General features: G+C 69.2%; 55 protein-coding genes, 4 tRNA genes and 3 pseudogenes (1 of these 62 running past the window's edge). 21 read left to right on the top strand and 41 right to left on the bottom strand.

All coding sequences use genetic code 11. The features are described 5' to 3' along the window. Positions 1-21 precede the first annotated feature (21 nt). Positions 22-1,353 (bottom strand): ABC transporter substrate-binding protein, encoded by a 1,332-nt coding sequence (locus WFI52_RS01200; protein WP_336625401.1) that lies wholly within the window; start codon positions 1,351-1,353, stop codon positions 22-24. A gap of 229 nt (positions 1,354-1,582) precedes the next feature. On the opposite strand from WFI52_RS01200, the gene WFI52_RS01195 reads away from it, so the two are divergent. Continuing rightward, the gene (locus WFI52_RS01195) at positions 1,583-2,602 is read left to right on the top strand and encodes a LacI family DNA-binding transcriptional regulator (protein ID WP_336625402.1); all 1,020 of its coding nucleotides are present in this window, start codon (positions 1,583-1,585) and stop codon (positions 2,600-2,602) included. Positions 2,603-2,653: 51 nt separating this feature from the next. Here the strand turns inward: WFI52_RS01195 and rplL are convergent, their stop codons facing one another. Beyond that, the gene (rplL, locus tag WFI52_RS01190; protein ID WP_292863653.1) at positions 2,654-3,037 is read right to left on the bottom strand and encodes a 50S ribosomal protein L7/L12; all 384 of its coding nucleotides are present in this window, start codon (positions 3,035-3,037) and stop codon (positions 2,654-2,656) included. Positions 3,038-3,086: 49 nt separating this feature from the next. Next, positions 3,087-3,575: a 50S ribosomal protein L10 gene (gene rplJ, locus WFI52_RS01185; protein WP_292863658.1), complete on the bottom strand. Its 489-nt coding sequence runs from the start codon at positions 3,573-3,575 to the stop codon at positions 3,087-3,089. A 354-nt stretch (positions 3,576-3,929) separates the two neighbouring features. Here rplJ and WFI52_RS01180 point away from each other — a divergent pair, with 354 nt between their 5' ends. The 4 genes from WFI52_RS01180 to WFI52_RS01165 all read left to right on the top strand — a co-directional run bounded on the left by WFI52_RS01180 (position 3,930) and on the right by WFI52_RS01165 (position 8,161). Further along, positions 3,930-4,619, top strand: coding sequence for a YqaJ viral recombinase family protein (locus WFI52_RS01180; protein ID WP_336625403.1), 690 nt, complete (start codon positions 3,930-3,932; stop codon positions 4,617-4,619). A 165-nt stretch (positions 4,620-4,784) separates the two neighbouring features. Then, entirely contained in the window at positions 4,785-6,509 is a 1,725-nt protein-coding gene (locus WFI52_RS01175) for an MDR family MFS transporter (protein ID WP_336625404.1), read from the top strand. A 6-nt stretch (positions 6,510-6,515) separates the two neighbouring features. Then, positions 6,516-7,019: a MarR family winged helix-turn-helix transcriptional regulator gene (locus WFI52_RS01170; protein WP_336625405.1), complete on the top strand. Its 504-nt coding sequence runs from the start codon at positions 6,516-6,518 to the stop codon at positions 7,017-7,019. Between the two features lie 110 nt (positions 7,020-7,129). Further along, on the top strand, positions 7,130-8,161 hold the full coding sequence (locus WFI52_RS01165; RefSeq protein WP_336625406.1) for an NADP-dependent oxidoreductase: 1,032 nt from the start codon (positions 7,130-7,132) through the stop codon (positions 8,159-8,161). A gap of 9 nt (positions 8,162-8,170) precedes the next feature. Here WFI52_RS01165 and WFI52_RS01160 read toward each other — a convergent pair whose 3' ends face one another. Then, complete coding sequence (locus WFI52_RS01160) at positions 8,171-9,049, bottom strand: LysR family transcriptional regulator ArgP (RefSeq protein WP_336625407.1); 879 nt, start codon at positions 9,047-9,049, stop codon at positions 8,171-8,173. A gap of 72 nt (positions 9,050-9,121) precedes the next feature. On the opposite strand from WFI52_RS01160, the gene WFI52_RS01155 reads away from it, so the two are divergent. Further along, positions 9,122-9,787 (top strand): LysE/ArgO family amino acid transporter, encoded by a 666-nt coding sequence (locus tag WFI52_RS01155; RefSeq protein ID WP_336625408.1) that lies wholly within the window; start codon positions 9,122-9,124, stop codon positions 9,785-9,787. Between the two features lie 18 nt (positions 9,788-9,805). Here WFI52_RS01155 and WFI52_RS01150 read toward each other — a convergent pair whose 3' ends face one another. Next, entirely contained in the window at positions 9,806-10,144 is a 339-nt protein-coding gene (locus WFI52_RS01150) for an iron chaperone (RefSeq protein WP_336625409.1), read from the bottom strand. A 45-nt stretch (positions 10,145-10,189) separates the two neighbouring features. Here WFI52_RS01150 and WFI52_RS01145 point away from each other — a divergent pair, with 45 nt between their 5' ends. Beyond that, positions 10,190-10,468: an acylphosphatase gene (locus WFI52_RS01145; RefSeq protein ID WP_336625410.1), complete on the top strand. Its 279-nt coding sequence runs from the start codon at positions 10,190-10,192 to the stop codon at positions 10,466-10,468. Between the two features lie 49 nt (positions 10,469-10,517). On the opposite strand, the gene rplA is transcribed toward WFI52_RS01145, so the two are convergent. The 12 genes from rplA to gabT all read right to left on the bottom strand — a co-directional run bounded on the left by rplA (position 10,518) and on the right by gabT (position 22,099). Beyond that, positions 10,518-11,207: a 50S ribosomal protein L1 gene (gene rplA, locus WFI52_RS01140; RefSeq protein WP_292689148.1), complete on the bottom strand. Its 690-nt coding sequence runs from the start codon at positions 11,205-11,207 to the stop codon at positions 10,518-10,520. A 13-nt stretch (positions 11,208-11,220) separates the two neighbouring features. Then, complete coding sequence (rplK, locus tag WFI52_RS01135; protein WP_137417828.1) at positions 11,221-11,652, bottom strand: 50S ribosomal protein L11; 432 nt, start codon at positions 11,650-11,652, stop codon at positions 11,221-11,223. Between the two features lie 120 nt (positions 11,653-11,772). Beyond that, positions 11,773-12,849, bottom strand: coding sequence for a transcription termination/antitermination protein NusG (gene nusG / locus WFI52_RS01130; RefSeq protein WP_336625411.1), 1,077 nt, complete (start codon positions 12,847-12,849; stop codon positions 11,773-11,775). Between the two features lie 50 nt (positions 12,850-12,899). Further along, positions 12,900-13,163, bottom strand: a complete 264-nt coding sequence (secE, locus tag WFI52_RS01125) for a preprotein translocase subunit SecE (protein ID WP_292863691.1) — start codon at positions 13,161-13,163, stop codon at positions 12,900-12,902. 79 nt (positions 13,164-13,242) lie between these two features. Then, a tRNA-Trp gene (locus tag WFI52_RS01120) sits at positions 13,243-13,315 on the bottom strand. Between the two features lie 155 nt (positions 13,316-13,470). Further along, positions 13,471-13,908: a pyridoxamine 5'-phosphate oxidase family protein gene (locus WFI52_RS01115; protein WP_336625412.1), complete on the bottom strand. Its 438-nt coding sequence runs from the start codon at positions 13,906-13,908 to the stop codon at positions 13,471-13,473. A 71-nt stretch (positions 13,909-13,979) separates the two neighbouring features. Then, on the bottom strand, positions 13,980-15,347 hold the full coding sequence (locus WFI52_RS01110) for an NAD-dependent succinate-semialdehyde dehydrogenase (protein WP_336625413.1): 1,368 nt from the start codon (positions 15,345-15,347) through the stop codon (positions 13,980-13,982). A 35-nt stretch (positions 15,348-15,382) separates the two neighbouring features. Then, positions 15,383-16,840 (bottom strand): NAD-dependent succinate-semialdehyde dehydrogenase, encoded by a 1,458-nt coding sequence (locus WFI52_RS01105; RefSeq protein ID WP_336625414.1) that lies wholly within the window; start codon positions 16,838-16,840, stop codon positions 15,383-15,385. Next, on the bottom strand, positions 16,837-18,402 hold the full coding sequence (locus WFI52_RS01100; RefSeq protein WP_336625415.1) for an APC family permease: 1,566 nt from the start codon (positions 18,400-18,402) through the stop codon (positions 16,837-16,839). The genes WFI52_RS01105 and WFI52_RS01100 overlap by 4 nt, the downstream gene beginning before the upstream one ends. Next, the gene (locus tag WFI52_RS01095; RefSeq protein WP_336625416.1) at positions 18,402-19,286 is read right to left on the bottom strand and encodes a universal stress protein; all 885 of its coding nucleotides are present in this window, start codon (positions 19,284-19,286) and stop codon (positions 18,402-18,404) included. The genes WFI52_RS01100 and WFI52_RS01095 overlap by 1 nt, the downstream gene beginning before the upstream one ends. Beyond that, on the bottom strand, positions 19,283-20,713 hold the full coding sequence (locus tag WFI52_RS01090; RefSeq protein WP_336625417.1) for a flavin monoamine oxidase family protein: 1,431 nt from the start codon (positions 20,711-20,713) through the stop codon (positions 19,283-19,285). The genes WFI52_RS01095 and WFI52_RS01090 overlap by 4 nt, the downstream gene beginning before the upstream one ends. 36 nt (positions 20,714-20,749) lie before the next feature. Beyond that, a complete protein-coding gene (gabT, locus tag WFI52_RS01085; protein ID WP_336625418.1) occupies positions 20,750-22,099 on the bottom strand; it encodes a 4-aminobutyrate--2-oxoglutarate transaminase in 1,350 nt (449 codons plus the stop codon). A gap of 120 nt (positions 22,100-22,219) precedes the next feature. On the opposite strand from gabT, the gene WFI52_RS01080 reads away from it, so the two are divergent. The 3 genes from WFI52_RS01080 (at position 22,220) to WFI52_RS01070 (ending at position 25,571) form a co-directional block, all read left to right on the top strand. Further along, positions 22,220-23,770, top strand: a complete 1,551-nt coding sequence (locus tag WFI52_RS01080; RefSeq protein ID WP_336625419.1) for a helix-turn-helix domain-containing protein — start codon at positions 22,220-22,222, stop codon at positions 23,768-23,770. A gap of 128 nt (positions 23,771-23,898) precedes the next feature. Further along, the gene (locus WFI52_RS01075; protein ID WP_336625420.1) at positions 23,899-24,579 is read left to right on the top strand and encodes a response regulator transcription factor; all 681 of its coding nucleotides are present in this window, start codon (positions 23,899-23,901) and stop codon (positions 24,577-24,579) included. Further along, positions 24,576-25,571, top strand: coding sequence for a sensor histidine kinase (locus WFI52_RS01070; RefSeq protein WP_336625421.1), 996 nt, complete (start codon positions 24,576-24,578; stop codon positions 25,569-25,571). Before WFI52_RS01075 ends, WFI52_RS01070 begins: the two co-directional genes overlap by 4 nt. An 18-nt stretch (positions 25,572-25,589) precedes the next feature. Here WFI52_RS01070 and WFI52_RS01065 read toward each other — a convergent pair whose 3' ends face one another. From WFI52_RS01065 to WFI52_RS01045, 5 genes are all read right to left on the bottom strand, one after another. Beyond that, positions 25,590-26,390: an FAD:protein FMN transferase gene (locus WFI52_RS01065; RefSeq protein ID WP_336625422.1), complete on the bottom strand. Its 801-nt coding sequence runs from the start codon at positions 26,388-26,390 to the stop codon at positions 25,590-25,592. Beyond that, positions 26,387-26,899, bottom strand: coding sequence for an FMN-binding protein (locus WFI52_RS01060; RefSeq protein ID WP_336625423.1), 513 nt, complete (start codon positions 26,897-26,899; stop codon positions 26,387-26,389). Before WFI52_RS01060 ends, WFI52_RS01065 begins: the two co-directional genes overlap by 4 nt. A 27-nt stretch (positions 26,900-26,926) precedes the next feature. Beyond that, positions 26,927-28,372 (bottom strand): ferredoxin reductase family protein, encoded by a 1,446-nt coding sequence (locus tag WFI52_RS01055; protein ID WP_336625424.1) that lies wholly within the window; start codon positions 28,370-28,372, stop codon positions 26,927-26,929. Between the two features lie 102 nt (positions 28,373-28,474). After that, positions 28,475-29,200, bottom strand: a complete 726-nt coding sequence (locus WFI52_RS01050) for a VIT1/CCC1 transporter family protein (protein ID WP_336625425.1) — start codon at positions 29,198-29,200, stop codon at positions 28,475-28,477. 68 nt (positions 29,201-29,268) lie between these two features. Next, entirely contained in the window at positions 29,269-30,747 is a 1,479-nt protein-coding gene (locus tag WFI52_RS01045; RefSeq protein WP_442927656.1) for a helix-turn-helix domain-containing protein, read from the bottom strand. Between the two features lie 141 nt (positions 30,748-30,888). Here WFI52_RS01045 and aceB point away from each other — a divergent pair, with 141 nt between their 5' ends. Next, entirely contained in the window at positions 30,889-32,556 is a 1,668-nt protein-coding gene (gene aceB, locus WFI52_RS01040) for a malate synthase A (RefSeq protein ID WP_336625426.1), read from the top strand. On the opposite strand, the gene WFI52_RS01035 is transcribed toward aceB, so the two are convergent. Further along, entirely contained in the window at positions 32,535-33,218 is a 684-nt protein-coding gene (locus WFI52_RS01035) for a hypothetical protein (RefSeq protein WP_336625427.1), read from the bottom strand. The two genes, aceB and WFI52_RS01035, sit on opposite strands and share 22 nt — an antisense overlap. A 61-nt stretch (positions 33,219-33,279) precedes the next feature. Here WFI52_RS01035 and WFI52_RS01030 point away from each other — a divergent pair, with 61 nt between their 5' ends. Both WFI52_RS01030 and WFI52_RS01025 read left to right on the top strand, forming a co-directional pair. Continuing rightward, positions 33,280-34,992 (top strand): alkaline phosphatase family protein, encoded by a 1,713-nt coding sequence (locus tag WFI52_RS01030; protein WP_336625428.1) that lies wholly within the window; start codon positions 33,280-33,282, stop codon positions 34,990-34,992. Positions 34,993-35,028: 36 nt separating this feature from the next. Further along, positions 35,029-36,228, top strand: a complete 1,200-nt coding sequence (locus tag WFI52_RS01025) for a pyridoxal phosphate-dependent aminotransferase (RefSeq protein ID WP_336625429.1) — start codon at positions 35,029-35,031, stop codon at positions 36,226-36,228. A 143-nt stretch (positions 36,229-36,371) separates the two neighbouring features. Here WFI52_RS01025 and WFI52_RS01020 read toward each other — a convergent pair whose 3' ends face one another. The 9 genes and pseudogenes from WFI52_RS01020 to WFI52_RS14170 all read right to left on the bottom strand — a co-directional run. Next, positions 36,372-37,520 carry a UDP-N-acetylmuramate dehydrogenase gene (locus tag WFI52_RS01020; RefSeq protein WP_336625430.1) on the bottom strand — a complete coding sequence of 383 codons (1,149 nt, stop codon included), beginning with the start codon at positions 37,518-37,520 and terminating at the stop codon, positions 36,372-36,374. A 1-nt stretch (position 37,521) separates the two neighbouring features. Continuing rightward, positions 37,522-37,944, bottom strand: coding sequence for a MaoC/PaaZ C-terminal domain-containing protein (locus WFI52_RS01015; RefSeq protein ID WP_336625431.1), 423 nt, complete (start codon positions 37,942-37,944; stop codon positions 37,522-37,524). Further along, positions 37,941-38,390: a MaoC family dehydratase N-terminal domain-containing protein gene (locus WFI52_RS01010; protein WP_336625432.1), complete on the bottom strand. Its 450-nt coding sequence runs from the start codon at positions 38,388-38,390 to the stop codon at positions 37,941-37,943. Before WFI52_RS01010 ends, WFI52_RS01015 begins: the two co-directional genes overlap by 4 nt. Before the next feature lie 29 nt (positions 38,391-38,419). Continuing rightward, on the bottom strand, positions 38,420-39,220 hold the full coding sequence (locus WFI52_RS01005; RefSeq protein ID WP_336625433.1) for a sulfite exporter TauE/SafE family protein: 801 nt from the start codon (positions 39,218-39,220) through the stop codon (positions 38,420-38,422). Beyond that, the gene (locus WFI52_RS01000; protein WP_336625434.1) at positions 39,217-41,253 is read right to left on the bottom strand and encodes an ABC transporter ATP-binding protein; all 2,037 of its coding nucleotides are present in this window, start codon (positions 41,251-41,253) and stop codon (positions 39,217-39,219) included. Before WFI52_RS01000 ends, WFI52_RS01005 begins: the two co-directional genes overlap by 4 nt. Next, positions 41,250-42,977: an ABC transporter ATP-binding protein gene (locus WFI52_RS00995; RefSeq protein WP_336625435.1), complete on the bottom strand. Its 1,728-nt coding sequence runs from the start codon at positions 42,975-42,977 to the stop codon at positions 41,250-41,252. The genes WFI52_RS01000 and WFI52_RS00995 overlap by 4 nt, the downstream gene beginning before the upstream one ends. 82 nt (positions 42,978-43,059) lie before the next feature. Continuing rightward, a complete protein-coding gene (locus WFI52_RS00990; protein WP_336625436.1) occupies positions 43,060-45,234 on the bottom strand; it encodes a bifunctional lysylphosphatidylglycerol flippase/synthetase MprF in 2,175 nt (724 codons plus the stop codon). Positions 45,235-45,311: 77 nt separating this feature from the next. Continuing rightward, a complete protein-coding gene (locus tag WFI52_RS00985; RefSeq protein WP_336625437.1) occupies positions 45,312-45,716 on the bottom strand; it encodes an arsenate reductase ArsC in 405 nt (134 codons plus the stop codon). Between the two features lie 119 nt (positions 45,717-45,835). Beyond that, positions 45,836-45,970 (bottom strand): annotated as a pseudogene (locus tag WFI52_RS14170) (FAD-dependent oxidoreductase); the annotation flags it as partial. Between the two features lie 85 nt (positions 45,971-46,055). On the opposite strand from WFI52_RS14170, the gene WFI52_RS00975 reads away from it, so the two are divergent. After that, complete coding sequence (locus WFI52_RS00975) at positions 46,056-46,403, top strand: ArsR/SmtB family transcription factor (RefSeq protein ID WP_336625439.1); 348 nt, start codon at positions 46,056-46,058, stop codon at positions 46,401-46,403. Next, a pseudogene (locus tag WFI52_RS00970) lies at positions 46,400-46,853 on the top strand (GNAT family N-acetyltransferase). Before WFI52_RS00975 ends, WFI52_RS00970 begins: the two are co-directional and overlap by 4 nt. A gap of 47 nt (positions 46,854-46,900) precedes the next feature. Here WFI52_RS00970 and WFI52_RS00965 read toward each other — a convergent pair. From WFI52_RS00965 to WFI52_RS00930, 8 genes are all read right to left on the bottom strand, one after another. Beyond that, a tRNA-Met gene (locus WFI52_RS00965) sits at positions 46,901-46,974 on the bottom strand. A gap of 31 nt (positions 46,975-47,005) precedes the next feature. Continuing rightward, positions 47,006-47,077 (bottom strand) — tRNA-Thr (locus WFI52_RS00960). A 61-nt stretch (positions 47,078-47,138) separates the two neighbouring features. After that, positions 47,139-48,482, bottom strand: coding sequence for a M23 family metallopeptidase (locus tag WFI52_RS00955; protein WP_336625440.1), 1,344 nt, complete (start codon positions 48,480-48,482; stop codon positions 47,139-47,141). A 133-nt stretch (positions 48,483-48,615) separates the two neighbouring features. Continuing rightward, positions 48,616-49,407: an inositol monophosphatase family protein gene (locus tag WFI52_RS00950; RefSeq protein ID WP_336625441.1), complete on the bottom strand. Its 792-nt coding sequence runs from the start codon at positions 49,405-49,407 to the stop codon at positions 48,616-48,618. Positions 49,408-49,410: 3 nt separating this feature from the next. Beyond that, the gene (locus tag WFI52_RS00945; protein ID WP_336625442.1) at positions 49,411-50,376 is read right to left on the bottom strand and encodes a hypothetical protein; all 966 of its coding nucleotides are present in this window, start codon (positions 50,374-50,376) and stop codon (positions 49,411-49,413) included. Positions 50,377-50,537: 161 nt separating this feature from the next. After that, positions 50,538-50,619, bottom strand: a tRNA-Tyr gene (locus tag WFI52_RS00940). 108 nt (positions 50,620-50,727) lie between these two features. Then, a complete protein-coding gene (locus tag WFI52_RS00935; protein ID WP_336625443.1) occupies positions 50,728-51,213 on the bottom strand; it encodes an FBP domain-containing protein in 486 nt (161 codons plus the stop codon). A gap of 44 nt (positions 51,214-51,257) precedes the next feature. Then, entirely contained in the window at positions 51,258-51,794 is a 537-nt protein-coding gene (locus WFI52_RS00930) for a TetR/AcrR family transcriptional regulator (RefSeq protein WP_336625444.1), read from the bottom strand. A gap of 53 nt (positions 51,795-51,847) precedes the next feature. Between WFI52_RS00930 and WFI52_RS00925 the strand changes: the two are divergent. The 3 genes and pseudogenes from WFI52_RS00925 to WFI52_RS00915 all read left to right on the top strand — a co-directional run. Then, positions 51,848-52,039 (top strand): annotated as a pseudogene (locus WFI52_RS00925) (MFS transporter); the annotation flags it as partial. Positions 52,040-52,241: 202 nt separating this feature from the next. Beyond that, positions 52,242-52,454 carry a hypothetical protein gene (locus tag WFI52_RS00920; RefSeq protein WP_336625445.1) on the top strand — a complete coding sequence of 71 codons (213 nt, stop codon included), beginning with the start codon at positions 52,242-52,244 and terminating at the stop codon, positions 52,452-52,454. 20 nt (positions 52,455-52,474) lie between these two features. Next, a complete protein-coding gene (locus tag WFI52_RS00915; RefSeq protein WP_336625446.1) occupies positions 52,475-53,044 on the top strand; it encodes a GNAT family N-acetyltransferase in 570 nt (189 codons plus the stop codon). Here WFI52_RS00915 and WFI52_RS00910 read toward each other — a convergent pair. Further along, positions 53,041-53,205, bottom strand: coding sequence for a hypothetical protein (locus tag WFI52_RS00910; protein ID WP_336625447.1), 165 nt, complete (start codon positions 53,203-53,205; stop codon positions 53,041-53,043). The two genes, WFI52_RS00915 and WFI52_RS00910, sit on opposite strands and share 4 nt — an antisense overlap. A gap of 761 nt (positions 53,206-53,966) precedes the next feature. Between WFI52_RS00910 and WFI52_RS00905 the strand changes: the two genes are divergently transcribed. The 3 genes in view from WFI52_RS00905 to WFI52_RS00895 are tightly spaced (at most 15 nt apart) and all read left to right on the top strand, a layout consistent with a single transcriptional unit that may run on beyond the window. Further along, positions 53,967-54,455 (top strand): YajQ family cyclic di-GMP-binding protein, encoded by a 489-nt coding sequence (locus WFI52_RS00905; RefSeq protein WP_336625448.1) that lies wholly within the window; start codon positions 53,967-53,969, stop codon positions 54,453-54,455. Positions 54,456-54,470: 15 nt separating this feature from the next. Next, positions 54,471-55,004, top strand: a complete 534-nt coding sequence (locus WFI52_RS00900) for a hypothetical protein (RefSeq protein ID WP_336625449.1) — start codon at positions 54,471-54,473, stop codon at positions 55,002-55,004. Beyond that, positions 55,001-56,009, top strand: the 5' portion of a protein-coding gene (locus WFI52_RS00895; protein ID WP_336625450.1) for a D-alanyl-D-alanine carboxypeptidase family protein. 314 nt of this gene lie beyond the right edge of the window; only the first 1,009 of its 1,323 coding nucleotides appear in the window; it begins with the start codon at positions 55,001-55,003; its stop codon lies beyond the right edge, outside the window. Before WFI52_RS00900 ends, WFI52_RS00895 begins: the two co-directional genes overlap by 4 nt.

Raw genomic sequence — 56,009 nt, 5'->3', positions numbered from 1 at the left:
CCACCGCTCAGATGTTGCGAATCAGTTGTTGTAGCCGGCCTGGATGTCGCTGAGGACCGTGGCCTGGTCCTTGCCGTCGATCCAGTCGACCATGCCCTTCCAGAACGACCCCGAGCCGACCGTAGCGGGCATGAGGTCGGACGCGTCGAAGCGGACGGTCGTGTTCGGGTCCTGCAGCAGCGTCATCGCGTCGGTGAGGAACTCGCTGGACGCGAGCGACGGGTCGGCGTTCTTGTTCGCCGAGATCACGCCGCCGAGCTTGACTCGCGCGTTGGCGAAGTCGGCCGACGCCATGAACTCCTGCACCTTGGCGGTCGCCTCGTTGTCGTTGAACGCCGCGACGAACTCGCCGCCGGCCTCGACCTGCGTCTCGCCCTCCTTCGTGCCCGGGAGCACGAAGGCGTAGACGTCGCCATCGGCGGCGACCTTCGGGGTCTCGCCCGCGGCGGTCTTCACATCGAGGAAGTTCGACGAGAGGAACGACGCCTGGTGCGTCATGGCGCACGTGCCGTCCGCAACCTTTGCCGCGACATCGGCGAAGGCCGTCGAGTTGATGCTGCGCACGTCGCCGAAGCCAGCGTTGACGTAGTCGGGGTTCAGCAGGATCTTGCCGAGCGAGTCGAACGCGTCGACGATCGGCTGATCAGTGAACTTGACGTCACCGGCCACCCACTTGTCGTAGACGTCGGTGCCTGACTGGCGCAGCACGAGGTCCTCGATCCAGTCCGTCCCCGGCCAGCCGGAGGCGGTACCCGACTCGAAGCCCGCGCACCAGGGAGCGGTCCCCGACTTCTCCTGGATGGTCTTGGTCAGAGTCAGCAGCTCGTCCCACGTCTTCGGGACCTCCACGCCCCATTCCTTGAACTTGGCGGGCGAGTACCAGACGTAGCCCTTGACGTTGGCGAGCATCGGAGCGGCGTAGAAGGTGCCGTCGACCGTGCCGTAGGCCTTCCAGTCGGACGACCAGTTCTCGTCCACGGCCTTGTCGACCGCGTCGGGAGCCTTGACGACGTCGCCCGTGCCGATGAGGGTCTGCAGCAGACCCGGCTGCGGGACGATTGCGAGGTCGGGAGCGTCACCACCGGTCACCTTGGTGACGATGTTGCCCTCGAACCCCTTGTCACCCGTGTACTCGACCTTGATGCCGGTGTCCTCGGTGAACTTCGCGAACGACTGCTGCAGCAGATCCGCCTCGGATCCGGTGATACCACCCGAGATACGGACAGTCTGGCCTTCCGCCGAGCCGCTGCTGTCGCCGCCGCTCGAGCCCCCCTCGGCACAGCCCGCGAGCGCGAAGCCGGCGACGCTGATGACGGCGATCGGCGCGATCCACCGACGTTGAGTTTTCCGCACGTGATTCCTCCTCGTTGAGTGCGTACCTCGACTCCCCGCGCATCTGTGCTGTCGTAGGGAACCGATTCCACATCACCGTATTGGACTTCCGCACCCAACGCAACATCGGCGAGATCACGAGCGGATAACGGCGATTCGAGGCTGTGGGAGCGCGCACATTTGATCACAAGCGGTTCCACACTGGGCGAGATTTCCACTATCGTGAGGAAGCGACTCGAGGAGGAGCCGAATGGCAGGCATTGCGGAGGTGGCCGCACGGGCGGGCGTCTCGAAGGCGACGGCCAGTCGCGCGCTGAGCGGGTCGGGCTATGTGTCCGAGACCACCCGGGCGCGCGTGCGCGACGCCGCCGACGCCCTCGGATACGTGCCGTCAGCGGGCGCTGTCGGGCTGGCGACCGGGCGCACGCAGAACATCGGCGTCGTCATGCCGTATCTCAACCGCTGGTTCTTCGCGGAAGTGCTCGAAGGCATCCAGCAGGCCCTCCTGGAACGCGGACTCGACCTCACGCTGTACGACGCCAAGCCCGGCACGCCCGGCCGCGAACGGATCTTCGGCGACTTCCTCGCGCGCAAGCGCTTCGACGGGCTCATCGCCGTCGGTCTCGAGCCGGTCGACCAGGAGATCGACCAGCTGACCCAGATCGGAAGGCCGATCGTCAGCGTCGTCGGCACGGGAGAGGAGACGAGCGTCGTCGCCGTCGACGACGACCACGCGGCGCGCCGTGCGACCGAGCACCTCATCGAGCTGGGACATCGCGACATCGCATTCGTGGGAGGGTCGCCGCGCAGTCATTGGGCGCATGTCGATCAGGAGCGCCTCGCGGGGTACCGGCACGCGATGCGCGAAGCCGGTCTCTCCGAGTTCGTCCGCCACGCGCACTCCGAGGTGTCACTCCCTGGCGGCTATGCCGCAGCGGCGGACCTGCTGGGCGATACGCGCCGCCGCCCGACCGCGATCGTGGGCGTCTGCGACGAAGTCGCGATCGGGACGATCATCGCGGCCCGGCGCCTCGGCATCCAGGTGCCGTCGTCGCTCTCGGTCGTCGGCATCGACGATCATGAGTTCGCGGACATGTTCGCCCTCACGACGCTGCAGCAGGTCCCCCGTGAGCAGGGCGCGGCCGCCGTCGAAGTGCTGCTCGCCGAGATCGCCGACCCGGGGCGCGCGCGCACCGTCATACGCACCCCCGCGCGCCTCATCATGCGCAATTCCACCGCAGCGCCCTCGCTGGGAGCCCCCGCGGGATGACGAGAGCCCCCCTGCACGAGGCAGGAGGGCTCTCGGAACGCGTGAGCGTGATTACTTGAGGGTAACCGTCGCGCCGGCCTCTTCGAGGGAAGCCTTGGCCTTCTCGGCGGTCTCCTTGTTCGCGCCCTCGAGCACGGCCTTGGGGGCACCGTCGACGACGGCCTTGGCCTCGCCGAGGCCGAGCGAGGTGAGCTCGCGGACGACCTTGATGACCTGGATCTTCTTGTCGCCGGCGGCCTCGAGGATGACGTCGAACGAGTCCTTCTCCTCCTCGGCCTCAGCGGCGCCCGCGCCACCAGCGGCACCGGCGACGGCGACGGGGGCAGCAGCGGTGACCTCGAACTTCTCCTCGAACGCCTTGACGAAGTCGTTGAGCTCGACGAGGGTCAGGCCGGCGAACTGCTCGAGCAGCTCCTCAGTGGTGAGCTTAGCCATGATGTATCTCCTAGATAGATGGGGTGTGTGGTGAAGAGATCGCCACCGCTCACGCGGCTTCGGCGGTCTCCAGCTTTTCGCGAAGCGCGTCGATGGTGGCGGCAGCCTTGCCCATCGTCGCCTTCATCATGCCCGCAGCCTTCGCCAGCAGAACCTCGCGGCTCTCGAGCGAGGCGTACTTGTTGACCTCGTCGGCACTCAGGGCGTTGCCCTCGAAGATGCCGCCCTTGATCACCAGAAGCGGGTTGGCCTTGGCGAAGTCACGAAGAGCCTTGGCAGTGGCGACGAAGTCACCGTGCACGAAAGCGACGGCCGAAGGACCCTTGAGGTCCTCGTCCAGCGCCGTGATCCCCGCGTTGTTGGCGGCGATCTTGGTCAGCGTGTTCTTCACCACGGCGTACGAGGCGTCCTGACGGATGCTGTTGCGCAGCTGCTTGAGCTGGGCAACCGTCAGACCGCGGTACTCGGTCAGCAGAACGGCGGCGGAGTCCTCGAAGTTCTTCGTGAGCTCGGCAACCGATGCGTCCTTGCGCGCCATGGTCACTCCTTGGATGTGTACGTGACGCCCCACGATGGCGAGGCGCCGCCGCGACCGCACCCCCGCAATGCGAAAAAGCTCCGGCGCAAGCGCACGGAGCTTCGATTCCGGTTTCCCGGTGAGTTCAGTGTCACCTGCGCGGGCCCCTGCACTGCAGAGCTTCGTCGGCGTGAACTTTCGCACACACCGAGACCAGCGGTCTTTGGCTCCCGCAAGTCTACGTCCCCGGCGCACGCGAGCCAAATCGCCTCGATCCGGACTCGAAACCGCCGATCGTTCTCGAGTCCGCCGGTCATGGGCCGTGGTCTGCGCGTCGCGCGCGGCACTGTCCGCGGAGCGGGTTAGCCTCGAAGCATGACTCCGGAGGCCTTTGCAGCACTCGCTCCGGACCTCGCCTCCCGCATCGTCGCAGATTCGCGTGACCGTGTCGGCTGGATGCGGGCGAGGTCGCGCGGCATCACGGCCACGGACGTCGCACAGCTGACGAGCCACACCGCGATCGCCCGCGCCGCGGACTCGAAGCTCGGCGGCGGACCCGGATTCTCCGGCAACGCCTACACCGACCACGGGCGGCGGCGTGAGCCCGAGATCGCCGCCTGGGTGGCAGCGACCCATGGTATCCAGCCCTCGTCCGCCCTCTTTCACGCCGTCGTCGAGAAGCGTCACCTCGCGACGCCCGACGGCATCGCGGTGGATGCCGAGGGCCGGGTGACCCTCGCCGAGATCAAGACGACCAACAAGACGTGGCGCTCCATCCCCCGCACGTACCTGCGTCAGGTCTGGTGGCAGCAGCACGTGCTCGGCGCCGAGCGCACCCTCGTCGTGTGGGAGGAGCACGACGGGTTCGTCCCGGTCGGCGACGAACCCCGTTGCGCCTGGGTCGAGCGCGATGAGCGCGAGATCGGGCAGCTCGTCCGGCTCGCGACAGAGCTGATCGACGAGCTGTACCGGAGGACGATGTCGCGTCGCGGCGTCCCGTCCACGGCCGTCGCACCGCCGGGCCCGCCGCGCGAGCCATTCCGCGCACTCGCGCTCGCCGACTGACGGCATTACCCGCGCTCGGTGGCTCCCTGCGCGCCATTGGTTGACGTAAGTCAACGAGGGGTGTATCGTTGACCAGTCTCAACGGTTGATTTCAATCAACCATTGCCGATCGGCAGCGCCGCCCCCGTCGTATCGCCCCACCCTCGAAGGACTCCTATGTCAGCCATGTCTTCCGACGGCACCGTGAAGCCCCGCATGAACCACCGTCAGGTGCTCGAAGCCCTTTCCGGCCTCATCCTCGGCATGTTCGTGTCCATGCTCGCCTCCACGGTCGTCTCCACCTCGCTCCCGGTCATCATCCACGACCTCGACGGCAACCAGACCGCCTTCACGTGGGTCGTCACCGCGACTCTCCTCACCACCGCGATCTCGACCCCCGTCTGGGGCAAGCTCGCCGACCTCACGAATCGCAAGGTGCTCTACCAGCTCGCGATCGTCATCTTCGTGCTGGCGACCGCTGCGGCCGGCTTCTCGACGAACCCCGAGATGCTGATCGCGTTCCGCGCGATGCAGGGCATCGGCGCCGGCGGCCTCGCCGCACTCAGCCAGGTGCTCATGGCCGACATCATCAGCCCGCGCGAGCGCGGCCGCTACATGGGCCTCTTCGGCGGTGTCATGGCGCTCGCCACGATCGGCGGCCCCCTGCTCGGCGGTGTGATCACGGATGCCTGGGGCTGGCGCTGGAACTTCTTCGTCTCGCTTCCGGTCGCCATCGTCGCGCTCATCCTCGTGCAGGCGACGCTCCACGTCCCCGCACGCCCTCCGAAGAAGACGCGCATCGACTACGTCGGCATCGTGCTCCTCTCGGTCGCAGTCTCGCTGCTGCTGATCTGGGTCACGAACGCCGGCACCACCGTGACGGGCGACTGGGCCGACCTCGCGAACAACAACGACTGGTGGAGCCTGAACACGATCCTCATGGTCGGCGGCTCCATCCTCGCCACCGTGCTGTTCATCGTGGTCGAGCTGCGCTCCGCGGAACCCCTCATCCCGCTGAGCCTCTTCCGCAACCGCACCTTCACGCTGTCGGTCATCGCCTCGATCGCGACCGGCATCGCGATGTTCGGCGCGTCGGTCTTTCTGAGCCAGTACATGCAGCTCGCCCGCGGCGCCACGCCCACCGAGGCGGGTCTCATGACGATCCCGATGATCGGCGGCCTCCTGCTCTCGTCGATCGGCGTGGGGGCCCTCGTCACAAAGTACGGCACGTGGAAGCCCTACCTCGTCGTGGGCTCGGTGCTGCTCATCGCCGGCGCCGCGCTCCTGTCGACGATCCACTACGACACCGACTTCTTCCTCGTGTCGGTCTACATGTTCCTGCTGGGCGCCGGCGTCGGCATGACGATGCAGAACCTCGTCCTGGTCGTGCAGAACACGACGCGGCCCGAGGAGATCGGCGTCGCGAGCTCGGGCGTCACCTTCTTCCGCAGCCTCGGTGGCACGATCGGCGTGTCCGTCATGGGCGCCGCGCTGGCTGCGCGCGTCATCGACCTCGTCGCCGAGCGCAAGGATGACATCACGGCCGCGATCATGAGTCTCGGCGACAAGGCCCAGTACTGGAGCGACCAGCTGCAGTCGGGCGCCCTGCCGAAGGTCGCGGAGATGCCCGAGGCGCTGCGTGTCGTGTTCGAGGACATCTACGCGAACGGAATCTCGCACTCGTTCCTCATCGCCGTCCCCTTCGCCGTCGTCTCGCTGCTGGCCATCGTGTTCCTGCCGAACAAGTCGCTGACGACGATGACCACCACCGAGCGCATCCAGGCGAGCGAAGCCGACTTGGCGACCGTCTCGGTGCCCGAGGCGATGGCGACGCTCACCGCGACGGGCTCGGTGCGTGTCGTTTCGGATGCCGAGGGCGATGGCAGCGCGCCCAGCGACGGCCGGTCGTAGCAGGCGATGATCCCCGCACACGAAACCGACCGGGCGCGCACCGACGCGGTGCGCGAACGCGAAACCGACCGGGCGCGCACCGACGCGGTGCGCGCCCTGGAGGGCGAGTTCAGTGAGCTGATCACGCGCATGCGGCGGCTGCTCATGGAGAACGCCGAGCGCGTCAGCCCGGGCATGCTCCCCGGCGCCTACAAGGTGTTCACGACGATCGTGCGGCGCGAGCGTGTCTCGCAGTCGACCCTGGCCGAGCATCTCGTCGTCGACAAGGGGCAACTCAGTCGCGCCGTGCGCGAGCTCGAGCAGCTGGGCCTCATCCAGCGTGAGTCGGACCCCGACGATGGGAGGGCGAGCATCCTCTCCCCCACCGCACACGGCCTCGCCCGCCTCGCGCAGGCGCGCGCGCCGCAGGAGGACACGCTGGCGAAAGCCCTCGCCGGGTGGCCCGTCGACGACATCCAGAACCTCACGAGGCTCCTGCACGCCCTCACGACGAGCAGCCTCCCGGGCTGACCTTCTCAACCCGGTAGCACCCGCGTAACACGTCGGAGACAAATCCACGCTTGACTGGGTCGCACCCCAGGCATCCTGCTGGCGACGTCGACACGCGGAAGGACACGCTCATGAAGTTCCGGCCGCTGCGCCTCGCTTCCGTCACGGACCCCACCCCCGTCGAGCCGATCGCGGTGCCCGAAGAGATGCGCGCGGTGATCTTCGACGCCCCGGGCGGCGCCGACGCGCTGCGCGTGACCGCCACCCCGACGCCGGCCCCCGTGCTGAGCGAAGTTCTCGTGCGAGTGATCGCCGCCGGAGTGAACCCGATCGACGCCAAGACCCGGGCGGGCGCCGGCCTGAGCGGTGCGATTGACGGCTACCCCAGCACCCTGGGCTTCGACTTCAGCGGTGTCGTCGTCGCATCGCCCTACGAAAGCCACCCCTTTCCCGCGGGAACGGAAGTGTTCGGAATGGCCGCGTTTCCCCGTTCGGGCGGTAGCTACGCCGAGTACGTCGTCGCCCCCACCTTGTCGGTCGCCCGCAAACCCACGTCGCTCTCGCACGTCGAGGCCGCGGGGGTGCCTCTGGCAGCTCTGACCGCGTGGGGTCTGGTGGTGGAGACGGCGCACGCGCACGAGGGACAGCGGATCCTCATCCACGCCGGCTCCGGCGGCGTGGGCCACTTCGCTGTCCAGCTCGCCGCCTACTTCGGGGCGCACGTCACGGCCACCGGGTCCGGACCCAACCTGGGCTGGCTGCGCGAGCTCGGGGCATCCGTCGTCATCGACCGCTTGACGACGCGGTTCGAGGATGTCGTGGGCGAGGTCGACGTCGTCATCGACCTCGTCGGCAACGTGCACGACGCCACCGGATCACGCTCCCTCGGGGTCATCCGCCGCGGCGGTCTGTACGTGCTCGTTCCCACCGGCTCCTGGCCGGGCTACGCCAAGGCGGCGGCGTCCGCCGCGGTGCGGGCGACGTCGTACAAGGTCATACCCGACGGTGTCGTGCTCGCCACCCTCGCACGCCTTCTGGATTCGGGGGCGATCCGCGTCTACGTCGATCGCGTCTTCCCGCTCGCCGAAGCGGCGGCCGCGCACCGTGAGCTCGAACAGGGCCACACCCGAGGCAAGATCGTCCTCTCGGTCGCAGAGGCGTGACGGCGTCCGTCACCTGAGCACCCGCCGCCCCTCCGCGACGACCTCGTTCGCGACGGCGTCGAGAAGGGCCGAACGCAGGTTCCACTGCTGCCAGTAGAGCGGCACGTCGATCCCGGGTCCACCGAGGGCCACGAGCGTCCCGTCTGCGAGACCCGGCTGGGCTTGCAGCTGCGGCAGCAGAGCCCAGCCGAGACCGAGCGTCGCCGCGGTCGCGAAGTCCTGCGATGCCGGTACCCGGTGGCGCGGCGGCAACGACGCGTCGGCACCGCGCGCGACGAGCCAACGCGACTGCAGGTCATCGCGGCGGTCGAAATCGATGAGGGGTGCGCGGGCGAGGGCGAGGGCGGTGACTCCGTCCGCGAAGTGCGTGCGCACGAACGCGGGCGCTGCGACCGCCTCGTACCGGAGCACGCCCAGCGCCTGCACCCGACATCCCGCCACGGGCTCGGCTCGCGACGTGACCGCCGCCATCACGGCGCCCTCCTCGAGCAGCCCCGCCGTGAAGTCCTGATCGTCGCGATGCAGGTCGAACACGACAGGATGCTGCGCGCACAGCCGCGCGAGCGGCTCGAGAAACCAGGTCGCGAGCGAATCGGCGTTCACCGCGAGGGGCATGCTGGTGCGCGCGGCGACGGCGCCGAGCTCGATCGCCGCGTCCTGCGCGAGCAGGTCGAGCTGCCGCGCGAAGCGGACGATCGGATGTGCGGCGGGCGTCGCGCGCAGGGGCTTCGACCGCACGAGCAGCACTCGGCCGACACCGGCCTCGAGCGCGCGGATGCGCTGGCTGACCGCCGATGGTGTGATGCGCAGACGCTCTGCCGCAGCTTCCATGCTCCCGGCATCCAGCACGGCGGCGAGGGTCGCCGCGCCGACCGCGGGAATGTGCACGTTGAAGCCCTTCTTCAGCTACGGAAAGAATCTGAACTGGACTGTATCAATAGCGCCTCGTAGCGTCGAGACGTGCTCTCTTCGTTGCTCGCCGGTCTCGGCCTCGGCCTGTCGCTCATCGTCGCGATCGGAGCCCAGAACCTGTTCGTCCTGCGGCAGGGCATCCGGCGCCAGCACGCCGTCGCAGTGGCGCTCGTCTGCGCGCTCTCGGACGCCGCTCTGATCGCCCTCGGGGTCTCTGGGCTCGGCGCGCTCCTGCACGCCGTGCCCTGGCTCATTGACGCCGTGCGCTGGGCCGGCGCCGCCTTCCTGACGGTCTACGCGGCGCTCGCCGCGCGGCGGGCGCTGCGCGGCGGAGGCGAGACGCTCGACGCCGCGGCATCCACCATCTCGTCCGATCTCCCTTCGGGCGCGTCCGCCGGGACCGCGACCCGCACGCGCTCGCCATCGCGCCTCGCGCCGGTGCTGCTCACCTGTCTCGCGCTGACCTGGCTGAACCCGCACGTGTACCTCGACACGGTGTTCCTGCTGGGTTCGGTCGCCGCGACGCACGGCGAGACCCGCTGGGTGTTCGCCGCGGGAGCCGTGCTCGCGTCGTTCATGTGGTTCTTCGCGCTCGCGCTCGGCGCGCGATCCCTCGGCCGGTGGCTCGCGACTCCCCGCGCGTGGCGGATCCTCGACGGCATCATCGCCGTCGTGATGCTCGCGATCGCAGTGAGTCTCGTCCTGCCGCATTGACGGCCCGGCCCGCACCGCTCAGCCGTCGATCTGCCTCTTGCGCGCGGCGACGAGGGCGCGGATCGTCTCGTCCGGCAGAGGCTCGGTGAACCGGATGGTTCCCTTCGCATGGTCGACGCCGTCCAAGAGCGGCAAGATCTCGACGATCGCGGCGGGACTGAACGGATACACGCCGAAGTGCGCCTTGGCGCGCATCACGGACAGAAGAGACTTGCCGCGGTAGATGAGCGCCGGCATGCCGTAGCCGAGTCCCTGTTCCGCATCGGGAACGACGCAGCGGGCCACCGCATAGATGTGGGCGATGATGGCCGCGTCCGGCGGCTCGAGCGTCTCGAGGTAGTCGTCGATGGTTCCCATAGCGGCATCCTTCCAGTCGCCGCGTCATCGCGACAGGATGGGGAGATGAGGCGCGTGCACGTGACGGTATCCGGCGACGTGCAGGGGGTCGGATATCGCTACACCCTGCAGCAGGTCGCCCAGCGCGCCGAAGTGGTCGGCTGGGTGCGTAACCTCCGCGACGGTCGCGTCGAGGCGGAGCTCGAAGGCGAGGATGCCGCGGTGGCGAGCGTGCTGGAGTGGATGTCGAGGGGCCCCGCCGGGGCCCGTGTCACCGGTCGAGACGCCGCAGAGGCCGCACCGACGGCCAGCGACACGGGCTTCGCCGTGCGGCGAGACGGCTGAAACGACGCAGGGGCCCCACCCGAAGGTGGAGCCCCTTTGTGCAACGAACTCAGACGAGCGTGTTGACGTCCAGCGGGATGCCGGGGCCGAACGTCGTCGACACCGCACCCTTCTGGATGTAACGGCCCTTGGAGCTCGACGGCTTCAGGCGCACGATCTCCTCGAGCGCAGCCTTGAAGTTCTCGTCCAGCTGCTCGGCCGAGAACGACGCCTTGCCGACGACGAAGTGCACGTTGGCGTGCTTGTCGACGCGGAATTCGATCTTGCCGCCCTTGATCTCCTCGACGGCCTTGGCCGGGTTGGGGGTCACGGTACCGGTCTTGGGGTTCGGCATGAGGCCGCGGGGGCCGAGCACCTTACCGAGGCGACCGACCTGGCCCATGAGCTCGGGCGTCGAGACGGCCGCGTCGAACGCGGTCCAACCACCGGCGACCTTCTCGATGAGCTCGGCGCCGCCGACCTCATCGGCTCCCGCGGCGATAGCGGCCTCGGCGGCCGGGCCCGTCGCGAACACGATGACGCGGGCGGTCTTGCCCGTGCCGTGCGGGAGGATGACCGTGCCGCGGACCATCTGGTCCGCCTTGCGCGGGTCGACGGCGAGCTTCAGCGCGACCTCGACGGTGGAGTCGAACTTGGTCGAGCCGGTCTCCTTCGCGAGGTTCACCGCCTCGGTCGACGTGTAGAACTTGTCGCGGTCGATCTTTGCCGCGGCAGCTTCGTAAACCTTGGACTTAGCCATGTCGTTCTCCCCCTCAGTCCTCGACCGTGATGCCCATGGAACGGGCGGTGCCGGCGATGATCAGCGAGGCGGCCTCGATGTCGTTCGCGTTCAGGTCGGGCATCTTCGTCTCGGCGATCTGGCGGACCTGATCCTTGGTGAGCTTCGCGACCTTGACGGTGTGCGGGGTCTTGGAGCCCTTCGCGACGCCGGCAGCCTTCTTGATGAGCTCCGCCGCGGGCGGGGTCTTCAGGATGAACGTGAAGCTGCGGTCCTCGTAGACGGTGATCTCCACCGGGATGACGTTGCCGCGCTGCGACTCCGTCGCGGCGTTGTACGCCTTGCAGAACTCCATGATGTTGACGCCATGCTGACCGAGCGCGGGGCCGATCGGCGGCGCCGGGTTGGCAGCACCGGCGTTGATCTGAAGCTTGATCAGGCCGGTCACCTTCTTCTTCGGTGCCATTCTCTTTCCTTTCGTCGAGTGGATGCCGAGGCACCCCTCTCCCGCAGATCCGGCGGTTCCGGACAGCGGTATGCCCACGGACACGCGGGCAACCTGTCGAGTCTACGACAGGAGTCTGTGTTACTGCTTGGTGACCTGGTCGAAAGACAGCTCGACAGGCGTCTCGCGCTCGAAGAGCGAGACGAGCACCGTGAGCTTGCCGCGCTGCGCGTCGATCTCGCTGATCGAGCCGGGGAGCCCGGCGAACGAGCCTTCCTTGATCGTGATGGTCTCACCGATCTCGAAGTCGACCTCGGTGATGACGGCGCGCGCCTGCGTGGCGGAGCCCTTCGCGGCGCCCTTGGCGGGAGCGGCCTCGGTCACCTGGACGAGCGACTTGAGCATGTTGAACGCCTCTTCGAAGCGCAGCGGCGTCGGGTTGTGGGCGTTGCCCACGAAGCCGGTGACACCGGGAGTGTGCCGCACGACCGACCAGGTGTCCTCGTTGAGCTCCATGCGCACCAGCACGTAGCCGGGGATGCGCACGCGGTTGACCATCTTGCGCTGGCCGTTCTTGATCTCGACGACGTCCTCCATCGGGACCTCGACCTGGTAGATGTCCTCTTCGACCTCGAGCGAGTTCTTGCGCTGCTCGATGTTGGCCTTCACCTTGCGCTCGAAGCCTGCGTAGGAGTGGATGACGTACCACTTGCCCGGAAGCGAACGCAGTTCGGCACGGAACGCGTCGTAGGGGTCCTCGGCCGCGCCGTCCTCGTCTGCTTCGACGTCGTCGACGAGATCAGCGGCACCGCTCACCTCGGCGACGAAGCCCTCGTCGAGAGCGGGCGCATCCGGCTCGCCGTTGACGTCGGGACCGTCGTACGGCGTCACGTCGTCGGCGGCCGCCGCGGCGGCCTCGGCCTCCTCCTCGGCAAGCGAATCGTTCAGCACTTCCGCTGCCGCCTCGGCCTCGGCGGCCTCGTCGATCTCCAATGCGTCGTTCACGATGGCGTCTGCCTCCGGGTCGTCGATGTCGATGTCCTCGTCGTCGCCGGCATCCTCGTCGTCATCGTCCACGACGTGGACGGCGAGGTGCTCGGCGGGAGCCGACGAGAGCTCCTCCGCGGCGAGGATGTTGCCCTCCTGGGCCTCGTCGTCCTCGCTGGACTGCTCTGCGGCGGTCGCCCAGTCGGCGTCGTCGGTGTACTTCTCAGGCACGTGGATTCTCTTCCATCGGGGGTGGGGCGCAGCGGCTGGGATGCGTGCGCTCAGCGCGGGACGCCGAAGACGACGTTCACCACCCAGGTGAAGAGCAAGTCGAGGCTGTACACGATCGCCATCATGACGACGACGAAGCCCAGCACGACCAGGGTGTACTTGACGAGCTCCTGCCGGGTCGGCGTGACGACCTTGCGGAGCTCCGCGAACACCTGGCGGATGAAGAGGGCGATCCGCTGGAAGAAGTTCAGCTTCTTCTCACGGGGCGCGCCGCCCGCGGGGACGACTTCGCCGTGCGCCTCTTCCTGGACCATGTACCCACCCATGCGAACTGCTCGGACTGCTTCCGCGCCAGCGTCTGCTGGCGCGCTCTGTCAACGAAACGCTGACGCGCAGGGCGGACAGGAATCGAACCTGCAACCTGCGGTTTTGGAGACCGCTGCTCTGCCAATTGAGCTACCGCCCTAGAGACCGGGGCCTCAGGGAAGAAGTCTGCGATCCTCGCTCGCCCGCCGATCGAATCGGAGGCATGGCGAAAGAATGCAGACTTCAACTGCACTGTCCAGTGTACGTCATGGGCCTGAGGCACGCGAACCGAGAGCTCGCGAACCCGACGGCGCTTCAGTACTCCTGGATGCCGTAGCGATCGGGCTCCTCGCCGCGGACGAACTCACGCCCCGAGAGGGATGCAGCGACGATACGCACGTAGTTGAACTTCACAGTGGGGATCCACGGTTCGAGCGGGAGCAGATCCGCCGCCGCGACCTCGTCCGGGGTGTCGAGCCGGTGCGCCGTGCCGCGCACGACGACACTCCAGGCATCCGTCGCCGTGTACTCGTCGACTTCGAAGAGCACCTCGTCGTTGATCGTCACTTCGGTGAGCTTGCTGCCCTCCGCCGTGCGGAAGACGAGGCTCTCGCGGTCGACCGTGTAGTTCACCGGGAAGACGTCCAGAACGTCCCCGACGCGCGTCACAAGGCGCCCGAGCTGCTGCTCGGAGAGGCGATCCCAGCATTCACGGTCGCTGAGCAGGGTGACGGGGCCGGCGGAGTTCTCCATGAACCCATCCTGGCCCGACGGCTGGCGAGGCGACAGCCCCGCCAGCCGGGAATTTTCTGCAGCAGGAGAGGTCAGCCGGCGACGCGGATCAGCTTCTTGTTGACGAACTCGTCGGCGGCGAGGAGACCCATCTCACGACCCGTGCCGGAGCGCTTCACCCCGCCGAAGGGGAGCTCAGGAGAATCGGCCAGGACGATGTTGACGTACACCATGCCGGCATCGATCTTGTCGGCGATGCGCTCGGCCTGCTCAGGGTCGGTCGTGAACACGTACGAGCCGAGTCCGAACGACGTGCCGTTCGCAACCTCGACCGCCTCGTCCTCGCCCGAGACCTTGAAGACCATGCCGACCGGTCCGAAGAACTCTTCACGGTAGGCGTCCATCTCGGGCGTCACGCCCGTGATCACGGTGCCGGGATAGTACGCCCCGTCCCGCACGCCTCCGGTCACCACGGTCGCACCCTGCGCGACCGCGCGATCGACCTGCTCGGCGAGGCGCTCCGCCGCCGCGAGCGACGAGAGCGGGCCGAGGACGGTGTCCTCCGCGAACGGGTCGCCGACCTTGGCATCCGCCATCGCTGCCGTGAACTTCTCGACGAACGGGTCGTACAGGTCCTCTGCGACGATGAACCGCTTCGCGGCGTTGCAGGACTGACCGTTGTTGTCGAGGCGCGCCTCGACGGCCATCTGGACGGCCCCGTCGAGGTCGTCGGTGGAGAGCAGGATGAACGGATCCGATCCACCGAGCTCGAGCGCGACCTTTTTGAGGTTGCGGCCCGCGATCTCGGCGACCGCCGCCCCCGCACGCTCGGAACCGGTGACCGACACGCCCTGCACGCGCGGGTCGGCGATGACGGTGGCCGACTGCTCGTTCGTCAGGCGAACGTCGACATAGGCACCCTCGGGGAACCCGGCATCGAGGTACATCTGCGCGATCGCGGCCGCCGACTCGGGGCACTGCGGCGCATGCTTGAGCAGGATCGTGTTCCCGATCGCCAGGTTGGGAGCGGCGAACCGGGCTACCTGGTAGTACGGGAAGTTCCAGGGCATGATTCCCAGCAGCACGCCGAGCGGCGCCCGACGGATCACGGCGGAACCCTCCGCGAGGAGGTCGATCGGAGTGTCGGCCGTGATCTTGTCGATGTTGTCGGCGTAGTACTCCGTGATGTCGGCGGCGAAGTCGACCTCGCCTTCGGCCGCGGCGAGCGGCTTGCCCATCTCGCGCACGATGATCGCCGCAAGCTCGTCGCGGCGCTCGCGGTGGAGCTCCGCGACCCGGCGGATGAGCGCAGCGCGCTCAGCCGGGCTCGACGTGCGCCCCCACGTGCGGAACGCGTGGTCGGCGGAGGCGATCGCCGACTCGACCTCGGCGTCGGTCGCGGTCGGATACGTGGCGAGGGTCTCCCCCGTGGCGGGGTTCGTGACGGCGTAGTCGCTCATGGTGTCCTCTTCTCGATATCGATCGTGCGGCCCAGTCAGGATGCCGGGATCAGCGTGTACTTCGTGGACAGGTACTCGTGGATGCCCTCGAGCCCGCCCTCGCGGCCCATTCCGGACTGCTTGACGCCGCCGAACGGGGCGGCGGCATTCGAGACGACACCGACGTTCAGGCCCATCATGCCGGTCTCCAGCCGGTCGATCATGCGGTGCCCGCGGGCGAGGTCCTGCGTGAAGACGTACGAGACGAGCCCGTACTCGGTGTCGTTCGCAAGACGCACCGCGTCGTCCTCGGTGTCGAAGGTCGCGATCGCGAGCACCGGCCCGAAGATCTCCTCACGCAGGATGTCGCTGCCCGCCTCCACCTCGGTGATGACGGTCGGCTCGAAGAAGGTGCCGGGGCCGTCGATCGCCGATCCGCCGGCGCGGACGGTCGCGCCGCGATCCACGGCATCCTTGACGAGCGCCGCCGTGCCCTCGACGGCCTTGCGGTCGATGAGCGGGCCGATCTGCACGCCCTCCTCGGTGCCGCGGCCGATCTTCATGGCCTTGACGCGCTCCGAGACACGATCGGCGAACTCCTCCGCGACAGACGAATGCACGATGAAGCGGTTCGCCGCCGTGCAGGCCTGCCCGATGTTGCGGAACTTCGCGGCCATCGCGCCGTCGACCGCCTTGTCGAGGTCGGCGTCGTCGAAGACGACGAACGGAGCGTTGCCGCCGAGCTCCATCGACACCCGCAGCACGCCTTCGGCCGCCTGCGCGATGAGCTTCTTGCCGACGGGAGTCGACCCGGTGAACGAAAGCTTCCGCAGGCGCGGGTCGGCGATGATCGGGCCCGACACCGCGGCCGACGTCGTCGTCGTCACGACGTTGACGACACCCGCCGGCAGGCCTGCCTCGACGAGCAGCTGCACGAACGCGAGGGTCGTGAGCGGCGTGAGCTCCGGCGGCTTGACGACGACGGTGCAGCCGGCGGCGAGCGCCGGGGCGATCTTGCGCGTCGCCATCGCGAGCGGGAAGTTCCACGGCGTGATGAAGAAGCAGGGGCCGACGGGGCGCTGGCTCACGACCATGCGACCGGTGCCCTCGGGGTTCATGCCGTAACGGCCGGCGATGCGCACCGCCTCCTCGCTGAACCAGCGCAGGAACTCGCCGCCGTACGTGACCTCGCCGCGCGCCTCGGCGAGCGGCTTGCCCATCTCGAGGGTCATGAGCAGCGCGAACTCGTCGGCGCGCTCCTGCAGCAGGTCGAACGCTCGCCGCAGGATGTCGCTGCGCGTCCGCGCGGCCGTGGCCGCCCAGGCATCCTGTGCGGCCACCGCGGCGTCGAGGGCGCGGATGCCGTCCTCGGCGCTCGCGTCGGCGATCTCGACGAGGGTGTCACCGGTCGCGGGGTCCTGGACGGGGAACGTGCCGCGAGAGCCGTCCACCCACTCCCCTCCGATGAACAGACCTCGGGGGAGCTTCTCCAGCAGGGCGGTTTCGCTGATCAACGTGCGGCCTCCTTCAGGCGACGGGTGCTGGCAGGGGCATCCTTACTCAGCGTCTCACCTCGGAAGAAGGCGGGGCGCTTGACGGACTGCCAGATCATGATGGCGATGCCGACAACGATGATCAGCATGCCGAGAACGAAGACGATCCCCACTCCCCCGACGGCCGCACCCGAGCCGTAGGCAGGATCCATCGAGTCGATGAGGGTCGTGAAGAAGAGGACCGCGAGGATGACGCCACCCACGAGCGGGAAGAGGAACGTGAAGAAGACGTTCCGCACCGAGTCGAACCACTGGCGACGGAAGTACCAGACGCAGGCGAACGCGGTGAGCCCGTAGTAGAAGCAGATCATCATGCCGAGGGTGAGGATCGTGTCCCACAGCGTGTTCTCGCTGACGACCCGCATGACGGCGTAGAAGGCCGAGGCCACGATCGCCGAGACGATCGTCGCGTAGCCGGGTGTGAAGAACCGCGGGCTGACCTTGGCGAAGGCCGGCGGCAGCGCCCCATAGTGCCCCATCGACAGGAGTGTGCGGGCGGGCCCCACGAAGGTCGACTGCAGCGACGACGCGGAGCTCGTGAGCACGGCGAGCGACACGAGGAACGCGAGCGGTCCGAGGATCGGACCGGAGAGGTGGAAGAAGACGTTCTCCTGAATGCCCTCGTTGCCGAGACCCAACTCACCCGTTCCGACGCCGGCGTACATGATCATCGCGACGGCGAGCAGCAGGTACAGGGACACGATCGTGACGACGGTCAGGGTCGCGGCGCGCCCCGGCGTCTTCTCGGGGTCTTTCGTCTCCTCGTTCATCGTGAGGGTGACGTCCCACCCCCAGAAGATGAAGATCGACAGCGACAGCCCCGCCGCGAACGCGGAGAACGAGCTGACCGCGAACGGGTTGAACCAGGAGATGTCGAACGGCTGGAAATCGAAGCCGTCACCCGAGACCGCCTCCACGATCGCCGCGACGGCGAAGAAGACGAGCACGAGCACCTGGAAGCTCACGAGCACGTACTGCAGCTTCTGCGTCGTCTGCATGTCGCGGTACGAGATCCAGGTGGCGGCGAGCATGAACAGCAGGCACACCGCGATATTGATGACGGTGTTGGATGCCAGGTCGGCGATCCCCTCGTTGCCCGTGACCTGCGAGATGAGCAGGAACAGGAAATCGACGGCGACGCCGGCGAGATTCGAGAGCACGAGGATCGTCGCGACGACGAGTCCCCATCCGGCCATCCAGCCGATCCACGGGCCGAACGCGCGGGTCGCCCACGTGAAGGACGTGCCCGCGTCGGGCATGCGATTGTTGAGCTCGCGGTAGCCGAACGCGACCAACAGCATCGGGATGAAGCCGACGAGCACGATCGCGGGGATCTGCGCGCCGACGACGGATGCCGTGGGTCCGACCGCCGCCGTGAACGTGTAGGCCGGTGCGATGCAGGAGATGCCGATGACGACAGCCCCGATGAGGCCGATCGTGCCGGCGGAGAGGCCCTTGCTCGACAGGCCGCCGGTGGCGGGCTCCGGCGCGGCGGACGAGGGGGCGTGCTGCGGTGCGCTCATCATCGAGCTCCTTCGGCCTTGCGGGTTCGGGGAACGACGGCGACGGGAACGGTGATCTCTCGGAGCATCTTCGCGGCGGTCGACCCGAGGAAGAGGCGCCGCGGCTGCGCGAGCCGGCTCGAGCCGACGAGTACGATCTCTCCGCCCTGCCACTCGAGATGGGCGACGGCGTCTTCGATGCTCTCCCCCGCCGCGACGACGACGTCGGCGTCCAGACCCGCCGGCAGCTCCGCCTTCGCAGCGGCGAGCACCTCCTCGGCTTCGGTGGAACCCGCCACCCGGATGGCTGCGGTATCGGCCGTGGGCGGGAGGTCGACCGGCAGGAGCGACAGCAGTCGGACGGGAACCGACGCCGCCTGCGCCAGCGTCGCCGCGGCATCCATCAGCGCGTCGGCGCCCGGACGCGTGCCGATCGCGACCGTCACACGCGTGATCCCGGTCTCGGGTGCGACCTTGCGCGCGCCGCGCGGCACGAGGACGACGGGCACGTCCGAGGAGTGCAGCAGTTCGATCGTGGTCGTGCCGAGGCGGTGTCGGCCGCGAGTCGCGCCGTCGGCCGCGCCCACCACGATGTACGCGGCATCCAGCGCGTCGGCGATCTCCACGAGACCTTCGGCGAACGACTCCGCCGCGCGCACGTGAGCGTGCGCCACCACCTCGGCGGGAATGCGGTCGATCGCCGCGGCGATCCACTGCTGCGCCTGAGCGTGGAGATACCGGTCGTAACCGGCATCCGGCGGGGTGATGACACTTCGCGACTGGCTCGGCAGGATGATCGCGACGTCGAGGACGGCCCCGATCGCGGCAGCGAGACGCGCAGCGAACGCGACCGCGTCGCGCCCGGTCTTCGTCGCGGTGTAGCCGACGACGATGTGGGTCGTCACGACCCGGACCCGTCACTCGGGGCCGCGTCCTCGGTACGCGCCTCGAGGATCTGGGATGCCACGAGGCGTCCCATGCGGATCGCACCGTCGACGTGCTGGTAGCCGGCGCCGGCGAGGTCGCTGCACGCGAGGTGGATCGGTCCGATCGCTTCGCGCAGGTGCGCACCGTAACGCGAGAGGCCGCCGAGGTCGAAGCTCGCGGCGTACGCTCCGCGGGTCCATTCCTCGCTCCCCCAGTCGCTCTCGAAGTAGACGACCGGGTTCTTCGCCTCGGGACCGTAGTAGTGCGAAAGCGACTCGAGGATGCGCTCCTTGCGCTCTTCGGCGGACAGCACGAATACGCCGTCGGCGTTCAGGTCGCTGACGAATCCGACGAGCGTGCCGCGCTCGTCGCCGTGGTTGGTGTTGTCGTACGCCTCGTGCGACAACTCGTACGGGCTGAACGCCGTCCCCGACAGACCCTGCTCGCGCCAGAAGGGACGGTCGTAGACGGCGTGCACCTTGATGACGAAACCCATCGAGATGTGCTGGTGCATCTGGTGCTGCAGGCGGGGAAGTGCCGGTACGAACGAGATGCGGTCGTAGAGCACCGGCGCGAGGGCGAGGATCGCCTGGCGCGCCCGCACGGTGAGACCGGCGCCACCCGTCGTCGCGGTGCCCGTCACGCCCGTCGTCGGCGCCGTGGTGATCGTGACCCCGTCATCCGACCATTCGAGCGTGCGCACGGCTTGGCTGAGGAACACGTCGTCGCCGAGCCGCTCAGCGAGGAGGATCGGCACCTGCTGCAAGCCGCCCACGACGCGCTTGTCGAGGATGAAGTCGGCGTCGACGAGGTGCGAATAGCTGCCGGCGGATGCCGCCATCAGGAGCGACTCGAGCAGCGAGATCGCGTGCGTCGGCTTCGTCAGCATCGCGGAGCCGGTCGCGAAGGCGAGGTTGCGCACCGCCTCGTCGTCGTCGGTCTGCTGGCGGAGCCACGCGTCCCACGAGACGGCATCCCACTCGGCGGCCTTCGGGTGGGCCCAGGGACGGTCCGGATCGATCTCGGCGACCATCGCGTCGAGCATCTCGGTGACCCGAGCGATCGCCTCCTCGGTCTCGGGCGCGACCGGGAACATCTCCCCCGTGAAGCGGTGCGCGACTCCGTCGGGGCCGACGTAGACGCTGTCACCCTCGCGGTAGCGACTGAAGGTGTCGAGGCCGAGCTCGTCGACCGTCTCGATGAGCGCGGTCTGGTCGGGAGAGATCCACTGCCCGCCGATCTCGAGCATCGCGCCGTCGATGACGTCGGTCCACAGTCGTCCGCCGACGCGGTCGCGCGCTTCGAGCACCGCGACCGACAGGCCCGCCTTCTTGAGCTCGTTCGCGGCCGTGAGGCCTGCGGCCCCTGCTCCGACGATGACGACGTCTCGGGTGATCTCGGTCATGTCACTCCTTCGTGGGTGCCGGTGGACGGCGCGCGGTCAGTGGGAAGCCAGTGCGGCGGCGACGACGTCGAGGCCCTCGTGCAGCAGATGGTCGGGCATCGACAGGGGCGGGAGGAACCGGATGACGTTGCCGTACGTGCCGCACGTCAACACGATGACACCCTCCGCGATCGCCGCCTTCGCGACGGCGGCGGTCAGGGCCGCGTCCGGGGCTCCGGTCGCGGGATGGACGAACTCGGCCGCGACCATCGCGCCTCGTCCGCGCACGTCGCCGATGCGCGCGTCGTCCGCCTGCAACGCCGCGAGCCGGGAGCGGAGGATCTCTCCGAGCTCCTCCGCGCGGGCGACGAGGCCATCGTTCTCGAAGGCGTCGATGGATGCCACCGCCGCCGCGCACGCGACGGGGTTGCCGCCGTACGTGCCGCCGAGGCCGCCGCCGTGGGTGGCATCCATGATCTCGGCGCGGCCCGTGACCGCCGCCAAGGGCATGCCCCCCGCAATGCCCTTGGCGGTGGTGATCAGGTCGGGAACGATGCCGAACAGCTCGCTCGCGAACATCGCACCCGTGCGCGCGAACCCGGTCTGCACCTCGTCGGCGATGAAGACGACACCGTTCGCGCGGCACCAGTCCACGATCTCCGGGAGGAACCCGTCGGCTGGGACGATGAAACCGCCCTCGCCCTGGATGGGCTCGATGATGACGGCGGCGAGATTGTCGGCGCCGATCTGCTTCTCGATCGTCGAGATCGCCTTGGCCGCCGCCTCCGGCCCAGAGAGCCGGTCGCGGAACGGGTACGAGGCGGCGACGCGGTAGACCTCGGAGGCGAACGGACCGAAGCCGCTCTTGTAGGGCATCGACTTGGCCGTGAGCGCCATCGTGAGGTTGGTGCGGCCGTGGTACGCGTGGTCGAACGCGACGACGGCCTGCTTGCCGGTGAACTTGCGCGCGATCTTGACGGCGTTCTCGACCGCTTCGGCGCCGGAGTTGAACAGGGCCGACTTCTTCTCGTGGTCGCCCGGGGTCAGACGGTTGAGCCGCTCTGCGACGGCGACGTAGGACTCGTACGGCGAGATCATGAAGCACGTGTGCGTGAACTGCGCGACGGCGTCCTGCACCGCCCGCACGACGGCGGGGTGCGCGTTGCCGACGCTCGTCACGGCGATGCCCGAACCGAGGTCGATGAGCGAGTTGCCGTCGGCGTCGACGACGACGCCGCCGCCGGCCGCGACGGCCTCGATGGGTACGGTGTGCGAGACGCCGGCCGAGACGGCGGCGGCCTTGCGCGCGAGGAGCTCCTGCGAACGCGGGCCGGGGATGGCGGTGACGAGGGAACGCTGCTGCGGAAGGCTGGGTCCGCCGAGGAGGGTGGTCGACATCGAGCTCATGATGGGGAGCGTAGGCGCGGGCGGAGACGCCACACATCCACCGCGGTGTACATTCTGAAGACAACGAAGTACACGGTGTACAGCTCGCCGTGAACGTGCCGGAACAGATCGGACGTGCGGATGCCTGCCACCGACCCCCAGCCGACGCTTCGGGCGCTCCTCGCTCGCCCCGACCTCGGCCTGCGCCTCGCGTCGGAGGAGAGCGCGCTCGCGCCCGACACCCTCGACATGCCCCTCCGCTGGGTGCACTCCTCGGACCTCGCCGATCCGACCCCGTTCCTGGCCGACGATCTGCTGCTGCTGACGACGGGGACGCAGTTCGTCGCCGCCCCCGGCTCGCGCGAACCCGCAACCCCCGTCGACGCGTACGTCGCGCGGCTGCGAGCGCGCGGTGTCCGCGGCCTCGGCTTCGGCACCGAGGTCGTGCGCGACGGCGTCCCGCCCGCGCTCGTCGCCGCATGTCGCGACGAGCGAATGCCGTTGTTCGAGGTGCCCTACCGGACTCCGTTCATCGCGCTCGCGCGCGCCAACGCCGAAGCCATCGCCGCGCAGGCCTACGCCCGGCGCACATGGGCCCTCTCGGCGCAGCGCGCGATCTCGCTCGCTGCGCTACGCCCCGACGGACTCGGCGCGACCGTCGCCGAGCTGGCCAAGCAGCTGGACGCCTGGGTGGGGCTCTACGACGCCGCAGGAGTCCTCACGGCGCACAGCCGCCCCGGCGGCGACCTCGACGCGGCGCTCGGCGCCGCGATCGGCGCCGAGGCGGGGGCGGTGCTGCGACGCGGCGCCCGCGCCGCGTCGCAGTTCGAGGTGTCGGGAACCCGGGTGACCCTCCAGACGCTCGGCCGCGGCGGGCACCTGCGCGGCCTCATCGCGATCGCCGGCGCCGAGCTCGACCTCGAAGGCCGCAGCGTCGTCACCGCCGTCATCGCGATGGCGGGTCTCGCTCTGGAGCAGAACGTCGGACTCGGGCGGGCGCGCGCGGCGCTGCGCGCCGCGCTCGTCCAAGCGCTCCTCGCCGGCGATCCGCAGCTCGCGCGCCGCGTGTCGCGCGAGCTGTGGGGGCCTCTCCCCGCGGCCCCGATCGTCGTCGCCGTCGCGTCGCTCACCGCGGGCCGCGCGGACGCCGCGACCGACTGGCTCGAGCTCCGCGCAAGCGAGCGACGCGGATCGCTCTTCCACGGGCGCGGACCAAACGGGCATGTCATCGTCGTGCCGGCGGCCGAGACCGAGACGGTGGACACGTTCGCGCGGCTGTTCGACGCATCCGTCGGTGCGAGCGACTCCGTCGACTATCCGGCATTCGCGCGCGCCCACGAGCAGGCGACGGTGGCGGCGCGGCGCGCCGCCACCGGCGCGGTCGCGGCGTTCGCCGACACAGCCGAGGGCGGCGTCTTCGCCGCCCTCGGCACACCGGAGGGCAGGGCGTTGGCGCAAGCGCGGCTGGAGCCCCTGCGCGCGCACGACGCGGCGCACGGCACGGCGCTCATCGAGACCGTGCGCACGTGGCTCGCCCACGACGCCCGGATCGACGAGGCGGCGCAGGCTCTCGGCATCCACCGTCACACCGTTCGCGCGCGCGTCGCGCAGGCGCAGCAGGTGCTGGGACTGGATCTGGCCTCCTTCCCGGCCCGGGCGGAGCTGTGGGCGGCGCTCGTCACGACGTCGTGAGTGCGAAGCCCGCGAAAGCTGGCGTGCGCGCGGCATCCACGACACGCCGACGCGCACTCTTGGCGCACTCTTGGCACGGACCGTGATCAATGTGAGGGTGTCGGTTAACGCAGCGCACAGGAGGTCGCATGGACACCCGATCGCCGGGGGGCGCACCACGGCTCCTCTACGTCGAGGACGATCGCGTGATCGCGGGGATGACCGTCGAGGTGCTCGCCGAGGCGTATGACGTGACGCATGTCACCGACGGTCGCCACGCCCTCCAACGCGCACTCTCCGAGCGGTTCGACGTCATGGTGATCGACCGGCGACTCCCCGACCTCGACGGGGCGAGCCTCGTCGCGTCGGTCCGCACGGCCCGCATCACGACGCCGATCCTGCTCCTCACGGCCCTCGGCGCCGTCGCGGACCGCGTCGACGGCCTCGACGCCGGCGCGAACGACTACCTCGTCAAACCCTTCGACTTCGACGAACTGCTCGCTCGCCTCCGAGCGCTCGTGCGCGGCCACCGTGCGGAGGGTCGCAGGCGCGAGGTCGGCGAATGGGCATTCCTGCCGGATGCCGACGTGGCGTACGGCCCGGGCGGCGAGCGGGTCTCGTTCACCCCCACGGAGTCGCGCCTGCTCTCCCTCCTCAGCGAGAGCCCCGAACACGTGTTCTCCCGTCAGGAGATCCTCCGCGCCGTCTTCACCTCGGACGATGCTCTGAGCTCCGTCGACACCTACGTGCACTACATCCGACGCAAGACCTCCCCCGGCACGATCGAGACGGTCCGAGGGCGCGGCTATCGGGCGGGGGCGTCATCGTGAACGACGCCGGCGACCGCCGCCGAGTGCAGCGGGCGGCCCTGCGCGTCGGCGCGGTCGTCGGCATCGGATCCGCAGTGGTCCTCACCGGAGGAGTGGCGATCCTCGTCACCGTCCTCCTCGCCGGTGGGCGCCCGGACGACGCGCACGATCGCGGCGGCCCCGGCGGCGCTCACGGCGGCGATGGCGACCGCTTCGTGATCGATGTCGATCATGTGCTGCCCTGGGTGATCGGGCTCGGAATCGTGGGCGTCCTGCTCCTCGCGGTCGTCGCATGGTTCGGGGCGCGGCGCGCCGTGCGCCCCCTCGAGGGGGCGCTGCGCCTGCAGCGCACCTTCGTCGCCGACGCGAGCCACGAGCTGCGCACGCCGCTCACGGCCCTCAGCAGCCGGGTGCAGCTGCTGCAGCGACGCATCGCCCGCGGGGAGGATCCGGGGTCGACGCTCGCCGCGCTCCGCGAGGACGTCGCCGTGATGGACGACGTGCTCACGGACATGCTGCTGGCCGCCGAAGCGGGCCAGAGCTCCGGAACGGCGATCGTCTCCGACGCCGTGTCCGCCGCGGTGCGCACGGTGACCCCGCTCGCCGACGAAGCCGGGGTCGCGCTCGGCGTCCGGAGCGCAGCAGACCAGGCGGCGGCGACCGGGGACATGCGCGCGCGGATCCCCACCACCACGCTGACGCGGCTGTGCGTTGCACTGCTCGACAACGCAGTCCAGCACGCGCCCCGAGGGTCGGAAGTCGAGATCTCGGCGAGCGCGGAGGGCGACCGCATCGCCGTGCGCGTGACCGACGCCGGGGTCGGCATCGCCGCGCAGGACATCGATCGCGTCTTCGAGCGGTTCGCACGGGGGCCGGAGGCCGGACGGCGCCGGGGGTTCGGACTGGGCCTCGCCCTCGTGCGCGAGGCGGCGACCGCCGCCGGGGGCTCGATCACCGTCGAGCGCACCTCACCCGCGGGCACGACGTTCCTTCTGACGCTTCCACGCGGCTGACCGCCGCGGTGCCGGTCCTCACGCGGCCGGCACGATGCAGAGCTCGACGCCGTTCGCGAAGCGCCGGACGCCACCGTCGGACGAGACGACGAGCCCCGACGCGACCGGCGCTCCCCCGATCCACGACAGATCCTCCGCGCCCGCGACGACCGCCGCAGTCGCCCAGACATCGGCGGTCGCCAGGTCGGCCCCGACGACGGTCGCACTGAGGGCTCCACCCGCGGGGCGGCCGCTCGCCGGCTCGATGATGTGGCCTCCCCGCTCAGCGGTGCCCGACGTGGCGACAGCCCCCGAGGTCAGCTCGATCGTCGCGACGATCGCGCCACGCCGCGCCGGGTCGGCGACGCCGACGCGCCAGGTCCACGGCGTCTCGGGCCTGCTCCACACCCGCACGTCCCCGCCCGCGTTCACACCCAGCGCGCGGATTCCCGGCACGCGCAGCAGAGGTTCGAGATGCGCCGCGCCGGCGACCTCGACGCTCCAGCCCTTCACATAACCCGTCGGATCGAATCCGCCGCGCCAGTGCGCGCTGAAGCGACCCGCCGTGGCGCTCTCGGCTTCGTCGCACGCTGCCGCGACCATTCCGACGCGCGGGTCTGCGGACGCGATGTCGAGCTCACCTCGGCGGATTCGCGACACCTCGGAATCGTCCCGGAAGGTCGAGAAGATCCGTTCGATCTCGCTCACCTCATCGAAGAACCGCGCCGCCGCCAGGTCTTCGGTCGCCCGCTGCTCCGGCCCGCCGCTGGCATCGTCGACCACGTGCACGCTGAACACGGTGCCCATGAGCTCTCGGGTCCACACATGCACGCCGCTCACGCGTTCGCCTGATCGATCGCGGACTGCAAGGAGTCGAGGTATCCCTGGCTGGTGTACGTGGCACCCGAGACGAAGTGGATGTCGGCGCTCTGCGCGTCGAGCGTTTCCGACACGAGCTGCGGGATGGCGCGCTCGTTGATCTGGCGGTCCCTCGAGTTGTCCGTCGGGTACTCGACGGCCTGGACGTCGACGATCTTCCCTCCGGTCACGGTGATCTGAACCTGGACCGGTCCGTAGCGCGTGTTCGTCGCCGACCCTGTGAATGTGCCGTCGGCGAGCCCGGATGTCGCCGACGGAGCGGCCGCCGACGACGACGCCGGCGGCGAGGCCGACGCGTTGGGCGTCGTCGCGGCCGAAGGCGTCGCCGACGAGTGAGGCGTCGCCGCGGACGGCGCGGCCTGCGCCGGCTGCACGTCCGTCGGCACCGCCTCTCCGAGCGACGTGCGATAGCTGAACAGCAGGACGAGTCCGCTGAGGGTGGCGAGGATGCCGTAGACGATCTTCTTCATCGTGTGTCTCCCGGTTCGTTCCGCCGCCTAGACGGCGAATGCTTCGCTGTGGATGCGATCGGCCGGCACTCCCGCCGACCGCAGGTCCTGGCGCAGGGCGGCCATCCACGGAATGGGCCCGCAGACGTAGACGTCGACGTCGGTCACGTCTCCCGCGAGAGAGCGGACGACTTCCGCCCCCGGCCAATCGGTGATTCCGCGCGGCATCCACGACGAACCGCCGGTGCGTCGCGGTCCGTTCATGCGGATGTGCCGAAGGCCGCGCTGGCGCACGAGGGCGTCGACGGCGGCGGCGCCCAGAGCGTCCTCGTCAACGTGATCGCGCGTCACGAGAGTCGCATCGCCGGGGCCGTAGGGCTCCGCTTCGAGCAGCGAGAGAAGCGGCGCCACACCCGCCCCTGCCCCGAACATGAGAAGCCGGCGACGCGCGCGTACCCGCCCGGTCATGTGGCCGTAGGGGCCTTCGATCAGCACGCGCGTGCCGGGCCGGAGCCGCGTCAGCCGATGCGTGCCGTCACCCACGACCCGCGCGGCGATCGCCAGGCCGCCGCGCCCAGGGTCGGCGGCGAGCGAGAAGGGGTGCCCGCGTGTCCACCCGGGGCCGTCGAGGAATCGCCAGACGAAGAACTGCCCGGGGCGCGCACGCAGGCGGTGGAGTGCGCGTCCACTCATCCGTACGACGACGCCGCGCGGCCCGTCGTACTCGACCGAAGAGACGCGGATGCCGTGGCGCACGGACCGCCACAGCGGCACGCCGACACGGAAGACCACCACGGCAGCGGCGGCCAGCGCCCACAGAGCCCACCAGTAGACACTCACCCAGGCGTGCGCGGTGAAGTCCGCCCCCGTCCAGAGCATGTGCGGGATCGCGAGGCCGACGCCGAGATAGGCGTACAGGTGCAACAGGTGCCACGACTCGTAGCGCAAACGCCGCCGCGCGCGGCGGATGCTCGTGACGACGACGAGAACCAGCAGGAGCGTGCCGGCGGTGGCGAGCAGCATGCCGGGGTAGTTCCACACGAGATCCCACGCCTGGGCGAGGAGAGACACCCCCGCCTGGTGCGCGTAGCCCACGACGAGGAGGACGATGTGCGCGAGCATCAGCCAGAACGACCAGAACCCGGTGATGCGGTGCATGCGCGTGATCGCATCGCGCCCGATGCCGTGTTCGAACAGCGGCACCCGGGCCATGAGCAGTACCTGGTAGAGGAGGAGATTCGCCGATGTGAGGCCGGTGAGACGTCCGAGGGTGTTCGCCGCCTCGGCCCCGCCGCCGAAAACCGCCTGCACTCCTCCGTCCGCCACCCACAGGGCTGCGATCGCGAGGCTCGTGAGCCAGATGAACGCCAGGGCCGCGGCATGCCAGACCGCATCGAGCGTGGCCGGCGCGACGGCACGTCGTGGAGCAGCGGAAGCAGCGGGAGCAGCGGAAGCAGCTGATGCGGCCACGAGATCGGGAACGTGAACGGTCATGCGAAAAGCGTGCGATGCGGGCTCCCAGACGATGCCAAGAATTCGCGGTTCACATGCTTTGCATAGCGGATGCCACGCGGACGCACTGCGTCCGCGCTCCGCTCACCCGACGGTCGTGCCGAACAGCGTGCCGACCAGGAACGTCGCTCCGAGCGCGACCGCGCCGCCGATCAGGATGCGCACGACTGCGCGCCCGCGGCGCGCTCCACCGATCCAGGCCGCGACATAGCCCGTCACGGCGAGCGCGAGGAGCACAGCGACGAACGTCGCAAGGATCCGCGTCGGGTGCGGCACGAGCAGGATCGTCGCCATCGGCAGCAGCGCCCCGATCGTGAAGGCGATCGCTGAGGCGAGAGCCGCGTGCCACGGGCTCACGACGTCGTCCTGGTCGATGTTCAGCTCAGCGGACAGGTGCGCTTTCAAGGCGTCCTTTGCGGTGAGCTCGGCGGCGACGGTCGCCGCCGTCTCAGGGCTGAGGCCCTGCTTCTCGTAGAGCCCGACGAGTTCCGCGAGTTCGCCTTCGGGATCTGCGCGCAGCTCACCGCGCTCCTTCTCGATGAGGGCGTGCTCGCTGTCGCGCTGGCTGGAGACCGAGACGTACTCCCCGAGTGCCATTGAGATCGCGCCACCCACCAGCGCGGCGGAACCCGCGAGGAGGACGGGCATGACTTCGGATGTCGCGCCGGCGACACCGACGACGACGGCGGCCGTCGAAACGATGCCGTCGTTGGCGCCGAGCACCCCCGCGCGCAGCCAGTTCAGGCGCTGCGCGAGTCCGGGGGCGTGCGGCTCATCGGGATGGGCGCCGGCGGGCGTGGAAAGGGCCATGCCCTCACGCTACGAGGAGTGCGCCACCGCGGCCAGCCAGGCGAGGCTCGCCTCAATGCGGCGCGCTGTCACTGCCGCGGCGCGTGCGCGTCGAGGAACTCGTACAGGTCCGTCGTGTCGACCCCGGGGAAGGCACCCGTGGGCAGGGTCGCGAGGAGCGTCCGCGGTGTACGCACGTTCGGCCACGCCTGGTCGCGCCACTGACCCTCCAGCTCCGCAGGGGGGCGGCGGCAGCACACCTCGACGGCGTGCCGCGATACACCCCGGTTCGTCGTCTCACGGCCGACGAACCACTTCGTGTCGTCGAACCGCACACCGACCGAGACGGAGTGCGCGCCCTCGCTCGACGCCTCGACGCGCGCGGTGCACCAGTATGTCCCGTTGCCGGTGTCGGTGTACTGGTAGTACGGGTTGAACTTGTCGGGGATGTCGAAGACGGCGCGGCTCGTCCATCTGCGGCAGCACATCTGGCCCTCGATCGACCCGAGTCGATCAGCGGGGAAGTTGACGTCGTCGTTCTCGTAGGCCTTCGTGATCGTGCCGGACTCGTGCACCTTGAGGAAGTGCACCCGGATGCCGAGGTGTCGCGTCGCGAGGTTCGTGAACCGGTGCGCGGCCGTCTCGTACGACACCGAGTAGGCGTCGCGGAGGTCCTCGATCGAGATCGCACGGCGCGCCTTGGCATCCTGCAGCACCGGCGCCGCATGATCCTCGGGGATCAGCAGCGCGCCGGTCAGGTAGTTGGTCTCGACGCGCTGGCGCAGGAATTCGGCGTACGATCGCGGCTCGCTGTGCCCGAGGATCCGGCTCGCGAGCGCCTGCAGCACCGCCGTCCGCGAATCGCCCTTCGCCGGCACCGTGCTCGACAGGTAGAGCCGGCCGTTGCGGATGTCCGCGACGGATCGCGTGGATGCCGGGAGGTCGGCCACGTAGTGCAACGAGAACCCGAGGTGCGCCGCGATGTCGGAAGCGGTCCGCTGCGTGACGGGACCGCCGGGGTGATCGACGGCGCGCAGGACCCCGCGCGCATGCTCCTCGAGCTCGGCGAAGTAGTTGTCCTGCCGACGCATGAGGTGCCGCAGCTCGACGTTGGCGCGCCGTGCCTCTTCCGGGGTCGCCGACCGCTCGTCGCCGAGACGCTCGATCTCGCCGTGGAGCGCGAGCATCGCGCGCAGCGCGTCGTCGGGGAGGGTCTTGCCGATGCGGAACGCGTCGATCCCGAGCCCTTGGAAGGTCGGTCCCTTCATCGCCCGCTCGAGCGCGATCTCGAGCGTCGCGCGCTCGTCGAGCGTCTCGGCCTCGAGCAGCTGGTCGACCGTGGCGCCGAGCGCCTTCGCGATCGCGCGCAGGAGGGTCAGCTTCGGCTCGCGCTTGCCCGTCTCGATCATCGACAGCTGGCTCGGGGCGCGCTCCACAGCCGTCGCAAGTTCTTCGAGGGTCATCCCGCGCGCAGAGCGCAGCTGTCGGATGCGCCGGCCGATCGTGAGGGCGTCGGCGGCATCCGGTTCCTCAGTGGACTCGGAGACGGCGGGAGCGTTCATCGTCATGAGCGGCATTCTGTCACAGAAGATGAATTTCTTGAGAAATTCACTCCGGAATTGGTCACGCACGACGCGAATCTTCACTCAGAGTGGTGTCACGGCCACACGCGCCGCTCCATTGCACGATCGAGACAGAGAGACAGGGCCATGACTCCCACCGCCACGGGCATCGAGCCTGAAACGACCACTCGCCCCACGACGGGGCCCATCCCGACGTCGGCGATCGTCGTCACGGGTCCGATCCGCGAACGGTACGAGGAGATCCTCACGCCCGAGGCGCTCGCGTTCCTCTCGGAGCTGCACGCGCGTTTCGCGGGCCGCCGTCACGACCGGCTCGCCGACCGCATGCGCCGCCGCTTCGAGATCGGGAACGGCCACGACCCGCAGTTCCGGTCCGACACCGCGCACATCCGCGAAGACGCCGAATGGCGGGTCGCCGGCGCGGGCCCCGGCCTCGAGGACCGTCGGGTGGAGATCACCGGTCCCACCGACCCGAAGATGACGATCAATGCGCTGAACTCCGGCGCGCGTGTCTGGCTCGCCGACCAGGAGGACGCCACGAGCCCGACCTGGCGCAACGTCATCGAGGGTCAGCTGTCACTGTACGACGCGATCCGCGGGCAGTTGTCGTACACCTCCCCCGAGGGGAAGGTGTACGAAGTGACGGCCGAGCGCACACCCACGATCGTGATGCGGCCGCGTGGCTGGCACCTCACCGAGAAGCACATCGAGTTCACCGACCGCGCCGGTCGCACCCTCGCCGCTTCCGGCTCGCTCGTCGACTTCGGCCTTTACTTCTTCCACAACGCGCAGCGCCTCATCGACAACGGGGTCGGCCCGTACTTCTACCTGCCGAAGATCGAGTCATCGGAGGAGGCGAAGCTGTGGGACGACGTCTTCACGTTCAGCGAGGACTACGTCGGCATTCCGCACGGCACGATCCGCGCGACGGTGCTGATCGAAACGCTGCCTGCCGCGTTCGAGATGGAGGAGATCCTCTTCGAACTGCGCGACCACATCGCGGGCCTGAACGCGGGCCGGTGGGACTACATCTTCTCGATGATCAAGAACTACCGTGGCCGCGGCGCCCGGTTCGTCCTGCCCGACCGCAGCCAGGTGACGATGACCGTGCCGTTCATGCGGGCCTACACCGAGCTGCTCGTGCAGACGTGCCACAAGCGCGGCGCATTCGCGATCGGCGGCATGAGCGCCTTCATCCCGAACCGTCGCGACCCGGAGGTGACGGCGCGGGCGTTCGAGAAGGTGTCGGCCGACAAGAAGCGCGAGGCCGGCGACGGCTTCGACGGCACGTGGGTGGCGCACCCGGATCTGATCCCGGTGGCCCAGGCGGAGTTCGATGCCGTGCTCGGCGAGCGCCCCAACCAGGTCGACCGTCAGCGCCCCGAGGTGTCGGTGCGGGCCGAGCAGCTCATCGACGTGCACATCGGCCTGCCGATCACGGCGGCGGGCGTGTACGCGAACGTGTCCGTCGGCATCCGCTACATCGAGGCGTGGCTGCGCGGCCTCGGCGCCGTGGCGATCGACAACCTCATGGAGGATGCCGCGACCGCCGAGATCTCGCGCTCGCAGGTGTGGCAGTGGATCCACCAGGACCGCTCGACCGAGGACGGCACCAAGATCACGCGCGAGTACATCGAGGGCCTCATCACGCGCACGCTCGAAGAGGTCACGCGCTTCGAGGGCGACCGCTTCGACGACGCCGCGACCATCTTCGAGCAGGTCGCGCTCGGCGAGGACTTCCCGACGTTCCTGACGCTCGTCGCGTACGCGGACTACCTGACCGACGAGGACTGATCCTCGAGGGAAAGTGAGGGGTCGGATGCCGCGGCATCCGGCCCTTCACTCGTGTCGGAGACCTCCACCGTGCGCGCACGACGCGTGAGGCGCCGGTCGATCCACACGGCGAGCCAGACCGCACCGAGCCCGACGACCGCGACGATCCCCTGCGAGATGAGGGCGATCGCGCTCGACGGGAAGGAGTGCTCGACGAGGATCGGGGTGACCAGGGCGGGGACGATCGCGAGGACGACCACCGTCCACGACCACGGATGCCGCCCGCGTGCGATCACCCAGCCGCCCACGGCCGCGAGCAGGACGACCGCTCCCTGGTCCAGCACGAAACGCCAGAAGGTGACCGGGTGCACGACGTTGCCCGCGGCGTGCTGTAGACCGAAGGTCACCCACAGGAGGAGGATGACGCACACGAGCGTGAAGGCACCCAGCCGCCGCCACCCCGACGTCGGCAGAAGAACGACCCCCGCGAGCATCGAGCCGAGGACGAGCAGGAACTGCACGGCGCTGAGCAGCGGCGCATCCGAGGCGATCGTCCCGGCGTAGACCTCCGACTGGACGATGGAGGAGAAGTCGGTCGCGACCCCGAGATACCCGCCGACGAGCATGGCGACGATCGCGGCCCCATAGCGGGCGGATCGGTCGAACACGAGGGTGGGCGCCATGCGCCGAGAGTAGCGGATACTGTCAGAGACCGGGCGGGAGCGAGGAGGTGCGATGGGCGCTATGGACGACGACACACGGACGAGCCGACGCGAGTTCCTGCGGCGCACCGGCATCGGTGCGGCCGGACTCGCGATCGGCGGATCGGCAGCCGCCGCGGTGACGACGGCGGTGACGGTGCATCCACCGGAGTTCGCACCGCTCACGCCGCGTCATGCGCCCGGATTCGATCACATCGTCGTGCTGATGTTCGAGAACCGCAGCTTCGACAACGTGCTCGGCCACCTGTACTCGTCCGCGGAGAAGTCCGCCGCGGACTTCGACGGGATCCCGCAGGGTGCGTACGCGAACGCAGCGCCCGACGGCAAGCTGATCGCACCCTTCATCTACCAGGGCACGACCGACCACATCATGCAGCAGCCGCAGCCCGACCCCGGCGAGACCTACCCGCACGTGAACACGCAACTATTCGGCATCATCGATCCGCCGACGAACGCGCAGCTCCTGCAGCATCCGATGTCGGCCCCGTTCAACAACCCGCAGCCCGAGCAGATCCCGACGAACTCCGGCTTCGTGCACGACTACATCGTCAACTACCGCCTGGCGAAGCGGCAGGAGCCGACGCCCGAGGAGTACCGGGTCGCGATGGGCAGCTTCAGCCCGGATATGCTGCCGGTGCTCTCGACGCTCGCCCGTGAGTTCGCCGTCTACGACAACTGGTTCGCGGCGGTCCCGTCGCAGACGTTCTGCAATCGCTCCTTCTTCCACGCGTCGACATCGCACGGGTACGTCACGAACCACAACGGCGACGATTACGAGAAGTGGATCAACGCCCCGGCTGCGCCGACGATCTTCAATCGCCTGGAAGAGGCGGGCATCCCGTGGCGGGTCTACTACGACCCGACCCAGCTCGTCTCGATGACGGGCATGCTGCACGCCTCCGTGCTGCGCCGGTACTGGAAGACGAACTTCCGCGACATGACGCAGTTCTACGACGATGTCGAGAACGGCAACCTCCCGGCATACGCCTTCGTCGAACCGCGCATGATCTTCAACCACAACGACATGCATCCACCGTGGGGCGAGCTGCGCGACGGCGAGATCACCCTCGACGACGGCTCGACGCTCCAGCTCGACAACAGCGCGTACTCCGATGTGCGCGCCGGCGACAAGCTGCTGCAGGACATCTACGACGCCATCCGCACCTCGACGAGCGCGCAGGGATCGAACGCCATGAACACCGCCCTCGTCGTGACCTTCGACGAGCACGGCGGCACGTTCGATCACGTTCCACCGCCGACCACGACGCCGCCGACGACCGGAGACGAGGGCGAGATGGGCTTCGCCTTCGACCGGCTCGGCGTCCGCGTCCCCGCGATCGTCGTGAGCGCGTACACCGCGGCGGGCACCGTCATCCACGACGAGATGCACCACGGCGCGGTCATCAACACGCTGTGCCGACAGCACGGGCTGAAGCCCTTGAACGCGCGGGATGCCGGGGCGAACCCCATCTACAACGCGATCAACTCGGCGGCACCGCGCCAGCCGTACACCTGGCCGCGTCCGACGTCGCTGTGGAAGCCGCCGAATCCCGAGGCCGTCGCAGAGCACACGACGAAGACCCACAAGAAACGCCCGCTGACCTCGCCCGCGCGCGGGCTGCTGGGTCTGCTGATGTCGCAGTTCGACCGTGACGCGCACATCCCCAAGACCTACGGCGAGGCGTACGAGGCGCTCACGAAGTACGGCACCGGCCTTTTCGGCACGCGCGACTGATCCCGCCCGGCGCGACCCGGCGACTACGCTGTTCGTGTGACCGAACGCGCACCACTGTCCCGCAAACTCTCCGCCATCGCCGAGTCCGCGACCCTCAAGGTCGATGCGAAGGCGAAAGCGCTGAAGGCCGAGGGCAAGCCGGTCATCTCCTACGCCGCCGGCGAGCCCGACTTCGCGACGCCGCAGTTCATCGTGGATGCCGCGGCCGAGGCCCTGCGCGACCCGGCGAACTTCCGCTACACGCCCGCCGCGGGGCTCCCGGTCCTCCGCGAAGCGATCGCCGCGAAGACGCTGCGCGACTCGGGCCTCGACGTCTCCCCCGCGCAGGTGATCGTCACCAACGGCGGCAAGCAGGCCGTCTATCAGGCGTTCCAGGCCGTCGTGAACCCGGGCGACGAGGTGCTGCTTCCGGCGCCCTATTGGACGACGTACCCCGAGGCGATCGCGCTGGCCGACGGCACGCCTGTCGAGGTCTTCGCCGGAGCCGATCAGGACTACAAGGTCACCGTCGAGCAGCTCGAAGCGGCCCGCACCGAGAAAACGACGGCGCTCGTCTTCGTCTCGCCGTCGAACCCCACCGGCTCGGTGTACACGCCCGAGGAGACCCGCGCGATCGGTCAGTGGGCGCTGGAGCACGGCATCTGGGTGATCAGCGACGAGATCTACCAGAACCTCGTCTACGAGGGTGCCCGCGCAGTCTCGATCGTCGAGGCGGTCCCGGAGCTCGCCGGTCAGACGATCCTCGTCAACGGCGTCGCGAAGACCTACGCCATGACGGGCTGGCGCGTGGGCTGGATGGTCGGCCCCGCCGACGTGATCAAGGTCGCCGGGAACCTGCAGTCGCACTTGTCCTCGAATGTCAACAACGTCGCGCAGCGCGCAGCGCTCGCGGCGCTCACCGGGCCCCAGACCGAGGCCGAGCAGATGCGCCAGGCTTTCGACCGTCGGCGCAAGCTCATCGTCGCCGAGCTCGCGAAGATCCCCGGGGTCACCGTGCCGAACCCGCTCGGCGCGTTCTACGTGTACCCCGATGTCACGGGGCTCCTCGGCCGCGAATGGGCCGGGCGGAACGTGACGTCGTCGCTCGAACTCGCCGACCTGATCCTCGACGCCGCCGAGGTCGCGGTCGTGCCGGGCGAGGCCTTCGGCCCGTCGGGCTACCTGCGCCTGTCGTACGCGCTGGGCGACGACCAGCTGCTCGAAGGGGTCCAGCGCCTGCAGCGCCTGTTCGGCTGATCGCCGCGCGCGGTCGCGGGCTGGCGCCCGTGGCCGCGCAACGGATGCGCAGAATCGCAACGGATCCGCACGGCTGCGACCGCGGCATCCGATTCTGCTGCGATTCTGCGAATCTGGTGGATGCCGAGGTCAGCCCGGAGCGGCTAGAGCTCGACGCCCACGAGCACCGGCTCGGGCTGCAGGACGAGGCCGAACTCGCTCTGCACGCGGCTCTGGATGTAGCGGGCGAGCTCGGCGATCTCCTCGGCCGTGGCCGATCCGCGATTGGTCAGGGCGAGGGCGTGCTTCGTGGAGAGGCCGGCACGCGAGCGCGGGAGGTGGAACCCCTTACGCAGCCCCGAGTGCTCGATGAGCCAGGCCGCGCTGACCTTCACATCCGGCTGCGCGGAGACGGGCGGCGGCACGTATCCGTCGTAGGAGGCGAGAGGGATCACCCGGTCAGCCACCTCCAGCGGGGCCGCGGTCGTCGAGACCGGCCAGCGCGGGCACTCCGGCGGCAGCGTGCGAGCGAAGGATGCCGAGACGATGGCGTTCTGGAAGAACGAACCCGCACTGTAGGTGTCGGGGTCGGCATCGTCGAGGACCATGCCCTTGCGCGCGCGCGTGGCGAGCACCGTCTGACGCACCCACTCGAGCGTCACGCCCTCGTCCTCGGCGACGCCGAGGGCCTGACGCAGCTGCGCACCTGAGAGCGCGAACGGGCCGTGTCCGACCTCGCGCAGTTCGAGCGTGACCGACAACACGACCGCCGAACGCTCCGCGACCGAGCCGTAGTGGTTCTTCAGGACCGAAGTGCGGAACCCGAGACCCAGCTCGACGGCGGGAACGACGGAGACGTCTCCCGTCGCCTCGTCGATCAGTTCGACCTCGATGAGCGTCTCGACGATCTCCTGTCCGTACGCACCGATGTTCTGCACGGGCGCAGCGCCCACCGTGCCGGGGATGCCGGACATCGCGACGATCCCCGACAGACCTTCGGCCGCGGCGTACGCGACGAGGTCATCCCAGCCGTGCCCGGCCTCGACGCGCACGCGTACGAAGCCCGCGCGGGGCGAGGGGAGGCGCTCGATCCCCTGCGTGCGCACGAGCACGACGGTGCCATCGAACTCCTCGTCGCCGACGAGGAGGTTGGAGCCGCCCCCGACGACGAGCCAGTCGTCTCCCGTCGACCACGTCTCGCGCAGCGCATCGACGAGATCATCGCGTGTACGCGCCTCGATCACGCGTCGCGGACGCCCCCCGACGCGCAGCGTAGTGAGCTCGGCGAGGGCAAGCGGAGCGATCTCGGGCACGTCAGCCGTCCAGGCGCACGCGCACCTGAGCCTTGCCGAGCACGGTGGTCTCGGCCGCCGTGACGGTGAGATCGATGCGCGCCTCGGCATCCGTCAGGGCGCCGACCGTGGCGACCACGTGGAGGTCGGCGCCTTCCTCGGCATCCACGACGACGGGGCGCGTGAACCGGACGCCGTACTCGACGATCCGACCGGCGTCGCCGAGCCAGGGCACGATCGTCTCGACGCCGAGACCCATCGTCAGCATGCCGTGCGCGAGCACTCCCGGCAGCCCCACCGCGGCCGCGACGTCGTCGCGGTAGTGGATCGGGTTGAAGTCCCCCGACGCACCCGCGTACCGCACGAGCGCCTCGCGGGTGAGGTGAACGGAGCGCTCGGCCACGACGTCGCCGACGGTGAGGGATGCCGCGGTGAGCGCGCTCACGAGACCTCACCTCCGATGAGCAGCACGGAGCTGGCGGTCACGACGTGCGCTCCGTCGGCATCCGTGATCTCGGTCTCGCTCGTGACCATCGCACCCTTGCCGAACGGGCGCACCTTGGTCACACGCAGCTCCCCGACGAGCTCGTCGCCCGCGACGATGGGGCGCGAGTAGTGGAAGCGCTGCTCGGCGTGCACCGTCTGCTCGAGGGCGATGCCCGAGCCGGGCTCGGAAAGGAGCTGCTGCAAGGTGAGGTCCTGGATGACCATCGCGAAAGTGGGCGGCGCGACGACGTCGGGGTACCCGAGCTGCTGAGCGGCGGCGGGGTCGACGTGCTGCGGGTCGGTGGCGAAGACGGCGCGCGCGAACTCACGCACCTTTTCGCGTCCGACGAGGTAAGGCACCGTCGGCGCGAAGGCACGGCCGACCAGCTCGGGGTTCACAGACACGTTCCGATCCTACCGAGCCGACGCACGCCTCACCGGTCGGTGCGACGTGCGCGGATGGCGCGCACCGCCATCTGCGTCGCGATGAAGACGATGAACACTGCGAAGAGGATGTTGGCCGCGAGCGGATCGAGGAGTGTCGCGATCCAGGCCCCGAGCGCCGTCGTCGTACAGGCGGCTACCCCGATCAGCGCGGCGGCGGGCAGGTCGACGTTGTTGCGACGGAGGTTGCCGATCGTGCCGGAGATCGCCGTCGGGATCATCATGAGCAGCGACGTGCCCTTGGCGATCAGGTCGCTCGTGCCGAACAGCAGGATGAGCGCCGGGACGACGATGATCCCACCGCCGACGCCGAGGAGGCCCGAGAGGATGCCGGTGACGAGGCCGAGCACGACGAGGCCCGGCGCGGTGATCCACGTGACCTCGAGGCTGGCGTCGCGGGACGGGATCACGATGAAGAGCATCACGACGACGACGAGGAGGAAGGCGATGAACCCCCACCGGATGACGGCCACGGGCAGCTTCTGCAGCATCCACGTACCGATCTGCGCTCCCGCAACGGACCCGACCGCGAGGATGACCGCGGGGATCCACGCGACCGAGTCGTGGACGGCGTAGGAGATCACGCCCACCGCCGCTGTCGGCACGATCGCGGCGAGCGACGTGCCGGAGGCGAGCTTCTGCCCGTACGCGAGGATCAGCACCAGCATCGGGACGATGACGGTGCCGCCGCCGACGCCGAACAGGCCGGAGAGCAGGCCCGCCGCGAGGCCGACACCGATGCACGCGAGCACGAAGCGCGGGGTGCGTCGGCGGGGCTCGAGGGACGTCATTCGGAATCCTCCGTCGTCGTCGTGCCGGCGGCGGTCTCGTCCTCCGTGGCCGCGCGTTCGAACTGGGCGCGATAGAGGCGCCAGTATGCACCCTCCGCCGCGATGAGCTCGTCATGCGTGCCCTTCTCGACGATGTCGCCGTGCTCCATCACGAGGATGAGGTCGGCGTCGCGGATCGTCGAGAGCCGGTGCGCGATGACGAACGACGTGCGGCCCTCCCGCAGCGCCGCCATGGCGTGCTGCAGAAGAAGCTCCGTGCGCGTGTCGACCGAGCTCGTCGCCTCATCGAGGATGAGCACGCTCGGGGATGCCACGAAGGCGCGCGCGATCGTCAGCAGCTGCTTCTCGCCCGCCGAGACGTTCGCGGCATCCTCGTCGAGCATCGTGTCGTACCCGTCGGGGAGGGTATGGACGAAGCGATCGACGCGCGTCGCGACGGCGGCTTCATAGATCTCCACGTCGGAGGCCTCTTCGTTGCCGTAGCGGATGTTCTCGCGAATCGTGCCGGCGAACAGCCACGGGTCCTGCAGCACCATGCCGGTGCGGGAGCGCACGTCGTCACGTGTCAGCTCGGCGATGTCCTGACCGTCGAGGAGGATCCGCCCGCCGTCGAGCTCATAGAAGCGCATCAGCAGGTTCACGAGCGTCGTCTCGCCGGCGCCGGTCGGGCCGACGATCGCGACCGTCTGGCCCGGCTCCACGCGGAATGACAGGTCGCGGATCAGCGGCTTGTCGGGCGCGTAGCCGAAGGCGACGTGCTCGAACTCGATGACGCCGGCCCCGTCCTCGATCGTGGGCGCGTCCTCGGCATCGGGCGCCTGCTCCTCTTCGTCGAGCAGCTCGAAGACGCGCTCGGCCGACGCCGTTCCGGACTGCACGACCGCAGCCATGCCACCCAGCTCGCTGAGCGGCTGGGTGAACTGCTGCGAGTACTGGATGAAGGCCTGCACGTCACCGAGGCGCAGCTGACCCGACGCGACCATGAGGCCCCCGAGTACCGCGATGCCGACGTAGCTGAGCGAGCCGATGAACATCATGGCGGGCATCATGAGGCCGGAGAGGAACTGGGCCCTGAACGCGGCCTGGTAGAGCTCCTCGTTCTCTTCCTGGAACTTCGCGCGCGCGTCCTCCTCTCGCCCGAAGACGCGCACGAGCGCGTGACCCGAGAACGACTCCTCCACGCGCGCGTTGAGGCGGCCGACCTTGCGCCACTGCGCCGTGAACGCCTTCTGCGACTTCGGGCCGATGATGCCGAAGACGACAGCCATGAGCGGAAGGGCGATGAGCGCAACGATCGCGAGCTGCCACGAGATCGAGAACATCATCACCAGCACGCCGACGACCGTGAGGATGTTCGTGACAGCCGTGGAGAGCGACTGCTGCATCGTCTGGGTGATGTTGTCGATGTCGTTGGTGACCCGCGAGATGAGTTCACCCCGCTGCACGCGGTCGAAATACGACAGCGGCAGCCGGTTGATCTTCGCCTCGACCGCTTCGCGCAGTCGCCACATCGTGCGCACCATGATGATGTTGATGACGTACCCCTGCAGCCACGTCAGTACCGCCGACACGATGTAGATCGCCATGACGGCGACGAGCACCCACTTGAGTCGCTCGAAGTCGACACCCGCCCCGACCTGGAAGTTCTGCATCGCCGCGACGATGTTCGCGATATCGTTCTGGTCCGCTGCGCGCAGCGCGTCGACGACCTGCGCCTGCGTCGTTCCGGCAGGGAACTGGCCTCCGAGAGCGGAGGAGACGACGCCTTCGAAGATCACGTTCGTCGCCTCGCCGAGCACCTTCGGGGCGATCACGGCGAGCACGACCCCGATGGCACCGAGCACCGAGACGAAGACGAACCACCACTTATACGGTCCGAGGAGACCGATCATGCGGAAGAAGCTCTGCTGGAAGTTCGCGGCCTTTCCGGGTGCGACCGAGTCCCAGCTGCCGGAGTTCAGACGCGCCTGTTCGGCGAGTTCCAGCTCGTAGCGCTCCTCTTCGGAGAGCGCCGCAGTGTTCGGGGCGCTCATGCGTCCACCCCCAGCTGTGACTGGACGATCTCGCGGTAGGTCTCGTTGGTGGCGAGGAGCTCGTCGTGGGTTCCCGCCCCGACCATCCGGCCGTCGTCGAGGACGATGATGCGGTCGGCCTCGACGATCGTCGAGACGCGCTGAGCGACCACGATCTTGGTCACGTCCGGCAATTCTCGCCACAGGGCATGCCGAAGGCGGGCGTCGGTGGCGACGTCGAGCGCCGAGAACGAGTCGTCGAAGACGAGGATGTCGGGGCGGTGCGCGATCGCGCGCGCGATCGACAGGCGCTGCCGCTGACCGCCGGAAACGTTCGTGCCGCCCTGCGCGATGCGCGCGTCGAGGCCGCCGGGCATCTCTGCGACGAAGTCCTTGCCCTGCGCGATCTCGAGCGCGTGCCACAGGTCGTCGTCCGTGGCGTCCTCGCGACCGAACCGCAGATTGGATGCGACGGTTCCGGTGAACAGGAACGCCTTCTGCGGCACGTAGCCGATCCCCTGCCACATGCGGTCGAGATCGGCGTCACGCACGTCGACGCCGCCGACGCGGACGGTGCCGCCGGTCACGTCGAACAGGCGCGGGATGAGCGAGACGAGCGTCGTCTTGCCCGAACCGGTCGAGCCGACGATCGCGACCGTTTCACCGGCATCCGCGCGGAACGAGATGCCCTCGAGGACGGGGGCTTCCGCACCCGGGTAGGTGAAGGACACGTCGTCGAAGACGACGGTGCCCGGCGCCGGGAACTGCGTCACGGGCTCGGCGGGGCGAGCCAGCGCGTCCGTCGACTCCAGCACCTCGCCGATGCGGTCGGCCGAGACCGCCGCCCGCGGGATCATGATCGTCATGAACGTCGCCATGAGCACGCCCATGAGGATCTGGCCGACGTACTGCATGAATGCGAACAGCGTGCCGATCTGCACGTGTCCGGCATCCACCTGGATGCCGCCGAACCAGATGACGCCCACGACGGTGATGTTGAGGACCAGCATGGCCAGCGGGAACATCAGGACGAACAGAGACCCGACCTTGCGGCCGACGATCATGATGTCGGTGTTGGCGGCGCGGAAGCGCGCCTCTTCGATGCGTTCGCGGACGAACGCGCGGACGACGCGGACGCCGGTCAACTGCTCACGCATGACGCGGTTCACGCCGTCGAGCTTGCCCTGGTACTGGCGGAACAGTGGCACCATGCGACTGATGATCGCCACGGCGATGATGAGCAGCACGGGCACCGCGACCCCGATGAGCCAACTGAGACCGACATCCTGCTGCAGCGCCATGATGATGCCGCCGATCGCGAGCAGCGGCGCCGTGACGAGCATCGTCGCGCCCATCATCGCGAGCATCTGCACCTGCTGGACGTCGTTCGTGTTGCGCGTGATGAGCGTTCCCGCGCCGAATGTCGACACTTCGCGCTCCGAGAATCCGCTCACCTTCTCGTAGACGTCGCGGCGGATGTCGCGGCCGACGCTCATCGCGGCCCGCGCGGCGAAGTAGGTCGCGATGACGGATGCCACGATCTGTCCGAACGCGATCGCGAGCATGAACACCCCGCGCGACCAGATGTAGCCCGTGTCACCGGTGGCGACGCCGTGGTCGATGATGTCGGCGTTCAGCCGGGGCAGGTAGAGCGAGGCCATCGCGGAGGCGAACTGGAAGACCAGTACGCCCGCGAGCCACCACGGGTAGGCCCGCAGATAACGGACCAGGATCGTTCCGAGCATGCGCGTTCTCCGGTGAGAGAGTGGGGACGGTCCATGCTATCGCCGGGCTCCGACACGGCGTGCGCGTCCGCGGCGCGACCCCTCAGCGGCCGGAGACGAGTTCGATCCCCGCTCCCGCGAACTGGCGGAGCGTGGCATCCGGGAGGAACGCCCGCGTCAAGGCTGCCGCGATCCGTGCGATGTCGGCCTCGTCGCGGTAGAGGAGGTACATCGTCTCGTAGCGGGGGTTGAACTTCTCCTTGAAGCGGTGCAGCGACGCGAAGCCGTAGACCGGTTCCAGGGTGTCGCCGAGGCGGTCGGCGAGGACGGCGATGACCCCGGCATCCTCGGGATAGTCGTGCGCGAGCGGTGCGCCGGAAAGCGACATGAGACGCGCGCCCTCGTCGGAGAACTGCTTCGCAGACGAGCCGATGAGAAACTCCATCACCGAACCGAAGCCGCCCTCGCGTCGGCGCATGAGATCCAGGGTCCACCCGTCGATGCGGCCGTCGCCACCGTAGACCGGGAGCCAGGAGAGGAAGCCGTCGACGTCGCCGGCGGGCGAGAGCGCGAGCGCCAGCCGGACCTCCGGATCGGCGGCCTCGGTCAGCGAGCCGAGGGTGAAGCCCATTTCGGGCAGGCCCTTGTCGCCGACCCACATCTCCGAGATCGCCCGGATCTGGGCCTGCACGCCCCACGATTCGTCCTTGAGCCGCGTCATCCGGAACGTCATCTCCTCGCGGCCCGCCTTGTTCATCGCGGTGCGCACGTTGTTCCAGCGCTTGCCGGTGAACTGCAGTCCTTCGAGATCCACGATCGAGTCATCTGCGACGACGAGACTGCGCCACCCGTCCGGCAGCGCGTCGCGCGTCGCCTCGCTCGCACTGAAGAATGCGGGGACGAGACCGGCATGCTGCGCGGCATCCACGAAGTCGACGACCGACTGCGCACGGCCCGATGCCGGGCCCAGAGGATCGGCGAGCGCGATCGCGACACCGGCGTGACGCTGGTATGGCACGACGCCGGTGGACGTGCGCAGGTAGTCGTTGCCGTCCCACGTCGCCATCCACGAGAGCGTGCCTCCCCCGGACGACCGGATGAGGGCCTTCACCTCATCGACGCTCGGCTGCGTCGCGGATCCTGCCGCACTCCCGGAGCCGAGCGGGTGGCGTGGCCGGGCACGGAACGCACCGCGGACGAGCGCGAGGTAGACGAGGTAGATCGCCCAGATGACGGCCGTCGCCAAGACGAGGCCCACCGATCCATCGTTGGCGGTGTCGGCCACCTCCTCCCAGCCCACGAGCCCGATGGTGAGCAGCAGCAGGAGCGCGACGAAGATGTTGAGGGATGCCACGACGACGCTGACCACCCACGCCCAGTGGCGTCCCCGCCGCAGTCCGTTCGCGACCAGCAGGATCACGACGGCGCTGATCGCGGTGGACACCCACGAGGCATCCGCTTCATCGACGATGGTTGCTCCGAAGGGGCCGTACGTCGGGACGATCTGGGTCACGATCGTGAGGGCGCCGAGCATGAGCGTGCCGATGAAGACGATGAGCCGCTGCTCGCGCACGGTCGAACGCTGGGGCCTCAGCGAGCGGTCGATGACGAGCACGAGGAGCACCGCGAGCAGGTGTTCGAGGTCGTCGATCGAGCCCCAGAACATCATGTTCACGATGACGAAGGCGAGCACGACGAGCCATCCGCGCAGACGCCACGGCGACGGCATGACCGTGATCGCCGCGGCGATGCACGCGAACAGACCGCCGCTCGGGCCGACATCGACGGATGCCGCCTCCTTCGCCGCCCAGGCCCAGTCGGGCGCGAGAGTGACGGCGCTCCACAGGAGGAACGCGGCGCCGAGGATCGCGAACAGCTGGCCGCCGAAGAAGTAGGCGAGGGCGACGCGCGTGCCGCGCTTCCACTCGAGGTACGCCATCCCCCAGAAGCCCAGGATGATGATCGGGTACGCGATCGGCGTGTCGAGGAGGAAGGTGCCGCTGAGGGGTGTCCACCAGCGTCCCTTCTCGAAGGACGGCAGCCCGTACGCGAGGTGCTCGTAGAGCGGATGTCCCGCGATCGGCCGCCACAGGCCGCCCGTGATGAGACCGGCACCCAGAAGGACACCGATCAAGAGCCAGGTGGCAGGAACCCGCGAGAGCACCGTCCGCACGAATCTGAGGCTGCGCGCCCATCGCGTGGCGGCCACGGGAGCGTCGCTCGCTGCCGAGGCTGCGGTCTCAGGGGCGGGGTGATCGGCGGACGGTGCGTCGGTCATGGTCACTCCTCGTCGGTGGACACCTCCGACGATAGCGGCGCATGCCGTCCGTGCGCTCGCACTCCACGCCTCGGTTGCTAGCTCAGGCTGCGGATGAGCTCCTGCACCCGCGCCTTGATGTCGTCGCGAACGTCTCGGACGACGTCGACGGGCTGACCGGCCGGGTCGGTGAGTTGCCAGTCTTCGTAGCGTTTGCCGGGGAAGATCGGGCAGGCGTCCCCACATCCCATCGTGATGACGACATCCGCCTGGCGCACGGCATCCGTCGTGAGGATCTGCGGTGTCGCGCGAGAGAGGTCGATGCCTTCCTCCGCCATGACAGCGACGGCCGCGGGGTTGATCGCGTCGCCCGGTTCGCTTCCCGCGGAGAAGACATCGATGCGATCACCCGCCAAGGCACGGAGGTAGCCGGCGGCCATCTGCGAGCGACCGGCATTGTGCACGCAGACGAAGAGGACGGCGGGTTTGGCGGGCTCGGTCATGGTGTTCCTCACTTCGGGTCATGCGCGGACGGGAGTCTTCGGGGTGAGCGAGATGAGTTGCGCGGGCGGGGCGCAGCAGGCGCCACCCGGCGAGGCACCTGACGCGTCGAACAGCCCGGCGCCCCCGCATACCCCGGTGTGCTCCCCGCCTCCAGCACGAGGACAGGCAGCCCTCGCTCGACGGCGTGAGCGGCGGCCGCCAGCCCCTGCGGACCCGCACCGATCACCACCACCGGCAGCGTGTCATCTCGCACGAGACCTCCTCATATCGACGCCTATCAATGGATAAAGAGTCGAGCATAGATCGACAGATGTCAATACGAGGGGCACAATCGAAGCATGCCGAAGTCGCTACCGCTCCTCCCCGCCGATGCCGCTGAGTGCCGCGCGACCCCTCCCGCCGATGCACTGACCGTTGCGGAAGCGGACTCGATCGCCCGCACCTTCAAGGCCCTCGGCGACCCCACGCGGGTGCGCCTGCTGTCACTGATCGCAGCATCGCGCGACGGGGAAGCGTGCATCTGCGATCTCACAGAGCCGGTCGGATTGTCTCAGCCCACCGTTTCCCATCACATGAAACTGCTCGTAGACGCCGGCCTTGCGACGCGTGAGCAGCGCGGCCGCTGGGCGTACTTCCGCGTCGTCACGGAAACGCTCGACCAGGCTGTGAGCGCACTCCGCCCATGAGCGCTCCCGGCATCCGTGCGATGCGACCCGAGGACTGGCCGACCGTCGAAGCCGTCTACCGCGAGGGCCTCGCAACCGGCAACGCGAGTTTCGAAGCGGATCCGCCGCCCTGGGACACATTCGACGCCGGGAAGCTGAAGGCGGGTCGGCTCGTCGCCGTCGACACCGATGGCGACGTGATCGGCTGGATCGCCGCGTCGACGGCACGTTCGCGGTGGTGGCGTCGGTCGAGCGCTCCTGGACTCATTTCTCGCGGCGATGGACGCCGCAGGAGTGTGGACGGTCCAGTCGAGCATCTTTTCGGAGAACCACGCGAGCCTCGCACTCCACGAGCGGGCGGGTTTCCGCCGCGTGGGTCAGAGGGAGCGCATCGCGCTCATGACATACGGTCCGTGGACGGGGAAATGGCGCGACACCGTTCTGATGGAGCGACGCCGTGCAGACGGGTGAAGCCCCCGTCGAATTGTGCGCGTAAGACGAGTGCCTTACCTCTGCGGTAGCAGGAGCGGGGCTTGAACCCGCGACCTCACGATTATGAGTCGTGCGCTCTCACCAACTGAGCTACCCTGCCGCGATTGTCGCGGCGTAAACCGTGACATGCGAGCCCCGAGTCAGGATTGAACTGACGACCCCTTCCTTACCATGGAAGTGCTCTGCCACTGAGCTATCGGGGCGTTGAACCTGCGAGCAGGCAACTAGAAGAGGATACCAGAGCCGCGGCATCCCCTCGAACCGTCAACCGACGGTGTGGGTGCCCGTCGTGTGCTCGTACAGCCACGGCATGGGGTCGGTGGTGGTCGTGCCGTTCAGCAGAACCTCGAGGTGCAGATGCGGCCCCGTCGCCTTGCCGGTCTGGCCGACCTTGCCGATGACCTGACCGGCCGTGACCTTCTCGCCCTGCGTGACCTGCAGTGAGCCGTATTGCATGTGGCCGTAGCGGGTCGAGACGAGCTGGCCGTCGATGATGTGGTCGATCACGACCGTGACGCCGTAGTCGCCGCCGGCTTCAGTCGCGATACGGACGGTGCCGGCCGCGACGGCGTGGATCTCGGCACCCTCACCGGGGGTGAGGTCGGTGCCGCTGTGCGCGGAGGAGAACTCGGCGAGGTACGACGACGATCCATAGGCTGCCGAGATCGGCACGCCGACAGGGAAGGGCCACTGAATGCTGGCCGACGGGTTGTTGACCCAGGTTCCCTGCGCGGCGCTGGCGAAGATCGTGACACCCGACTCCGCGGCGAGGTCGGCCATCGATGCGACGCCATAGCCTTCAGGACGGTCGAGGGCAGCCGGCTGGGCGGCGTCGCTCGCGACGAATGCCTGGATCTCGCCGCTGTCGCGCTTCGCGCTCGTCGATCCGGCGGCTGTGAGGTCGGCCGTCGTGACGGATGACGGCGCGAGCGCCTCGGCGGGCGTCGTCGTGCCGACAGCGAGGAGGCCCACGATCGACATGACGCCGATGGAGAAGGATGCCGCGGCGACGCGCTGGAAGGCGACCACCCCACGGCGGGCGCGGCGCTGCGCCACGTCCGCGATCGATGCCGCTGCGCGCGGTGCCGCGGGCGCGGCATCCGCGACGGTCACCGTCGGAAGCGGAGTCTCTCCCGTGAAGGAGAAGAGCTTGGCCGCGAAGTCGAAATCGTCGTGATCGCAGGGCGCGGCGGATGAGGCGACGAACGACGCACCGGGAGTCGCGGGGGCGACGTCGGCGGGTGTAGCGGTTTCGAGCGGGGCGGCGACCTGAGCGAAGACCTCCTGGGCGGCCTGTCGCAGCCGGCGTCGCGCGCTCGGCTGGGGTGCAGCGCCGACCGACTCAGCCATGATCGCCGCCGCCACGTCGGCGACCACCGTCTCTGCGATGGTCGGCTCGACGGACGAAGCGCCCCTCGGCCCATCAGCGGTCCGCGGCGCCTCGTGCGACGGCTCGCGGGCCGCGGCATCCTGTGCAGCCGCAGCGCGACGGCGCAGCTCGGCACGGGTGAGCGGAACACCCTCCTCCGCCGGCGCGGGCACGACGGGTCGGCGGCTGGAGCGGCGCGTGGGGGGCGCGGCGTCAGCCAGCGGGGCTTCGAAGGTCAAATCGCAGAGCTCTCGTCCGGCCGCGCGGGGGCACGCGGCAAGGTCGTCGGGTCGTGATCGATTCCGCCGTTCGGGCGACGAAAGTAACGATCGGGTAAACACTACAGCCGACCGGCTGGGAATGCGATGAACGCTAGCGGTATATCGCTGATGAGAGTCGCGCGGCGAGGTCCGCGTTCGCCGCGATCGTCATCTCGCGCCCGGGCCGGCCCTGCGGCGCACCCGTCGCAACGCCGCCTGCCTCGGCGACGAGCAGCGCACCCGCCGCGTGATCCCACGGCCGGAGTCCGCGCTCGAAGTAGCCGTCCAGTCGGCCCGCAGCGACGAACGCCAGGTCGAGCGAGGCCGCGCCCGCACGACGGATATCTCGTGCGAGCGGCATGACTCGCCGCACGCGCTCGAGATCGCCGGCGTGCGTCGCCGGGTCGTAGCCGAACCCGGTGGCGAGCAGGGCACCGGCATCCGCGACCGTCGACACAGCCAGCCGCTGCGAGCCGAGCCACGCACCCCCACCACGGGTCGCGTGGAAGAGCTCGTCGACCGCCGGCGTGTAGACGACGCCGGTCTCGGCGGTCCACGCCTCCGGCGTCGGCTCGCCGCTGACGGCGGCGATCGAGACGGCGTAGTGGGGGATGCCGTAGGCGTAGTTGACCGTTCCGTCGATGGGGTCGACGACCCAGGTCACCCCGCTCGTGCCGCGCTCGGCACCCGACTCCTCGCCGAGGAAGCCGTCGTCGGGACGTGCCTGAGTGAGGCGATCGCGAATCAGCTGTTCGACCTCGCGGTCGGCCTCGGTGACGATGTCGGCGAGCGCCGACTTCGTCGCCGCGATGCGCACGCCGTCGTCGCGACGACGGCGTGCGAGGGCACCCGCCTCGCGCGCGATGTCGACGGCGAGCTGCTGCAGTTCGTCGGCATCCACCATGCGTCAGGCCTGCGCGCGCGGGTCCTGCGGCGGCACGGGCGGCGGAGGCGGATAGCCCTGGTACCAGGGCGCGGCGCTCGGTTCCGCAGCCGGCGTCGCGGGGAGCGCAGGCGTGCTGTGCTGCGGATGACTGGGCACACCCGTGTAGTACGCATTCCAGTCGGGGCTGCCGTCGGGGAGCGCGGGCAGCGGCGTGACAGCGTCGGCGAAGGTCGGCCACGGCAGCGGCGCCTGAGCGGCGTACGGCTGCGGTGCGCCGTGGCCGTAGGGCTGCTGAGCGGGGGGCCCAGAGGGGACGGTTCCGTACGGCGCCGGCGCGATTGCTCCATACGGCGCAGACAGCGGCGCGCGCGGACGCTTGGGCGCGAGGAGCGCGTTCACGAGCGGGACGAGCGCCGTCCCGACGGCGGCGAGGATCGCGAGCGCGACGACGACACGCCAGTACAGCGGGCGGAAGTCGACGGCCTCCTGCGCGACGAGCGGCACGACGAGCATGACGGCGAGGATCCCGACGAGGCCGATGGTCACGTAGGTCACGACCGTCGTGAAGGTCGTCTGGTGCCGCAGGGATGCCGCGAGGAACAGCCGCACGTGCAGCAGCGCACCCTGGATGATGAGCACGATCAGCACGAAGCGGAAGAACCGTTCGGCTCCGACGCCGAACTGGCCGCTCGTCGGCATCCAGATCAGGAATGCGCCGATCAGAAGCGTCAGCACCCAAGCGACCATGCTCGTGAGCGCGAGCCAGGCGGGGCGGCGGGAGGCGAGCTGCGATTCGATGATCGCGACGCCCGCGAAGCCGGCGAGGAGCAGGATCGTGAGGAACGCCTTGCCGATGATGCCGTTGTCGTCGCCGATGAGCACCCAGACGACGCAGACGAGCGCCGCCGCGATGAGCGCTCCGATCGCGACCCAGAGCGACGCGCGCAGGATCTTGCTGGACTCGGGTGAGGTGATCGGTTGTGACATGACGGTCCCTTCGCCGGGTGGCATCACCCCCATCCTGACAGAGTCGATTCCGCAGCACCCGCGACGTCGCGACGAACTCGGCTGACACGGACGGAAAAAGCGCCCCTCCGGACATATCCGTGAGGGGCGCTTCTCCTTCTCTGTCTGGGATTTCTCCCGAGTGGCGAGTGAGGGATTCGAACCCCCGAAGTCGAAGACGGCTGATTTACAGTCAGATCCCTTTGGCCGCTTGGGTAACTCGCCAAGTGCGCACCCGACCGGCTTGTTCAGTCGAGCGGAGGCGCGATCACCTATCTTAGCCCGACGCGCGCCGGTGCAAAATCCAACGTCTCCCCCGGGCGCGGCTGACGCCTATTCGGGCGCGACGACGCGTTCGACGAATGCCTCGACACGGCGGCGCGTGCCGTCGATGCGGCGGTCGACGCTCGCGCGGACTTCGCTCGGCGCGAGGGGGGCGGCGAGCCGCACGTTCTCGTGGCATCCGAGGTCCGCGCAGACGTAGGTGCCGACGCTGTCGCCGCGCTCACCCGCGTCACCGGCACGCCGCGCGGTGAACAGCGCCACCTGGTTGCCGGGCTGCATCGTGTGGCAGAGATTGCACATCGCCGCCCGCGAACGAGCACCGGATGCCGCGCGCAGGACCACCCCGGTCGGCACGCCGCCGCGCTCGACGACGACGTAGCCGCGCCCGCGGTTGTCGGGATCCGGCCATGCGAAGAAGTCGAGGTGATCCCAGTCGGCGAGCACGAACGACATCGGCACGGTGAGCCGGTCGCGCTCCTCGGGCGACGCATTGACGAGCGCCGCGCGGACCTGGTCTTCGGTCAGCGCCTGCATCCGCCCAGTCTAGAAGCGTCGCGCGGGCCTCGGGCCGTCGCCGGTCACGCGCCGCGCGGCAGCCCGAGGGCGGGCAGCACGAGGTCGTCGATGATCTTGATGAGGAACTCCTGCGTGATGGGCTTGCGCAGCATGATCACGCGGTAGGAGATCATCGCCGTGGCGACCGAGCTGACGAAGTCGATGTCGGGTGCAGGATCGTTGCTGACCTCGCCCCGGGCGATCGCGCGCTCGATCAACAGGCGGTTCGCGGCGACGCGCGGCGCGACGAGCGCCTGCTCGAGCGCGTCACCGAGTTCGGGTGCACGGGAGAGCATCGAGACAAGGCCCGCCATGATCTGAATCTTCTTCTGCCCCTGCTGGACGGAGGGCGGGCGGATCATCGCGACGAGATCTCCGCGCAGCGTGCCCGTGTCGGGGAGGGCGTCGAGGTCGACGTCGGCCTTCTTCATGCACACAACGGCGTCGAGGACGAGCTCCGCCTTCGACGGCCAACGCCGGTACAGGGTCGCCTTGCCCGCCTTCGCGCGGTTCGCGACCATCTCGATGGTCATGCCGTCGTAGCCGTACTCGGAGAGCACCCGACTTCACAACCCTCGTCGTCGCGCGGGCGCTCCAGGGCGCATTCGGCGCGCTGCTCGCACCGACGGCCCTTGCGGTCCTCACGACGACCTTCACGATCCCCAAGGAGCGCTCCCGCGCCTTCGGCGTCTTCGGCGCCATCGCCGGGGCCGGTGGCGCGCTCGGGCTCTTGTTGGGCGGCATCCTCACCCAGCAGCTCGACTGGCGCTGGAACCTCTACATCAACATCCCGATCGCGATCCTCGCGATCGCCTGGGCGATCTGGCTCGTTCCGCGCATCGATCGCGACGGACCGCGACCTCGCCTCGACATTCCGGGCACGCTCCTCGTGTCGGGCGGACTGTTCGGGATCGTGTTCGGCTTCTCGAAGGCCGATACCGACGGTTGGGACTCGCCCTGCTGTACACGATCGCCGCGACGACGACCACGCCTACCTCACCGCGCATGTGCCGCCGACGCCGTCGGTCGTCGCCGACGGCGCGATCGCCGGATTCGCCGCGGCCTACTTCTGGTCGGGCATGTTCTACGTCGCGGGGGCGGTCATCGCCGCGGTGCTTTTCCGCACGAGGGCGGACAACGCGCAGAGAGCGGCCGCCCGTGCGGCGGGCACCGGGGCGGGCGATGGCCAGAGCGCCCCCGAGCCGGTGGTCGCGCACTGACGGTTCCGTAGGATCGGGGAATGTCGCCCTTCACGCTCGAGACCGCCGGCCTGACGCTCGATCAGCCGACGGATGCCGATGTCGACGCGATCGCCGGGTACTGCACCGAGCCCGTGTTCGAGCGGTTCATGCTGACGCCGTGGCCGTATCGGCGCGAGGACGCCGTGGGCTTCGTGGACCACTACGTGCCGGACGGCTGGGCGGACGATTCGGAGTGGACGTGGGCGATCCGCGAGCGCGGCACGGCCCCACTCCTCGGCGTCGTGGGCGTGCGGCTGCGGGGCGGCATGGTCGGGTACTGGCTGGGCGCACCCTTCCGCGGTCGTGGCATCCTGCCGGAAGCCCTCGCCGCCGTTATCAACGCCGCCTTCGCCCGCACAGACCTCGACCGGGTGCGGTGGGAGTGCACGTTCGGGAACACGGCATCCCTCCGGGTGGCCGCCAAGACGGGCTTCCGCTTCACGGGCGCCCAGACGGGCCTCCTCCCCGACCGCGACGGCAGCCCGATCCACGCCTGGACGGGCGAGCTCCGTCGCACGGACGACCGCGCGGTGAAGCCGGGCTGGCCGGAGGTCGCACCGACTGCTTAGTCGGATGCCTCTGGCACGGCATCCCACGAGATGATCCTCGCGCCCTCCAGGGGCACCGGCCCGGCGGTCAGCACGTGCGGGATGCCGTGGAACCAGGCACCCCGCAGCCCGCGAGCGGCCAGCTGCGACAGCCAGGCGCGATTGGCGGGGGTCGTCTGCATGGCCGTTCGAAATCGCCCGCGGTCGAGTCGAGTCACCTCAGCGGCGTCGATCGGATCTCCGACCGCGCTCGCGGTGCGATCGAACCACGGCATCCCCGGGGAGCAGATCGATCAGGATCTCCCAGAACTCGACCGGCGGACGGGGCGCCCCGGCGACGTCCAACCAGGTCTGCCAGATCGACCGAACTGGATGCCGAGGCGAGTTCGATCGCCGTCGTCTCTGGTCAGATCGCCGCGACCTGTCTGGTCTACCACGACACCGAGTCGCCGATCCTCACCGCCGAGACGACGCGACGCCACACTTCCGACGGGGAGCGCCTGGTCGAGGGCTGCATCCGCCGGTCGCTCGACGTCCTTGCCGAGCGCGGCATCGAGGCGGTGGAGTTCGACGGGCAAGTCAGCGATCCGCATCTGCTCCCGGTGTGGACCCGTTTGGAGCCGAGTGGACGCCGGTTCCACCTCGTCGAGGTTCCCGCCTCGGCGAGGTCACGCCGCGATGACGACTTCTCGGGTCGCGAGGAAGCTCCGAGCCAGTAAGACATCCATGCCGTCCCGTGGCGGTGCTCGATCGCCGAGGCGCCGACGCAGTCCACGGACGCAGCAGGACAGGCACGGCATCCGTCCTGCCGCGGCGGCACTCGCGTGGTCGAAGGCTGCGCGCGCGGCACATCTTTCGGCAGCGCGGGCAGCTTTCGTGCGCGCGAGCGCTCGCGCAGCCCCAAGCCCGACCACCGGCGAAGGGCCAGGGTAGATTGAACGTCATGGCCGACAGCTCTTTCGACATCGTCTCCAAGATCGACCGCCAGGAAGCGGACAACGCGCTCAACCAGGCACGCAAGGAGGTCGAGCAGCGCTACGACTTCAAGGGCACGGATGCCTCGATCGACTGGTCGGGAGAGGCGATCCTCATCAAAGCGAACAGCGAAGAGCGCGCGAAGGCGGTGCTCGACGTCTTCCAGTCGAAGCTCATCAAGCGCGGCATCTCGCTGAAGTCGCTCGACTCGGGCGACCCCCAGGCATCCGGCAAGGAGTACCGCATCACCTCCACGCTCAAGGAGGGCATCTCGTCGGAGGATGCGAAGAAGATCTCCAAGATGATCCGTGACGAGGGCCCGAAGTCGGTGAAGTCGCAGATCCAGGGCGACGAGCTGCGCGTGCAGTCGAAGTCGCGCGACGACCTGCAGGAGGTCCAGCGTCTGCTCAAGGCCGCCGACCTCGACGTCGACCTGCAGTTCGTCAACTACCGGTAAGTCCTGGCCGAGAGCGTGCGACGACGCGGAACGCTCACCGGGTGGGGGTGGGGCCTCCTTCTCGGCGGTGCCGTCGCGGCCGCGTCGCCGACGCTCATCGACGCGTACCTGTACCGCGCCCACTGCGCGAACGCGCACAGCGACTGGGGGCGGAACCGGACGAGTTTCTGCGCCAGCGCGCTTCGCGATGGGCTGACCACGCTCGGAACCACGGTGATCATCGTCGCCGTGACGGTCGCCGTCATCGGCGCGTCGACGCTCGGCCTCATCGCTTGGCACCGAGCGCGCGCCCATCGCGCTCGCCCCACCCGGAGCGCGGTCATGCTCCTCGGCTGCGTCGCCGTGTACACGGTCGCCCTCGCGTGCGAAACGGGGCGCGTCCTCTCGCTCGGTAGCGGACTCGATGCGGCGATCGGAGTCGCCCCGCTGACGGCCGGCGTGATCTTCGCCGCGTGGATGATCGCGACGGGAATCGCGATGTTCGTGATCGCAGCGGTCAACCAAGGCCGCCACGCATCGGTGAGCATGGCCGGCGGAGCTCGCGGATGACCTCCACGAACGACCTGATCGACCTCTTCGACGCCGAGGAGCGAGCCGCGCCCGACCCCGCTGCGCGCGCCCTGCGCCGGCGCCGGGTCCGTCGCACCCTGATCATCGTGACTGTCGTGGTGCTCGTGATCGCGGCATCTATCGCTGGATACGTCACCTGGGCCCTCCACGCGCCGCTGCCGGCGCCGACGGCGAGTTCGCGCACGCTCGAGGGAACGGCGGGCGCCCCGGTCTCGATCGACCGCCCCGGCGAGGGGGCGACCGCTGCACTCGTGATCGGCGCGCCCGACTACCTGGGCGCGGACGGACTCCGTCTCACCGCCGGCCCCGACGAGCCGCAGCCGATCGCGAGCCTCAGCAAGATCATCACGGCTCTCGTCGTGCTCGACGCGCACCCGCTCGCCGACGCCGCCGACCCGGGGCCGACGATCACCTTCGGCAAGGCGGATCACGACCTCTACGACGCGTACTACGTGCAGGATGCCGCGGTCGCCGAGATGCCGACCGGCAGTTCGATGTCGCTGCACGACGCGCTCGCGACGATGCTCATCCCGTCGGCGAGCAACTACGCCGACGCCGTGTCGACGTGGGCGTTCGGATCGCGCGGGGCATTCCTCGCCGCCACGCGAGACTTCCTCAGTCGCGAAGGGCTGTCCGGGACTACGATCGTCGAACCGACCGGACTCGACGACCGCAATACGAGCACACCGCGCGACCTGCTGCGCATCGCGCAACTCGCCGCAGCCGACCCGACGATCAGCGCCATCGCGGGCACCGAGCGCATGACGCTGCCCGGGCCGGGCGAGCTCCTCAACACGAACACGCTGCTCGGTCAGGACGGCATCACCGGACTCAAAACGGGAAACCTCGGCCAGGGCACGTTCGCGCTGCTGTTCACCGCCAGCCTCGACGTCGGTGCCGGCGAGCCGCTGTCGATCGTCGGCGCGACTCTGGGCGGGACGACGCGTGAGGCGCAGGATGCCGCGGTGCTGCGTCTGCTCGGCA

The sequence above is a fragment of the Microbacterium sp. MMO-20 genome (assembly GCF_037147735.1).
Lineage (GTDB): Bacteria > Actinomycetota > Actinomycetes > Actinomycetales > Microbacteriaceae > Microbacterium.
This window is presented reverse-complemented; position numbering and strand designations above follow the sequence as displayed.

Bases quoted from the DNA above. Each gene is read 5' to 3' on its own strand.
- WFI52_RS01045 (WP_442927656.1), bottom strand. From the start codon at position 30,747: ATGACGATGAACGCTCCCGCCGTCTCCGAGTCCACTGAGGAACCGGAT.
- WFI52_RS01060 (WP_336625423.1), bottom strand. From the start codon at position 26,899: ATGAAGAAGATCGTCTACGGCATCCTCGCCACCCTCAGCGGACTCGTC.
- WFI52_RS00910 (WP_336625447.1), bottom strand. From the start codon at position 53,205: ATGCAGACGACCCCCGCCAATCGCGCCTGGCTGTCGCAGCTGGCCGCT.
- WFI52_RS00985 (WP_336625437.1), bottom strand. From the start codon at position 45,716: ATGACCGAGCCCGCCAAACCCGCCGTCCTCTTCGTCTGCGTGCACAAT.
- WFI52_RS00935 (WP_336625443.1), bottom strand. From the start codon at position 51,213: ATGCAGGCGCTGACCGAAGACCAGGTCCGCGCGGCGCTCGTCAATGCG.
- WFI52_RS01180 (WP_336625403.1), top strand. From the start codon at position 3,930: ATGACTCCGGAGGCCTTTGCAGCACTCGCTCCGGACCTCGCCTCCCGC.
- WFI52_RS00995 (WP_336625435.1), bottom strand. From the start codon at position 42,977: ATGCTCGGAACGATCCTGGTCCGTTATCTGCGGGCCTACCCGTGGTGG.
- WFI52_RS01110 (WP_336625413.1), bottom strand. From the start codon at position 15,347: ATGAGCGACTACGCCGTCACGAACCCCGCCACGGGGGAGACCCTCGCC.
- WFI52_RS01175 (WP_336625404.1), top strand. From the start codon at position 4,785: ATGTCTTCCGACGGCACCGTGAAGCCCCGCATGAACCACCGTCAGGTG.
- WFI52_RS01030 (WP_336625428.1), top strand. From the start codon at position 33,280: ATGGACGACGACACACGGACGAGCCGACGCGAGTTCCTGCGGCGCACC.
- aceB (WP_336625426.1), top strand. From the start codon at position 30,889: ATGACTCCCACCGCCACGGGCATCGAGCCTGAAACGACCACTCGCCCC.
- WFI52_RS00915 (WP_336625446.1), top strand. From the start codon at position 52,475: ATGTCGCCCTTCACGCTCGAGACCGCCGGCCTGACGCTCGATCAGCCG.
- WFI52_RS01090 (WP_336625417.1), bottom strand. From the start codon at position 20,713: ATGACCGAGATCACCCGAGACGTCGTCATCGTCGGAGCAGGGGCCGCA.
- WFI52_RS01035 (WP_336625427.1), bottom strand. From the start codon at position 33,218: ATGGCGCCCACCCTCGTGTTCGACCGATCCGCCCGCTATGGGGCCGCG.
- WFI52_RS00975 (WP_336625439.1), top strand. From the start codon at position 46,056: ATGCCGAAGTCGCTACCGCTCCTCCCCGCCGATGCCGCTGAGTGCCGC.
- WFI52_RS01075 (WP_336625420.1), top strand. From the start codon at position 23,899: ATGGACACCCGATCGCCGGGGGGCGCACCACGGCTCCTCTACGTCGAG.
- WFI52_RS01195 (WP_336625402.1), top strand. From the start codon at position 1,583: ATGGCAGGCATTGCGGAGGTGGCCGCACGGGCGGGCGTCTCGAAGGCG.
- WFI52_RS01000 (WP_336625434.1), bottom strand. From the start codon at position 41,253: ATGAGCGCCCCGAACACTGCGGCGCTCTCCGAAGAGGAGCGCTACGAG.
- rplL (WP_292863653.1), bottom strand. From the start codon at position 3,037: ATGGCTAAGCTCACCACTGAGGAGCTGCTCGAGCAGTTCGCCGGCCTG.
- WFI52_RS01165 (WP_336625406.1), top strand. From the start codon at position 7,130: ATGAAGTTCCGGCCGCTGCGCCTCGCTTCCGTCACGGACCCCACCCCC.
- secE (WP_292863691.1), bottom strand. From the start codon at position 13,163: ATGGTCCAGGAAGAGGCGCACGGCGAAGTCGTCCCCGCGGGCGGCGCG.
- WFI52_RS01080 (WP_336625419.1), top strand. From the start codon at position 22,220: ATGCCTGCCACCGACCCCCAGCCGACGCTTCGGGCGCTCCTCGCTCGC.
- WFI52_RS01100 (WP_336625415.1), bottom strand. From the start codon at position 18,402: ATGAGCGCACCGCAGCACGCCCCCTCGTCCGCCGCGCCGGAGCCCGCC.
- WFI52_RS00990 (WP_336625436.1), bottom strand. From the start codon at position 45,234: ATGACCGACGCACCGTCCGCCGATCACCCCGCCCCTGAGACCGCAGCC.
- WFI52_RS00950 (WP_336625441.1), bottom strand. From the start codon at position 49,407: ATGGTGGATGCCGACGAACTGCAGCAGCTCGCCGTCGACATCGCGCGC.
- WFI52_RS01050 (WP_336625425.1), bottom strand. From the start codon at position 29,200: ATGGCCCTTTCCACGCCCGCCGGCGCCCATCCCGATGAGCCGCACGCC.
- rplK (WP_137417828.1), bottom strand. From the start codon at position 11,652: ATGGCACCGAAGAAGAAGGTGACCGGCCTGATCAAGCTTCAGATCAAC.
- WFI52_RS01170 (WP_336625405.1), top strand. From the start codon at position 6,516: ATGATCCCCGCACACGAAACCGACCGGGCGCGCACCGACGCGGTGCGC.
- WFI52_RS01055 (WP_336625424.1), bottom strand. From the start codon at position 28,372: ATGACCGTTCACGTTCCCGATCTCGTGGCCGCATCAGCTGCTTCCGCT.
- gabT (WP_336625418.1), bottom strand. From the start codon at position 22,099: ATGAGCTCGATGTCGACCACCCTCCTCGGCGGACCCAGCCTTCCGCAG.
- rplJ (WP_292863658.1), bottom strand. From the start codon at position 3,575: ATGGCGCGCAAGGACGCATCGGTTGCCGAGCTCACGAAGAACTTCGAG.
- rplA (WP_292689148.1), bottom strand. From the start codon at position 11,207: ATGGCTAAGTCCAAGGTTTACGAAGCTGCCGCGGCAAAGATCGACCGC.
- WFI52_RS01115 (WP_336625412.1), bottom strand. From the start codon at position 13,908: ATGGAGAACTCCGCCGGCCCCGTCACCCTGCTCAGCGACCGTGAATGC.
- WFI52_RS00905 (WP_336625448.1), top strand. From the start codon at position 53,967: ATGGCCGACAGCTCTTTCGACATCGTCTCCAAGATCGACCGCCAGGAA.
- WFI52_RS01145 (WP_336625410.1), top strand. From the start codon at position 10,190: ATGAGGCGCGTGCACGTGACGGTATCCGGCGACGTGCAGGGGGTCGGA.
- WFI52_RS01150 (WP_336625409.1), bottom strand. From the start codon at position 10,144: ATGGGAACCATCGACGACTACCTCGAGACGCTCGAGCCGCCGGACGCG.
- WFI52_RS00945 (WP_336625442.1), bottom strand. From the start codon at position 50,376: ATGTCACAACCGATCACCTCACCCGAGTCCAGCAAGATCCTGCGCGCG.
- WFI52_RS01005 (WP_336625433.1), bottom strand. From the start codon at position 39,220: ATGACGTCCCTCGAGCCCCGCCGACGCACCCCGCGCTTCGTGCTCGCG.